This is a genomic window from Alteribacillus sp. YIM 98480, assembly GCF_009765375.1.
Lineage (GTDB): Bacteria > Bacillota > Bacilli > Bacillales > Marinococcaceae > Alteribacillus.
The window spans coordinates 115,344-173,014 of sequence record NZ_VTOK01000011.1 but is presented as its reverse complement, the minus strand read 5'-3'; the positions used below and the strand labels follow the sequence as shown (position 1 = coordinate 173,014).

General features: G+C 39.4%; 56 protein-coding genes and 2 pseudogenes (2 of these 58 cut by a window edge). 45 read left to right on the top strand and 13 right to left on the bottom strand.

What is annotated here, in order from left to right; translation table 11 throughout:
* The 4 genes from FZF09_RS15195 to FZF09_RS15180 form a co-directional block, all read right to left on the bottom strand.
* Window positions 1-562 carry the beginning of a hypothetical protein gene (locus FZF09_RS15195; protein ID WP_199256805.1) on the bottom strand. Its footprint begins 812 nt before the window's first position, so the window shows 562 of its 1,374 coding nt (coding positions 1-562); it begins with the start codon at window positions 560-562; its stop codon lies off the left edge, out of view.
* A 268-nt stretch (window positions 563-830) separates the two neighbouring features.
* The gene (locus FZF09_RS15190) at window positions 831-1,829 is read right to left on the bottom strand and encodes an NAD(P)/FAD-dependent oxidoreductase (RefSeq protein WP_158737449.1); all 999 of its coding nucleotides are present in this window, start codon (window positions 1,827-1,829) and stop codon (window positions 831-833) included.
* 18 nt (window positions 1,830-1,847) lie between these two features.
* On the bottom strand, window positions 1,848-2,096 hold the full coding sequence (locus tag FZF09_RS15185) for a ferredoxin (protein WP_158737448.1): 249 nt from the start codon (window positions 2,094-2,096) through the stop codon (window positions 1,848-1,850).
* Window positions 2,097-2,306: 210 nt separating this feature from the next.
* On the bottom strand, window positions 2,307-3,248 hold the full coding sequence (locus FZF09_RS15180) for an NAD(P)H-dependent flavin oxidoreductase (protein ID WP_158737447.1): 942 nt from the start codon (window positions 3,246-3,248) through the stop codon (window positions 2,307-2,309).
* A gap of 69 nt (window positions 3,249-3,317) precedes the next feature.
* Here FZF09_RS15180 and FZF09_RS15175 point away from each other — a divergent pair, with 69 nt between their 5' ends.
* The gene (locus FZF09_RS15175) at window positions 3,318-3,848 is read left to right on the top strand and encodes a gamma carbonic anhydrase family protein (RefSeq protein ID WP_158737446.1); all 531 of its coding nucleotides are present in this window, start codon (window positions 3,318-3,320) and stop codon (window positions 3,846-3,848) included.
* A gap of 240 nt (window positions 3,849-4,088) precedes the next feature.
* Here FZF09_RS15175 and paaX read toward each other — a convergent pair whose 3' ends face one another.
* Window positions 4,089-4,994, bottom strand: a complete 906-nt coding sequence (paaX, locus tag FZF09_RS15170) for a phenylacetic acid degradation operon negative regulatory protein PaaX (RefSeq protein ID WP_158737445.1) — start codon at window positions 4,992-4,994, stop codon at window positions 4,089-4,091.
* 430 nt (window positions 4,995-5,424) lie between these two features.
* Window positions 5,425-6,765 (bottom strand): phenylacetate--CoA ligase PaaK, encoded by a 1,341-nt coding sequence (paaK, locus tag FZF09_RS15165; protein WP_158737444.1) that lies wholly within the window; start codon window positions 6,763-6,765, stop codon window positions 5,425-5,427.
* 344 nt (window positions 6,766-7,109) lie between these two features.
* Here paaK and paaA point away from each other — a divergent pair, with 344 nt between their 5' ends.
* From paaA to FZF09_RS15115, 10 genes are read left to right on the top strand one after another with little or no spacing between them, the layout of a single operon-like run.
* Window positions 7,110-8,021: a 1,2-phenylacetyl-CoA epoxidase subunit PaaA gene (gene paaA, locus FZF09_RS15160; RefSeq protein ID WP_370514468.1), complete on the top strand. Its 912-nt coding sequence runs from the start codon at window positions 7,110-7,112 to the stop codon at window positions 8,019-8,021.
* 30 nt (window positions 8,022-8,051) lie between these two features.
* Window positions 8,052-8,414, top strand: coding sequence for a 1,2-phenylacetyl-CoA epoxidase subunit PaaB (gene paaB, locus FZF09_RS15155; protein WP_158737442.1), 363 nt, complete (start codon window positions 8,052-8,054; stop codon window positions 8,412-8,414).
* Window positions 8,411-9,226: a 1,2-phenylacetyl-CoA epoxidase subunit PaaC gene (gene paaC / locus FZF09_RS15150; RefSeq protein WP_158737441.1), complete on the top strand. Its 816-nt coding sequence runs from the start codon at window positions 8,411-8,413 to the stop codon at window positions 9,224-9,226. Before paaB ends, paaC begins: the two co-directional genes overlap by 4 nt.
* A gap of 23 nt (window positions 9,227-9,249) precedes the next feature.
* A complete protein-coding gene (gene paaD, locus FZF09_RS15145; RefSeq protein WP_158737440.1) occupies window positions 9,250-9,750 on the top strand; it encodes a 1,2-phenylacetyl-CoA epoxidase subunit PaaD in 501 nt (166 codons plus the stop codon).
* Between the two features lie 23 nt (window positions 9,751-9,773).
* Window positions 9,774-10,079, top strand: a complete 306-nt coding sequence (locus tag FZF09_RS15140) for an EthD family reductase (RefSeq protein WP_158737439.1) — start codon at window positions 9,774-9,776, stop codon at window positions 10,077-10,079.
* Window positions 10,072-10,845, top strand: a complete 774-nt coding sequence (locus FZF09_RS15135; RefSeq protein WP_158737438.1) for an enoyl-CoA hydratase-related protein — start codon at window positions 10,072-10,074, stop codon at window positions 10,843-10,845. Before FZF09_RS15140 ends, FZF09_RS15135 begins: the two co-directional genes overlap by 8 nt.
* Before the next feature lie 2 nt (window positions 10,846-10,847).
* Window positions 10,848-11,630: an enoyl-CoA hydratase/isomerase family protein gene (locus tag FZF09_RS15130; RefSeq protein ID WP_158737437.1), complete on the top strand. Its 783-nt coding sequence runs from the start codon at window positions 10,848-10,850 to the stop codon at window positions 11,628-11,630.
* A 17-nt stretch (window positions 11,631-11,647) separates the two neighbouring features.
* Window positions 11,648-13,171 carry an aldehyde dehydrogenase family protein gene (locus FZF09_RS15125; protein WP_233269516.1) on the top strand — a complete coding sequence of 508 codons (1,524 nt, stop codon included), beginning with the start codon at window positions 11,648-11,650 and terminating at the stop codon, window positions 13,169-13,171.
* 19 nt (window positions 13,172-13,190) lie between these two features.
* Entirely contained in the window at window positions 13,191-14,045 is an 855-nt protein-coding gene (locus FZF09_RS15120) for a 3-hydroxyacyl-CoA dehydrogenase (RefSeq protein WP_158737436.1), read from the top strand.
* Window positions 14,046-14,063: 18 nt separating this feature from the next.
* Window positions 14,064-15,263 carry an acetyl-CoA C-acyltransferase gene (locus tag FZF09_RS15115; RefSeq protein WP_199256808.1) on the top strand — a complete coding sequence of 400 codons (1,200 nt, stop codon included), beginning with the start codon at window positions 14,064-14,066 and terminating at the stop codon, window positions 15,261-15,263.
* A 164-nt stretch (window positions 15,264-15,427) separates the two neighbouring features.
* Here the strand turns inward: FZF09_RS15115 and FZF09_RS15110 are convergent, their stop codons facing one another.
* Window positions 15,428-15,565 (bottom strand): hypothetical protein, encoded by a 138-nt coding sequence (locus FZF09_RS15110; protein WP_158737434.1) that lies wholly within the window; start codon window positions 15,563-15,565, stop codon window positions 15,428-15,430.
* A gap of 131 nt (window positions 15,566-15,696) precedes the next feature.
* Between FZF09_RS15110 and FZF09_RS15105 the strand changes: the two genes are divergently transcribed.
* The 4 genes from FZF09_RS15105 to crcB all read left to right on the top strand — a co-directional run bounded on the left by FZF09_RS15105 (window position 15,697) and on the right by crcB (window position 18,694).
* Window positions 15,697-16,230 carry a macro domain-containing protein gene (locus FZF09_RS15105; RefSeq protein ID WP_158737433.1) on the top strand — a complete coding sequence of 178 codons (534 nt, stop codon included), beginning with the start codon at window positions 15,697-15,699 and terminating at the stop codon, window positions 16,228-16,230.
* Between the two features lie 354 nt (window positions 16,231-16,584).
* Complete coding sequence (locus tag FZF09_RS15100; protein ID WP_199256807.1) at window positions 16,585-17,904, top strand: D-serine ammonia-lyase; 1,320 nt, start codon at window positions 16,585-16,587, stop codon at window positions 17,902-17,904.
* Between the two features lie 5 nt (window positions 17,905-17,909).
* Window positions 17,910-18,311, top strand: a complete 402-nt coding sequence (locus FZF09_RS15095) for a fluoride efflux transporter FluC (RefSeq protein WP_158737431.1) — start codon at window positions 17,910-17,912, stop codon at window positions 18,309-18,311.
* On the top strand, window positions 18,311-18,694 hold the full coding sequence (gene crcB, locus FZF09_RS15090; RefSeq protein ID WP_158737430.1) for a fluoride efflux transporter CrcB: 384 nt from the start codon (window positions 18,311-18,313) through the stop codon (window positions 18,692-18,694). The genes FZF09_RS15095 and crcB overlap by 1 nt, the downstream gene beginning before the upstream one ends.
* A 54-nt stretch (window positions 18,695-18,748) precedes the next feature.
* Here the strand turns inward: crcB and FZF09_RS15085 are convergent, their stop codons facing one another.
* Window positions 18,749-19,600, bottom strand: a complete 852-nt coding sequence (locus tag FZF09_RS15085) for a manganese catalase (RefSeq protein ID WP_158737481.1) — start codon at window positions 19,598-19,600, stop codon at window positions 18,749-18,751.
* A 21-nt stretch (window positions 19,601-19,621) separates the two neighbouring features.
* Window positions 19,622-19,987: a DUF2512 family protein gene (locus tag FZF09_RS15080; protein ID WP_158737429.1), complete on the bottom strand. Its 366-nt coding sequence runs from the start codon at window positions 19,985-19,987 to the stop codon at window positions 19,622-19,624.
* A gap of 216 nt (window positions 19,988-20,203) precedes the next feature.
* Between FZF09_RS15080 and FZF09_RS15075 the strand changes: the two genes are divergently transcribed.
* From FZF09_RS15075 to FZF09_RS15045, 7 genes are all read left to right on the top strand, one after another.
* Complete coding sequence (locus FZF09_RS15075) at window positions 20,204-21,682, top strand: spore germination protein (protein WP_158737428.1); 1,479 nt, start codon at window positions 20,204-20,206, stop codon at window positions 21,680-21,682.
* Entirely contained in the window at window positions 21,679-22,770 is a 1,092-nt protein-coding gene (locus FZF09_RS15070) for a GerAB/ArcD/ProY family transporter (RefSeq protein ID WP_158737427.1), read from the top strand. The genes FZF09_RS15075 and FZF09_RS15070 overlap by 4 nt, the downstream gene beginning before the upstream one ends.
* On the top strand, window positions 22,767-23,873 hold the full coding sequence (locus tag FZF09_RS15065; RefSeq protein ID WP_158737426.1) for a Ger(x)C family spore germination protein: 1,107 nt from the start codon (window positions 22,767-22,769) through the stop codon (window positions 23,871-23,873). The genes FZF09_RS15070 and FZF09_RS15065 overlap by 4 nt, the downstream gene beginning before the upstream one ends.
* 109 nt (window positions 23,874-23,982) lie before the next feature.
* Window positions 23,983-24,192 (top strand): thioredoxin domain-containing protein, encoded by a 210-nt coding sequence (locus FZF09_RS15060; RefSeq protein ID WP_158737425.1) that lies wholly within the window; start codon window positions 23,983-23,985, stop codon window positions 24,190-24,192.
* An 83-nt stretch (window positions 24,193-24,275) separates the two neighbouring features.
* Window positions 24,276-24,728, top strand: coding sequence for a spore coat protein (locus tag FZF09_RS15055; protein ID WP_158737424.1), 453 nt, complete (start codon window positions 24,276-24,278; stop codon window positions 24,726-24,728).
* 142 nt (window positions 24,729-24,870) lie between these two features.
* Window positions 24,871-25,605 carry a sulfite exporter TauE/SafE family protein gene (locus FZF09_RS15050; RefSeq protein ID WP_158737423.1) on the top strand — a complete coding sequence of 245 codons (735 nt, stop codon included), beginning with the start codon at window positions 24,871-24,873 and terminating at the stop codon, window positions 25,603-25,605.
* Between the two features lie 19 nt (window positions 25,606-25,624).
* A complete protein-coding gene (locus FZF09_RS15045; protein WP_158737422.1) occupies window positions 25,625-25,993 on the top strand; it encodes a YidH family protein in 369 nt (122 codons plus the stop codon).
* A 595-nt stretch (window positions 25,994-26,588) separates the two neighbouring features.
* On the opposite strand, the gene FZF09_RS15040 is transcribed toward FZF09_RS15045, so the two are convergent.
* Window positions 26,589-28,313, bottom strand: a complete 1,725-nt coding sequence (locus FZF09_RS15040) for an N-acetylmuramoyl-L-alanine amidase (protein WP_158737421.1) — start codon at window positions 28,311-28,313, stop codon at window positions 26,589-26,591.
* Window positions 28,314-28,584: 271 nt separating this feature from the next.
* Here FZF09_RS15040 and FZF09_RS15035 point away from each other — a divergent pair, with 271 nt between their 5' ends.
* Complete coding sequence (locus tag FZF09_RS15035; RefSeq protein WP_158737420.1) at window positions 28,585-29,718, top strand: zinc-dependent alcohol dehydrogenase; 1,134 nt, start codon at window positions 28,585-28,587, stop codon at window positions 29,716-29,718.
* A 51-nt stretch (window positions 29,719-29,769) separates the two neighbouring features.
* Here the strand turns inward: FZF09_RS15035 and FZF09_RS15030 are convergent, their stop codons facing one another.
* Window positions 29,770-31,200, bottom strand: a complete 1,431-nt coding sequence (locus FZF09_RS15030) for an alanine/glycine:cation symporter family protein (protein ID WP_158737480.1) — start codon at window positions 31,198-31,200, stop codon at window positions 29,770-29,772.
* 244 nt (window positions 31,201-31,444) lie between these two features.
* On the opposite strand from FZF09_RS15030, the gene tlp reads away from it, so the two are divergent.
* The 15 genes and pseudogenes from tlp to FZF09_RS14960 form a co-directional block, all read left to right on the top strand.
* Window positions 31,445-31,681 carry a small acid-soluble spore protein Tlp gene (gene tlp, locus FZF09_RS15025; protein WP_158737419.1) on the top strand — a complete coding sequence of 79 codons (237 nt, stop codon included), beginning with the start codon at window positions 31,445-31,447 and terminating at the stop codon, window positions 31,679-31,681.
* 90 nt (window positions 31,682-31,771) lie between these two features.
* Window positions 31,772-31,966, top strand: coding sequence for a hypothetical protein (locus tag FZF09_RS15020; RefSeq protein WP_158737418.1), 195 nt, complete (start codon window positions 31,772-31,774; stop codon window positions 31,964-31,966).
* A 575-nt stretch (window positions 31,967-32,541) separates the two neighbouring features.
* Window positions 32,542-33,858 carry a response regulator transcription factor gene (locus FZF09_RS15015; RefSeq protein WP_158737417.1) on the top strand — a complete coding sequence of 439 codons (1,317 nt, stop codon included), beginning with the start codon at window positions 32,542-32,544 and terminating at the stop codon, window positions 33,856-33,858.
* Window positions 33,859-33,929: 71 nt separating this feature from the next.
* A pseudogene (gene aspA / locus FZF09_RS23380) lies at window positions 33,930-34,078 on the top strand (aspartate ammonia-lyase); the annotation flags it as partial.
* Window positions 34,079-34,502: 424 nt separating this feature from the next.
* Complete coding sequence (hutU, locus tag FZF09_RS15010) at window positions 34,503-36,167, top strand: urocanate hydratase (protein WP_158737416.1); 1,665 nt, start codon at window positions 34,503-34,505, stop codon at window positions 36,165-36,167.
* Window positions 36,168-36,185: 18 nt separating this feature from the next.
* On the top strand, window positions 36,186-37,460 hold the full coding sequence (hutI, locus tag FZF09_RS15005; protein ID WP_158737415.1) for an imidazolonepropionase: 1,275 nt from the start codon (window positions 36,186-36,188) through the stop codon (window positions 37,458-37,460).
* Complete coding sequence (locus FZF09_RS15000) at window positions 37,457-38,443, top strand: agmatinase family protein (protein WP_158737414.1); 987 nt, start codon at window positions 37,457-37,459, stop codon at window positions 38,441-38,443. Before hutI ends, FZF09_RS15000 begins: the two co-directional genes overlap by 4 nt.
* A 54-nt stretch (window positions 38,444-38,497) precedes the next feature.
* A complete protein-coding gene (locus FZF09_RS14995; RefSeq protein ID WP_158737413.1) occupies window positions 38,498-39,835 on the top strand; it encodes a YjiH family protein in 1,338 nt (445 codons plus the stop codon).
* A gap of 54 nt (window positions 39,836-39,889) precedes the next feature.
* Complete coding sequence (locus tag FZF09_RS14990; RefSeq protein WP_158737412.1) at window positions 39,890-41,158, top strand: Glu/Leu/Phe/Val family dehydrogenase; 1,269 nt, start codon at window positions 39,890-39,892, stop codon at window positions 41,156-41,158.
* Window positions 41,159-41,175: 17 nt separating this feature from the next.
* Entirely contained in the window at window positions 41,176-41,427 is a 252-nt protein-coding gene (locus FZF09_RS14985; protein WP_158737411.1) for a biotin/lipoyl attachment domain-containing protein, read from the top strand.
* A 157-nt stretch (window positions 41,428-41,584) separates the two neighbouring features.
* Entirely contained in the window at window positions 41,585-42,031 is a 447-nt protein-coding gene (gene hutP, locus FZF09_RS14980) for a histidine utilization transcription antiterminator HutP (protein ID WP_158737410.1), read from the top strand.
* 126 nt (window positions 42,032-42,157) lie between these two features.
* Window positions 42,158-43,678, top strand: coding sequence for a histidine ammonia-lyase (hutH, locus tag FZF09_RS14975; RefSeq protein WP_158737409.1), 1,521 nt, complete (start codon window positions 42,158-42,160; stop codon window positions 43,676-43,678).
* Window positions 43,679-43,705: 27 nt separating this feature from the next.
* Window positions 43,706-45,025 (top strand): Na+/H+ antiporter family protein, encoded by a 1,320-nt coding sequence (locus FZF09_RS14970; protein ID WP_158737408.1) that lies wholly within the window; start codon window positions 43,706-43,708, stop codon window positions 45,023-45,025.
* Window positions 45,026-45,702: 677 nt separating this feature from the next.
* Entirely contained in the window at window positions 45,703-47,217 is a 1,515-nt protein-coding gene (locus FZF09_RS14965; RefSeq protein ID WP_158737407.1) for a flotillin family protein, read from the top strand.
* A 76-nt stretch (window positions 47,218-47,293) separates the two neighbouring features.
* Window positions 47,294-47,747, top strand: a pseudogene (locus FZF09_RS14960) (alpha/beta fold hydrolase); the annotation flags it as partial.
* A gap of 137 nt (window positions 47,748-47,884) precedes the next feature.
* On the opposite strand, the gene FZF09_RS14955 reads toward FZF09_RS14960, so the two are convergent.
* Both FZF09_RS14955 and ligD read right to left on the bottom strand, forming a co-directional pair.
* Window positions 47,885-48,505: a uracil-DNA glycosylase gene (locus FZF09_RS14955; protein ID WP_158737406.1), complete on the bottom strand. Its 621-nt coding sequence runs from the start codon at window positions 48,503-48,505 to the stop codon at window positions 47,885-47,887.
* A gap of 11 nt (window positions 48,506-48,516) precedes the next feature.
* Window positions 48,517-50,340, bottom strand: a complete 1,824-nt coding sequence (ligD, locus tag FZF09_RS14950) for a DNA ligase D (RefSeq protein ID WP_158737405.1) — start codon at window positions 50,338-50,340, stop codon at window positions 48,517-48,519.
* A gap of 113 nt (window positions 50,341-50,453) precedes the next feature.
* On the opposite strand from ligD, the gene ku reads away from it, so the two are divergent.
* From ku to FZF09_RS14915, 7 genes are all read left to right on the top strand, one after another.
* The gene (gene ku, locus FZF09_RS14945; RefSeq protein ID WP_158737404.1) at window positions 50,454-51,305 is read left to right on the top strand and encodes a non-homologous end joining protein Ku; all 852 of its coding nucleotides are present in this window, start codon (window positions 50,454-50,456) and stop codon (window positions 51,303-51,305) included.
* Between the two features lie 287 nt (window positions 51,306-51,592).
* Entirely contained in the window at window positions 51,593-52,039 is a 447-nt protein-coding gene (locus tag FZF09_RS14940; protein WP_158737403.1) for a general stress protein, read from the top strand.
* A 44-nt stretch (window positions 52,040-52,083) separates the two neighbouring features.
* Complete coding sequence (locus FZF09_RS14935) at window positions 52,084-52,509, top strand: CBS domain-containing protein (protein WP_158737402.1); 426 nt, start codon at window positions 52,084-52,086, stop codon at window positions 52,507-52,509.
* A gap of 537 nt (window positions 52,510-53,046) precedes the next feature.
* Window positions 53,047-54,879, top strand: a complete 1,833-nt coding sequence (locus tag FZF09_RS14930; protein ID WP_158737401.1) for a sigma-54-dependent Fis family transcriptional regulator — start codon at window positions 53,047-53,049, stop codon at window positions 54,877-54,879.
* A 169-nt stretch (window positions 54,880-55,048) separates the two neighbouring features.
* Complete coding sequence (locus FZF09_RS14925; RefSeq protein WP_158737400.1) at window positions 55,049-56,047, top strand: thiamine pyrophosphate-dependent dehydrogenase E1 component subunit alpha; 999 nt, start codon at window positions 55,049-55,051, stop codon at window positions 56,045-56,047.
* Window positions 56,048-56,059: 12 nt separating this feature from the next.
* Window positions 56,060-57,094 carry an alpha-ketoacid dehydrogenase subunit beta gene (locus tag FZF09_RS14920; RefSeq protein ID WP_158737479.1) on the top strand — a complete coding sequence of 345 codons (1,035 nt, stop codon included), beginning with the start codon at window positions 56,060-56,062 and terminating at the stop codon, window positions 57,092-57,094.
* Window positions 57,095-57,164: 70 nt separating this feature from the next.
* Window positions 57,165-57,671 carry the start of a dihydrolipoamide acetyltransferase family protein gene (locus FZF09_RS14915; protein ID WP_158737399.1) on the top strand. Its footprint extends 729 nt past the window's final position, so 507 of the gene's 1,236 nt are visible here — the first part of the coding sequence; it begins with the start codon at window positions 57,165-57,167; its stop codon lies beyond the right edge, outside the window.

Below are 57,671 nucleotides of genomic sequence, written 5' to 3'. Positions count from 1 at the left end.
GTATGGAAAACATAAGGATAAGCACTATGATCCAAGCGGTGATCAGTGAAAAAGGCATTTCAGGAAGTCTATCCAGTTCCGATTGAAAAGCTGCAATAGCTGCCCCCATAATAACCCCTGCTTTTAATGAATTCGGAACAAGACGATTAAATTTTTCTCCCAGTTTTGTTATCCCAAAGAAAAAGAAAAGAATCGCTACGATGAAAGTAACAGCAAACATCGCGTGAATAGCTTCTACTCCCGGTGTAAACGCATTCATAAAAACGATTGTTAAAGGAAGCCCCGAGGTTATTGCTCCAGCGGCATACACATCACCAAATAAAAAGGTTTGAGCCAGTACCCAAAATAACATGACTAAACTGACAGTCCATGCCACTTCAAAAGATACCTCGAAAAATTGCATCATTAAAGGAGTGACAGACCCACAGGTGGCTAAAAGAAGCAGACCGCCTTGAATATGCTGGCTGGGTGTGATGTTAATATGGGCCCCTGGTAATCTCATGGTGAAGGGGCCCCATTTTATCCCGGGGTGGATATCACCATATTGCCTTTCTTTTTTCATAAAATAAAAGTCCTCCTTTTATAATAATTTTTTGAAAATTTATTTTAAGAGGCTGTCCTAAAAATTAGTTAGGGGATGAATATCAGCCAGCAACTGGAATAGACGAGATTCCTGCGGAAAACAGGGCAGCGTGAAGCTCCCAGCTGTGAAGGGTTTCTCACAGAGGCGGCTGAACCGTCGCCCTTGTGTCCTAAGGGTAAAAAAGCGAGTATATTCCAGTTGTATTGGCTGAGAACTGACTAATGGGACAGCTCCTAAAAACGGATCTTTAAGAGCTTGAAGCAAATAAACTAGTACTATGTCCGGGATGCAATTTCGCAGAAGGATCAATGAATGCTTTAGCATGATTTACAGCTGTGGGAGCTTCTCCAAAACCAGTAGCAATTAATTTTACTTTTCCTTCATAGGTACAAACATCACCAGCTGCATAAATTCCTGGTATATTGGTTTCCATTTTAGGGTTAACAAAAATAGCATTTTTGTTAATGTCTAGTCCCCATGTTTTTAATGGGCCTAAAGAAGTAACAAATCCGAAGTTCACAATCAGGTCGTCAACGTCTACTAGATAGGTAGAGTCTCCCTTTACTTCTTTAATTAGGACTTGTTCAATATGATCTTCTCCAATAATTTGACCAACTTCATAAGGAGTTTTCATCTGTACTGAAGATTCTTTTAAAAGCTCTAAACTATGCTCGTGTGCACGAAAGGCTGAACGTCGATGAATGAGGGTTACTTCTTTAGCAATTGGTTCAAGGGCCAAAGACCAATCTACTGCAGAATCTCCTCCTCCGCATACTAAAACGCGGCGTCCTTTAAATTTATCAAGGTCTTTAACAAAATAATGCAAGGAGCATTCTTCAAACTGTTCAGCTCTATCAACTTTTAATTTGCGTGGTTGAAAGGCACCTGCTCCTGCTGTAATAATAATGCTGCGCGAATAATGCTTATCGCTAGGTGTAGTGAGCTCAAAAATGCCGTCTTCTAAACGAATAACGTTTTCGACTGATTCATTCAAACATATTTCCGGGGCAAAAGCTTGGGCTTGCTCGTGAAGCTTATTAACTAAATCCTTCGCTTTTATTTTTGGAAAACCAGCTACATCGTAAATATATTTATCAGGATATAACGCAGATAACTGGCCGCCAACTTCTGGCATGCTGTCAATCAATTTTACAGAAGCTTGCCTCATCCCTGCATAAAATGCAGTGAATAGACCTACTGGTCCAGCACCAATAATGGTCATGTCAAATACTTTGTCTTCACTCATTTTTTAAACACTCCTGATTTAATCAAATTTCAAAGGGTCTCCATCGAAAGCTTCGTTTGCTTGCTTTATAGAGTCTGTTGGACATCCCTCCATGGCATCTTCTAAATCATCTAGCAGTTCCTCGTCTACTGGTTTATTTCCTATATTGTCATCTCCGATATAAAAAGAAAGCCCCTCATCATCATAATCAAATACTTCAGGAGCAGCAGCTCCGCAAGCTCCGCAGGCAATACAAGTGTCTTGATCTACGATAGTATATACAGCCACTATTAAACCTCCTTTAAATATAACGTTTTACAAACGATATATTTATTTATGTTATATAAAGGATACGAAAATAAATAACCGATGTCAATATGAAAACGCAATCATTTTAGTTTTATACGAAAAAAATAGCTGCTTTTTATAAAGCAGCCTGAAAGTGACGTATGCTATTAGAATATATTGAAGTGTAATCCTCCACGTTTGTGTATTTCTCTAAAAAGAGAGCTGATTTGAAACGGTGCGTGCTTCGTTCATCATGCGTTTAAATAATTCTGAAACAGTGGGGATGTCTTCAATCAAACTTGATACTTGGCCTGCATTAACGTGACCTTCTGTTAGGTTCCCTTCGATCGCACCTTTGATGTGATAGCTTTCATTTGTTTTTTGATTATATTCCTCTGCGGACATTTCATTATTTTCCCATTCGAGTAATTGTTTTGCGTAGGCTGTTTTTAGAAGGCGTCGAATTTTTTTATAGGGCCTTCCTGTAATGACTGTACTATGCGCATCACTCTCACAAATAGCCTGCTTATAGTTTGAATGTACCTTTGCATCTTCTGTAGCAACTAAACGAGTGCCTAACTGTACCCCTTGAGCACCTAAGCTTAAAGCAGCCAAAAAACCTCGCCCGTCTCCAATACCGCCTGCAGCCACTACAGGGACCTGAACAGCTGACGCTATTTGAGGAATTAAAGTAAACGTTGTTAATTCGTCATTAGCATTTATGCCAGCGGCTTCAAAACCTTCCGCGATGATTACATCAGCACCGGCTTTTTCAGCTTTTAAAGCTTGAGAAGGATTTGATACGACACACATGACGGTAATATTCTCTTTTTTTAGCATTTTAATGTAAGGAGAGGGATTGCCAGCAGATAAAGAAACGACAGGCACGTGGTGTTGTACAGCAATGGATAAGATTTTCTGAACATCTGGGTGAACTGAAAGTGGAACGTTGATAGAAAAAGGTTTATTTGTTCGAAAACGAACTTCTTTGACCATTTTTTCTAAAGCCGAAGGAGAGAGGGTACCAGCTCCTAAAGTTCCAAGCCCTCCTGCTTCTGAAACAGAAACGGCAAGATCTACATGGCTGACATTTCCCATCCCGCCTTGCAAAAACGGAAATTCAGTCTCTAACATTCTAGTTAAATCATTCATATATAAGCACCACCGTTTAAAATGTGTTATATTGAAAAGTATAACATGATAAGATAAGGAGGGGAATGAATGATTTATCGGTATAAAGGTCATTCACCAATCATTCACGATTCGGTTTATGTAGCGGATGGAGCCAGAGTAATTGGGGACGTGGAGATTGGAGCAGAATCTAGCATCTGGTTTAACGTTGTGCTTCGCGGAGATGAAGCGCCAATTAAAATTGGAGAGCGGTGTAATATTCAAGACAATACGGTATGTCATTTATATGACCAGTTTCCTCTAACTCTTGAAGATGAGGTATCTATTGGGCATAGTGCTATTGTTCATGGGTGTACATTAAAAAAGGGGGTTCTGGTAGGCATGGGTGCTTCTGTATTAGACGGTGCAGAAATAGGTGAATATTCTATTATAGGAGCCAATGCTCTTGTTCCCTCTGGAAAAGTTATACCGCCTCGCTCATTAGTACTCGGTTCTCCGGGAAAAGTGGTACGCAGTCTAACAGATAAAGATCTTGCTCTTATTGAGGAGACCATTGAGACGTATGTTAAAAAAGGACAAAAATTTCAGCATACAGAAACGTTAGAACAAATAAATAGGTAAACATAAAAAGAAGGTGCAACCTTATTATTGGCGCACCTTCTTTGCTTTTAAAAATTTAATAGTAAAGAAGCGCAGGTTTATCAGGTGAATCAATTCGCACTTGTGCCCCGAGGGTGAAAGCGTCCGCTTGAAGCGAAAATCGAACGGTTGCGAGGGAATTTTACATAATGTTCGTTTTTAATGATATAGAAATGAATGATGAAATTCATTCAGGTAGTAAAAATGCTGTGACCTCTCTGTCTATGAGTTATCTTTCGTATGATTATGAATTAAAGGGTGGTTTAAAAAATCATAACCATTGTCTTTTTGAACATCAGGATTGCCATGTTCAAAAACTGATTCGAAAAAACGGTTAGCAGGTTTTGCCAGTGTTTTATAATAGTCAGCGAATAGGGCAGCAGCCGAATCACCCAGCCAGTTTTTAGGCAGTAATTCTTGGGGAAGCCCGGGGTCCACAAATAAAAATTTACGATATTGGTGTACGAGCATGGTTCGTTCAACAAAACAACTGCCGTCGGTCATATCTCCTTTTTCAATTTTACTTTTATCAATGATATATTTTTGGCTGTAATCTTGAATGAACTGAGAGTATAATTCGTTGATTTCATCTAAATCCCAGCAATTTTCCACTAAATTTTGATGGTCTTTCATTCCTTCGTGAGAGGCCCGAAAATAATTAACATAATCTTCAATTTCATATTTTTGAATTAAGTTGTTGATTTGCTCATCTAAAGGATTTGGAGTAATCCAGCAGCTATTAGAGAGTAATCCAAAACCGCTCCATACAAGCTCTTTTCTTAATTCATCCCGTATATGGCGTTTTTCTTCCGGAATCGTATAAACAAGAATCCGCCATTCCCCGTCCCAAGAAGGAGATTCTATTTTATAAATTCGTTCGGCAGCTTCATCCATTCGTTTACGTCCACGCTCTGTTAAAGAATAATAACTTTTATTTCCCTTTTTTTCTGACTGGAGCCACCCTTGTTTGCTCATTCGAGAAATTGCAGCACGCACGGATTGTTCGTTGTGGCCAAATTCTTGTAGAAGACGGATCAAACTGCCAATCCATATTACATTTCCGTAGTGGCGGATGTAATCTCCGTATAAGGTAAAAATCATTGAACGAGTATTAAATGTTTTCTCCATTGTCTATCCATTCCTTTATAGTCTTTTTTTATACTGTTATGAAAGTATAGAACGTTCTTGGTTAACAATATTAGCAAACGCCGGCATACGCCAGGATGTGAGTTCATTCGCCGTTGTAAGGACTCGGCGATAAGCCAAGTTTTTCTAAATAGGTAAGAACGTATAAATTTTGGCGTTTTTGACGTCTAGCTTAAGCGCCTACTCGCTCGAGGTTCCTTCGGTTCGTCAATGGAAAGCAAAGATCAGCTTTCTCATATGCCGCCCCTCCAGGACTTGTCGCTCGTGAGCAAGGCGCTTGCGCTTTTCGAATATTGTAGCATTAATATTGTTTGTTGAATATTTTACAACAAAACAAAAAAACGTCATACCATTTTGATGTAGAGAAATAAAAAAGCGAAGGATTTGGTAGTCCTTCGCTTTCAGTAATGTATTATGATGAAGCAGACAATGAAGCGGAAGAGCGATTGTCAATAATACGTTTTGCTTTTCCTTCCGAGCGCGGCAGCTCTTGAGGCTGTTTCAAGCAAACTTCCATGGTCACGAGAGCTTCTGTTTTTAGAACTCCTTGAATTTTTCTTATTAAATCTTTTGCAGACTGGTGTTCCAAATCTTTTTCTGGCAATGTTTTCAAAAATGCTTCACTTACTTCCACATGTAGTTGTGCGTGATCCATAACTCCTTTTTTCAAAAGGTGGATTTGATAATTTGTACCTATTTCTTTCATTTGTAATATACAGCGTTCTATTTCAGAAGGGAATACATTGACACCGCGAAGAATTATCATATCATCAATTCGGCCTTTGATTCTGCTCATTTTGGTTGTTGTTCGTCCGCAAGTACAATGTTCACGAGTAATAGAAGCAATATCTCCTGTACGGTAACGAATGATGGGTAAAGCTTCTTTCGTAAGGCTGGTAAAGACGATTTCGCCATCTTGTCCTTCTGGCACAGGCATTAAAGTTTCAGGGTCAATAACTTCAACATAGAAATGGTCTTCAGCTATATGAAGGCCGTCTTGACAGTCCTTACACTCCATTGCGACACCTGGTCCCATTACTTCACTAAGTCCATATATATCCATAGCTTTTATATTAAATAGTTTCTCAATGGTGCTTCTCATTTCTTCAGACCATGGTTCTGCTCCAAGGATAGCGTATTCTATAGAAGTGGAAGCTGGATCAATGCCCATATTTTTCATCGTTTCACCTACATTTAGTATATAAGAAGGTGTTCCACAAATAATACGGGGTTCAAAATCTTGAATTAGTGTAATTTGCCTCGATGTATTTCCTCCTGAAATGGGAACTGTGACACACCCTAACCGTTCAGAGCCATGATGAATACCGAGTCCTCCAGTAAACAAACCATATCCGTACGCATTATGCAGGATATCTCCCTTTCGTCCCCCAGCCATATAAATGGCACGTGCCACTATATCAGCCCAATTGTCTATATCATTTTGAGTGTAAGCAACTACTGTTGGTTTACCGCTAGTGCCAGAAGAACCATGCAAACGAACTACATTTTCCATTGGAGTGGCAATTAAGTTATATGGATAATTTTCGCGCAGATTATGCTTTTTCGTAAAGGGAAGGCGGCTTACATCATTCCAGGTTTGAATATCATCTGGCGTAATCCCTTGTTTTTTAAATTCCTCCTGGTAAAAAGGAACATTAGAATAAACACGTTTAATTGTTTGTTTTAAACGTTTCCATTGTAAGTCTCTCATTTGTGAACGATCTAGTGTTTCTTCTGAAACAAAAGTAGTCATTCAAATTCCCCTTTCATAATAAAAATAGAACGAAAAATAAATTTTTTGTAATATTAAAAACGATGATAATACATTCAAAATAACGGTATTTGTAAACGCTGTCAATAGAATGAAAAATCTTTTGAATGTAATTTAATTCCTGTAACTGCTGATTTGTAAGGAAATGATGTTAATGGGAGAAAAATAAATAAAAATTTTATGATTGATATTTATATAACATTTATATATAATGACGTTAAATAAACGTAATAAAAAGAGGTGTCGCGATGTATAACTTTGTGGAACACGGTGGAAAAGTGACCGAAAATACTGCCAACGAAGATCCTATTCTATATGAGCAATTCATGGCCCGCATTGAAGCGGGAGAAAAAATTGAAGCAGATGACTGGATGCCGGAAGAATATCGTCAGACTTTAATTAAACTTATTTCCATGCATGGGATAAGCGAAATAATGGGAGCGCTCCCAGAAAAAGAATGGACACCAAAAGCTCCTACATTAAAAAGAAAACTTGGAATAATGGCTAAAGTACAAGATGAGATGGGGCATGGCCAACTACTTTTGCGAGTATCGGAAGATCTATTGAAACCTTATGGAAAACAAAGAGAAGATTTAATGCAAGATTTATTAAAAGGAGATTTAAAATTTCATAATGTGTTTCATATGGCCACAAAAACCTGGGCTGATGCAGGAGTGGTGGGATGGTTAGTAGATGGAGCCGCAATTATTTCACAAACAAATATGTTGGATGCATCTTATGGACCATATCAACGAGCTCTTCAACGTATTTGTGCAGAGGAGGTTTTCCATGCCCAGCACGGTGAAGCGATTATTATGGCGCTAGCTGAAGGAACCGAAGAACAAAGAAATATGCTGCAGGATGCTGTCAATCGATGGTGGCCGGCGTTATTGATGTTTTTTGGTCCCGGGTCAGCTTCTACTACCGGATCTTCTAAGCAAGAAGTGACAACAAAGTATAAAATTCGAAAAAGTTCGAATGAAGAGCTGCGTCAAGCTTTTCTCGACAAATATTTACCTCGTGTTTTCTCTTTAGGATTATCTGTACCGGATGACACGCTCTATTATAACGAGGGAGAAAAGCGCTGGGTGTACCAGCAGCCTGATTGGAACGAATTTAAACAAATTATTGGCAACAATGGACCGCGCTCAAAAGAACGCTTGCGTCTAAGAGAAATCGCTTATGAAAACAACCGGTGGGTGAGACAGGCATTAGCTCCTTATCCAGCTTACTCATAAATGAAATCAATAGAGAGGAGAGAAAAGGCAATGGGAGAAAAACATGATGGTTCAGGTTTTTATCAAGAGTATGAAGTATTTAGTAAAAAAAGTGACAAGGCTCCTCTTCAACACCAGTTCAGCCTGTTAGCTCCAAATGAGGATATGGCGCTTAGTATAGCTCAAGAAAATTTTATGCGAAGAGAAAATGTTGTTGATGTATGGGTTGTTCCCCGCAGTAATATCAGATCGATGACAAGCGAAGAGCGTAAGCAATGGACAAAGCGTTTAGATAACAAAGATTATCGTACAACGAAAGGTTACGGTTATTTAAGAAAAAAATGGCGTGATAAAGAACAAGACATGTTAGATGAAAAAGAAATTTTATCTTGGAAAGAGGTGAAAAAAGGATGACAAATATCGAATCAGCGGATCAAGCAAAGCAGGACTCTTCATATCGTGAAGTACTTACTGAATTGTTATATCAATTAGCTGATGATGATTTTATTGTTTCGTTTCGGGGATCAGAATGGCTTGGTTTAGCTCCGCATATAGAAGAAGACGTTTCTTTTTCTTCTATTACTCAAAACACGATGGGGCATGCCGTTTTATATTATCAGTTACTAGAAGAGCTTGGGGAAGGGGAAGCTGATGTATTGGCCCATGAGCGACCTCCTGAAAAACGCCGCAATGCTATTTATTTAGAAAAGCAAAATGGAGATGGTTCTTATTTGGATGAACCTTATTACGATTGGGCGTTGACTGTCATTCGTCAATATTTATATGAAACGTTTAAAAAAGTGAAATTAGAGGCTCTCACTAAAAGTTCTTATGTCCCACTAGCAGATGCAGCTCAAAAAGTTTTAATGGAGCAGACTTATCATCTTGCTCATTGGAAAACGTGGGTTCGGCAGCTGCAAGATTCAACCGAAGAAGCAAAAACACGTCTTCAGTCACGGTTGAAAGAAGCGTGGGGGGAATTTTTGGACGTTTTAGAACTTGGACCAAAAGCGAACGACATGGAAAAACATCAATTAATCGTTGCAGAAAGTGTTCTTCAAAAGAAATGGCTTGAAGAGATAAAAGAAACGTTAGCGGTGATTCCAGCTGAACCGCTTCAAAAAAATAAAGGAAGCGGCAGAAACACTGAACACACACAAGACCTAACACAAGCTTTAGTGACACTTAGTGAAGTCTATGATCAAGATAAAAATGCAGTCTGGTAAGTCTTTTAAAAGGAGATATAAACATGGAACAAGATCACAAACAAATAGAATTAGAGACTGTATTAAAAAAAGTAGACGATCCAGAACTTCCTTCTGTCAGTGTAGTGGACCTTGGTATGGTACATGAGGTGAAAACAGACAACCAGCATGTCTCTATCACGATGATACCGACTTTCGCAGGTTGCCCAGCTTTAGATATTATCGAGAAAAACGTCAAAGAAGCGATAGAACAAGTAGATTGGGTAGAAAGCTGCGATGTCACTTTTTCATTTCGGCATAAGTGGTCTACAAATGCGATTACAGCTGAAGGGAAGAAGCAGTTAAAAAAGCACGGTGTTGCTCCACCACCTGAAAGTTATCAGCCAGGTGAAGAGTGGTCTGTCGATTGTCCGTATTGTGGATCTCTTTATACATCGATGGAAAATGTATTTGGTCCGACTGCCTGCCGCAGTATATTGTATTGTCGAAGCTGTAGAAATCCGTTTGAAGCGATGAAACCTGTGATCGATTATTCTGTCGTTTAATTTTAATAAAGGAGTGTTTAAAAATGGTTAAGCTAATTGCCTTGTACAAACAACCAAAAGATAAAGAGGCATTTGATGAACATTATTTTAATACGCATACGCCGATTACAAAAAAGATACCTGGATTAAGGGATATGAAAGTGACTAAAATTGTCGGTTCACCAATGGGAAAAAGCGAGTATTACTTGATGTGTGAAATGTTCTATGATGATCACGATGCCCTGCAAACGGCCATGAAAACGGATGAAGGCAAGGCTTCGGGAAAAGATGTGATGGAATTTGCTGGTGACATCGTATCACTTATGATCGGTGAGGAAGTTCATGAATAAAGAACATATTAAAGTGGATACAGACGGAAGTGCAGGAGTTATTGAACTTCACCGTCCAAAAGCAGCAAATGCACTAAATCGGCGGATGGTTGATGAAATTGTGGAGCAAATGGAGGCTTTTGACCGCGATGAAACCATTCGAGTTATAGTAGTAAAAGGAAATACAAAAGCATTTGCTGCAGGCGCTGATATTGAAGAAATGATGAAAGATTCGCCGCTATCATTAGAATTTACCAACCCTTTTGCGGTATGGGATCGGATGATGTACATTAAAAAGCCAATGATTGCGGCAGTTAACGGCTTCGCTTTAGGCGGGGGCTTTGAACTTGCTCTTCATTGTGATCTGATTGTAGCTGCCGAAGATGCAAAATTCGGATTCCCCGAAATAAACCTTGGTGTCATGCCAGGGGCTGGAGGCACTCAGCTCTTAACAAAGGCGATGGGTAAGGCAAAAGCATTGGAGTGGATTTGGTTAGGTAAGCCGATGGATGCGCAAGAAGCTATGCACTATGGGGTTATTAATCGAGTGGTTGCTCCTGAATTAGTAAAAGAAGAAGCGTTGCGACTTGCTGGTCAGCTTTCAGAACAAGCTCCTATATCTATGCGTTTCATTAAAGAAGCAGTACAAGAGGCAATAGATACACCACTGCAGGACGGTCTAACATTGGAACGTAAAAACTTTTATTTGGCTTTTGCTTCACAGGATCAAAAAGAAGGAATGAAAGCATTCGCAGAAAAACGACGTCCTTCTTTTAAAGGAGTGTAAGTATGGGAGAAGCGTATCAGACCATTAAAGTAGAACAACAAAAGAACATAGCAACAATTGTTTTGAATCGCCCGTCAGCTTATAACGCCTTTACACCTGAGATGAACAAAGAAATGATTGATGCATTACGTCAAGCTAGTAAAGATGATGAAACAAGATGCATTGTCATAACAGGAGAAGGGAAAGCATTTTGCTCTGGAGAAGATCTCGCAGGAGTAAATGAAGATACGAATCACGCTGATTTTCTTCGTAACCGCTATCATCCTATGATGAAAGCTATTAAACAGACGACAAAACCTATTGTAGCAGCGGTTAATGGAACTGCTGCAGGGGCAGGAATGAGCTTAGCTTTAGCAGCTGATTTTCGTCTTGTACACCCTAAAACCAAATTTATAAGTGCTTTTGTAAATGTAGGACTGGTGCCGGATTCTGGTTTTATGTACAATCTTCCCCGTTTAATTGGGTACGCGAAAGCTATGGAAACAGCTGTTCTTGGAAAGCCGATTACGGGGGATGAAGCTTATCAGTTGGGACTTGCAACGGAAGTGATTGAAAGAGAGGAATGGCAAGAGAAAGTAAACCAATTTGCTGAAATGCTTGCTAACATGCCAACAAAATCTATTTCTCTCATTAAACGTTGCATGATGGATAGTATGCATCAGTCATACGAAGAAGCGCTTGAAAAAGAAGCACAAGCTCAGCGTATCGCTGGTTTGTCTCATGACCATAAAGAAGGATTGCAAGCATTTAAAGCAAAACGCAAACCAATATTTATTGGAAACTAATGAAGGAGTGAGAATCAATGGATAATACTATGACAAAGGAAGTAATAACAGAAGCAGGAACAATGAAAAGAGATCATTATGCCATGGTTATTAACGGTGAGCGTGTTGAAAGCAGTGCTAAGGAATCATTTAAAACGTTTAACCCAGCTAAAGGGGAAACACTGGCAACCATTGCAAAAGCTACTCAAGAAGATGCAGAAAAAGCAGTTCAAGCAGCAAGACAAGCATTTGATCATGGAAAGTGGCGCAAATATCCGGTTGGAAAACGTGCACGTGTATTAAATAATATTGCTTCAATTATGAGAGAAAGATTTAAAGAACTTGTAGAAATGGAAGTTTTAAATAGCGGTAAATCTGTGGGAGCTGCTCAGGCACAAATCAATCAATCTATTGAAGACTTTGAATTTTATGCGGGTGCGATAGTTGGCCATAGAGGTACTGTCAATAACATGCCGAACGGATTCTTTAATTACACTCACAAAGAACCAGTAGGTGTGTGTGCTCAAATTATTCCTTGGAACTACCCAATGATGATGGCAGCTTGGAAAATAGCACCAGCCATTGCAGCAGGCTGTTCGGTTATTATTAAGCCTGCAAGTCTCACGCCAATCACCGCTATACTTCTTAATGAAATTTGTCAAGAAGCAGGGGTGCCAGAAGGTGTGGTAAACACTGTACCTGGTTCAGGAAGAGTTATCGGAGATTATCTTGTAGAACATAAAGATATTAATAAGGTAGCTTTTACAGGTTCCACTCCAACTGGAAAAGATATTATGGGCAAAGCTTCTGATTCTCTAAAGCGGCTTACACTTGAGCTTGGAGGCAAATCTCCAAATATTATCTTTGACGACGCGGACATTGAGGCAGCCGTGGCGGGATCCCTCTTTGGTATTTACTTTAATACCGGTCAATCTTGTGAAGCGCGTTCACGTATGTTTGTTCATGAATCCATTTACGATGAGTTTATGGAGAAATTCATTGAAAAAACAGAAAAGCTTCAATTAGGTGACCCGTTCGACAAAGGCACGCACCTAGGTTCTATCATTAGCCGTGAACAACTTGAGATTATTGACAGCTACGTGCAATCTGCCAAAGAAGCAGGAGCTACCATTGAAACAGGCGGAAAGGAAAAAACAATAGAAGGGTTTGAAAATGGCCATTGGTATGAACCTACTGTGATTACAAATGTGACACCTGATATGAAAGCCGTTCAAGAAGAAATTTTCGGCCCCGTTGTCGTAGTAGAGAAATTCACAGAGGAAAAAGACGTTATTAAACGTGCTAATGATACAGAATACGGTTTGGGTTCAGCAGTATGGACAACAAATCAAGCTACTGCGACCCGCGTAGCTCACCAAATTGAAGCAGGAATTGTAATGGTAAACTGCCCGTTCTCTGCATTCCCTGGAACACCATTTGGAGGATACAAACAGTCCGGTTTTGGCAGAGAACTATGCGTGGAAACGCTAGACCTGTATATGGAAGATAAAAGTGTTCTTTCCTACTATGGACCAAAGCCAATAAATCCATTTGGAGTATAAGAAGAAAGGAAGATCGGCCATGACCTTACAAAATGTTACGGTCGTGGGAGCTGGAGTAATGGGGCGAGGCATCGCATATGTCTCGGCCCTTGCCGGTTTCCATACGACATTAGTAGATATATCAGAAGAACAGTTGGAATCGGCGTATGAATATGCTAAAGAAACAACCCAAAAAGGAATAAAAAGAGAAAAATTAACGGCAGTACAAGCAGATGAATTGCTTCAAAACCTGCATACTTCTACAGAACTGGAGACAACAGTAAAAACAGCTGATTTGTTTATAGAAGCAGTGCCAGAGAAACGTGATTTAAAAAAAACAGTAATGGAAACCGCGGATGACCACGCACCGGAACATACTATATTTGCTTCAAATACATCTACAATAAGCCCGACAGAGCTGGCTTCGTATACAAAGCGCTCCCCTCAAGTAGCTGTTATGCACTTTTTTAATCCTGTCCACCGCATGCCGTTAGTAGAGATAGTAAAAGGGTTAAATACAAGTGATGAAACGGTATCTGTTATAAAAGATGCTTCCATTAAAATGGGAAAAGAAACGGTTGAAGTAAATGAATTTCCGGGATTTGTTACTAGTCGGATTAGTGCTCTAGTGGGAAATGAAGCGCTCTACATGCTTCAAGAAGGAGTAGCGTCAGCAGAAGATATAGACAAAGCAGTCCGGCTAGGTTTGAATTATCCTATGGGACCTTTGGAATTGGCTGATCTTGTAGGATTAGATGCTCGTTTAAATAATTTAAAATATTTACATGAAACATTAGGTGAAAAGTACCGGCCAGCCCCTTTACTGGAGCAGCTTGTGAAGGCCGGAAGACTTGGGAAAAAGAGCAATCATGGTATTTATAAGTATGAACAGTAAAGAAAGGAGTGAAGTATGGTGGAAGAAGTTGTCATTATTGATGCCGTAAGAACTCCTATCGGACGTTATAACGGTGCTCTGAAAAATGTTCGCCCAGATGATTTAGGAGCGGTGGTACTTCGAGCGATACGAGACCGAAATCCTAAACTAACAGTAAGTGATGTAGAAGAAGTTGTTTTCGGGAACGCTAACGGTGCCGGCGAAGATAACCGAAATGTTGCACGCATGTCCACACTTTTGGCCGGATTTCCTGTTGAGGTTGCAGGGACAACTATTAATAGACTTTGTGGTTCAGGTTTGGACGCAGTGACTTACGCAGCTAGAGCAATTGCTTTAGGACAAGGTGACGTCATGATAGCTGGAGGAACAGAAAGCATGACAAGAGCACCATATGTATTGGGAAAACCTGATCAGGCATTTCAACGCGGCAATCAACAGCTGCAAGACACGACAATTGGATGGAGATTTACCCATCCGCAGATGGAAGAAATGTACGGAACCGATTCAATGCCAGAAACTGCTCAAAATGTAGCAGAAGCATATAAAATTTCACGTGAAGATCAAGATGAATTTGCTTATCAAAGCCAAATGAGAGCAAGGACTGCGATGGAAAGCAGTCGTTTACAAGACGAGATTGTTCCGGTAACAATAGAGGATCGTAAACATGGATCGTATGAAGTGAAAGAAGACGAACATCCAAGACCTAATACTACCCTAGAAAAACTAAATACATTACCTTCGCTGTTCCAAAATGGAAGTGTTACGGCTGGAAATGCGTCGGGAGTGAATGACGGAGCTTCCGCGATCTTATTAATGAGTCGCAAAAAAGCAGAAGTACTTGGATTGGAGCCGTTAGCAACCTATGTAACCTCAGCAGCAGCCGGTGTTGAACCTAGAATTATGGGTGTTGGTCCTATTCAATCAACACAAAAAGCGTTGAAACGGGCTAACATGACAATCGAAGACATAGATTTAGTTGAGCTTAATGAAGCGTTCGCTGCTCAGTCTTTAGCTTGTATCCGTGAGTTGAACTTGAACCAAGATCTCGTTAACGTTAATGGCGGAGCAATTGCATATGGACACCCCCTTGGTGCGAGTGGTGCTAGAATTTTAACCACTTTAGTACATGAAATGCGCAAACGAGGCAGCAAACGAGGTCTGGCTACAATGTGTATAGGGGTGGGGCAAGGTATATCAATGATCGTGGAAAAGCATTGAACATATTTGCTGAAGCCAAACCCGCAGCAAAGAAGACACTGCGATAACGAACAAAGGGAGTTGGAGTTGATGTCACGCATGTGCCCCCAGGGTAAAAGCGTGCGCCTGAAGCGAAAATCGAACCATAACGAGGAAACTCTAAATAACGTACAAATTCATTCAATCTAGTAAAAAATAAGAAAAGCGCAAGCACCTTGCTCACGAGCGACAAGTCCTGGAGGGGCGGCATATGGAAAGTTGATCTTTGCTTTCCATTGACGAACCGAAGGAATCTCAAGCGAGTAGGCGCTTACGCTAGACATGTAAAACGCCAACTATTTATAATTTCTTACCTTTCTAAAAAAGAAAGAAGCAATTGAAAATCATGATCCTTAAGGTTACTCTAACCTTAAGGTTTTTTACTTGCAATAAAAGATTATTTAGGGGGGAGTTCATGGAAAAGCGAGTAAATGAAGTTCAGATTGAGTGTGTAAAAGGGGACATAGCAAACCAGACTGATATGTCAACGGTCGTAAATGCTGCCAATGCTGCGTTGAAAAGCGGCGGCGGAGTTGCAGGTGCCTTGCATAGGGCAGCAGGACCGGAGTTAGCAGAAGCCGGTAAACCGATGGCCCCAATTCAGCCAGGACAAGCCGTTATCACCCAGGCGTTTGCTCTGCCCAATGACTATGTTATCCATTGTCTTGGACCAGTTTATGGAGTAGATAAGCCTGAATCTTCTCTCCTTCGACAATGCTACCAAAATGCGATTCGTTTAGCAGAAGAGAATAAAATAAAAAATATTGCTTTCCCATCTATTTCTACAGGTGCGTTTGGCTATCCATTGGAAGAAGCTGCAAAAATAGCGGTTGAAGAAGTTGTAAAGCAAACCAAACACTTAAGGTCTCTTGAAAAAATCCGCTTTGTCCTTTTTAGTGAAAAAGATGAAGAAATATTTAAAAAAACATTTTCTCGTATTATTTCATAGAAAAATCAGAAGAAGTGCTGAAAAACAGGCATGTGATTTGTTTTCGGTTTAAAAATTTCCTCTCGCGGACATGAGTTCAAATAATGATGAAATTCCTGTCCGTGAGTATTCAAAGCGGAATGGGAGCTGACAGCTATTACAGCAGCACTTTTAGAGGAAACCCTCATTAGTATAGTCTTGTTTATCGGCGTTGCTTTATGTTGGTTCGGAATTCATAAAAGAAGGGTGAGTCGTTTATTAACAGGTTTTCTATTGATAACTTTATTTTTGATTTGGTTTATCCGAGATATAATAGATGGATTAACAGAAGGGTTGAGACACCTTTGAATGCTAGGAGGCAGAGTTATGGAGCAAATGATAGCAGGCAAACCATTAAAAGACTGGCTGGAAGCTTACCCTTTATTAGAAAGGTTAATGGAAACGAAAGAAGTATTTTGGAAAAACGAACATAAGCTCTCATTTGCTCAAGGAAACAAAACATTAACCCTTTCTTTAAACAATATTAACGAAGCAAAAGAGCGTTTCCAACGTTTTGCTCCCTACATAAAAGAAGTGTTTCCCGAAACTGTACAAATGGAAGGGATTATTGAATCACCCCTGCGCTGCATACCCACAATGAAAAGGAAGCTTGAAGCATGGTATAGAAGGAATCTAACAGGAGAGCTGTTTTTAAAATGTGATCATAAGTTGGCTGCTGCTGGTTCTATTAAAGCAAGGGGCGGATTTCATGAAGTGTTGAAGCATGCAGAATGTCTTGCTATAAAGCATGGGCTTGTTACAAAAACTGATAATTACCGAGTATTTGCTGATAGTGAGTTTAAAGAAGTCTTTCATAACTACTCGATTGTTGTAGGTTCGACAGGAAACTTAGGCCTTAGTATTGGGATCATCGGAACCGCACTAGGCTTCCGTGTTACCGTCCATATGTCTTCGGATGCAAGACAATGGAAAAAGGATTTATTGAGAGAAAAAGGTGCCGATGTCATTGAGCATACTAAAGATTATGGTTTGGCCGTGGCAGAGGGGCGTAAAGAAGCAGAGAAAGATCCTTCTAGTTATTTTATTGATGATGAACATTCATTAGATTTGTTTTTAGGTTATGCTGCTGCAGCCAAACGATTAAAAGCTCAGTTAGATGAAAACGACATCGTTATTAATGAAAAACGTCCCTTATTTGTTTATTTACCTTGCGGAGTTGGAGGAGGACCTGGTGGAGTGGCTTTTGGCTTGAAGCTCTTGTTTCAGGATAATGTTTACTGTTTTTTTGCTGAGCCAACTCATTCTCCGTCTATGTTAATTGGCATGATGACAGGGGAACATGATCGTCTTGCTGTCCAAGATTTTGGAATAGATAATAAAACAGCAGCGGATGGACTGGCTGTCGGAAGGCCTTCTGCTTTTGTCGGCCATTTACTGACTCCTTTTATCGATGGCATTTATACCGTAAGTGATGTTCGTCTTTTCAAGCTCCTGACATGTCTGGCTGATTCGGAAAACATTTATCTTGAGCCATCAGCGCTCGCTGGAATGCCTGGTCCCTTTAGGCTTTCCCATCAGAAAGGCTTTCCTATGAAAAACGCTGTTCATGTTGTTTGGGCAACAGGAGGCAGTATGGTACCTGAAAAAGAAATGCAGGAGTATTATGAACGGGGAAAGAATCATATTGAAGGGTGAGTATCGTGAAAGATATTATAGCAATTGGTATTGGAGCAGCCATAGGTACATATTTGCGTTATTTTTTAAACCTCCAAACCCTTTTTGTAGGATACCCAGTTGGCACTTTAATAGAAAATTTGGCAGGAAGCCTTTTGTTAGGAATATTGTCAGGATATTTTGCAGCGATCACACCAAAGGAATGGGTGAAAGCAGGACTTGGAGTCGGCCTTTGCGGAGGATTTACTACCTTTTCTACTTTTGCTTCTGATACGGTATGGTTGTTTCTTGATCAAAATCATTGGCAGTCGCTTTTATATGTGATAACAACAATAACTGGCGGAGTTCTATTAGCTTTTCTAGGCTTTGCTTTAGGTCAAAAAACTGGTCATAAAAAGGTCCTGCAGAAAAGAATGGGGGAGCAGTAATGATTAGCATTTACTTAACGATTGGTGGAGCTGCTGGCGCCATTTGCCGCTATTTACTAGGAAAGTTTATGACGAATTTTCAATCAAAAATAGCCTTTCCCATTGGTATGTTAACCGTAAATATTACAGGCTCTTTAGGTCTTGGTTTGTTTTTTGGTCTTGTTTACGGAGAAATTCCTTTAGGAGCTTATGAAGAACCGCTATTTGCTTTATTTGGTATTGGATTTTTTGGGGCATTTACGACGTTTTCCACTTTTAGTATGGAAACTATTCAGTTGCTTGAAAAAAGGAAATATAAACCATTGATATATTATGTGTTCCTTTCATTCACAGGGTCCCTTATTTCTTTTATCACCGGACTTTCATCCACCCTTACTATATAGCTGCAGAGCACAATAGAAAACATGCCCTGCAGCTTTTCGAGGTTTATCAAAGACCTATACAACAGGCGGTTGATTTTCTTTCGTAAATCCCATTAGAGGCGTATTGTGTACATATGCGGGGGCTGGGTTTAATGCAGGGATTTGACCCATTGGCTGCGGATCAGAATCATATTCAAATGCTCCCATATTATCCATGCTTTTACCAGCTGCCCAGCGTCCGGATTGACTTTGTGTGCCTTCTGAAAAATTCATAAAGGAATACGCTACTTCTTGCTTTTCTTTTTCTTTAGGGAACGTAGCAGGCACGACTGCGGTTTGCTGCTGTTCTAATTCTTCAATCGCAGCCATCCACTGATTTTGATGCATCGTATCCCGGGCAATTAAAAAGGAAAGCATATCTTTTACCCCGTGATCAGTTGTCGATTCGTATAAACGGGTTACTTGAAGACGTCCTTGTGATTCAGCGTTTAAGTTAGCCCGGAAATCCGCCAATAAATTTCCGCTTGCAATCGTGTATCGTGCATTCCACGGGTAACCAGCACTGTCATTGGGCTGAGCTCCTAAGCCTGATACAATTACATGCTGCGGGTTCATTCCGCCCATGACTGCTCCTAGCAAGGGGTCTTCGGCTGCTTTTTCTTGTTTTTCCACAGGTGCGTTGTCCAGTAATTGGGCAATCATCGTAGCAAGCATTTCTACATGTGCCAATTCTTCTGTACCTATATCTAACAGCATGTCCCGGTATTTTTCATTTCCCCGGCAATTCCAGCCTTGAAAAAGGTATTGCATTGCTACTGTAATTTCCCCGAATTGTCCGCCCAGCACCTCTTGAAGCTTTTTAGCATACACAGGATCGGGATGGTCTGGTTTGGCGTTGTATTGAAGATCTTTTATATGGTAAAAAATAATTTTCCCCTCCCTGTCTTTTTACGAATAAGCTTTTGTGTTTTTTTCCAAAATGGCATTGGCCACGTATTTATGGAAGAACCACTCTCCTGCACCTATTAAAAGGGCAGATAAGAATGCTAAGAAAAATGGAACAGCTTCGTTTAAAACCAGCGGACCGATTAACCAGATAACCAGCGTACATAAACCGATATCTGCAATGGTAGACACCCAATTGTTGGTCGCTCTTAATATGAACATATCCCCAACAATATAAGCAGCACCAACCACAATGAAGGACAATCCTATTGTATTCCAAGCTGGATATCCATTGGCTAAAGACAAAACAACAAGAAGGACAAATAAAACAAGAGCTGTCTTAATGATTAATGCTGTTACATGGTTCATTTCCCCACTCCTTTCTTTTATGAAGACATTTTTAGGATTTGAATTATTCTTTCACATATCCAAGAAAAAAAAGGAACCTCTACAAATTGTCTTCTTATTAAAACTTATCCCTTTTTAATCACGAAATCTTATCGTAATGCCAAATTTTCTAACGTAAAACGTATAAAATTATTCTTCTACAGCAAACTATTGGAAGAAACCGGGGAGGTCTTTACTGTGAGAAGAATAAAACAAATAAAGCGATCTCCTAAATCCGCACGCAGTAGAAATAAATGGTCAAACACCTTGTTTCAATCAGCTCTTCAAACGTTAGATAATTGTGCTGATCTAAAACAATACAGTTTAATGAATAAGGACCTTCAATTTTTATATTTTGAACATTTAATTGACGAAGAGGCGTTAGAACGAGAAATATTAGCACGGTTGGAATTAGTATCTACAGAGCAAGTAACGACCTACTTAAAAAATGCTCAATATGAACATATTGAAACAAGTGAAAATCTCGTTGAAAAAATTATGGAAGGGTATGTGGCGGTATTTTATAGAAATGGTAGAGCATGGGTTACCGATATGTACGGGCCTGAAGTTCGTTCTATTAGACCTTCCGAAACTGAAACCACCATTGTCGGTAATCACGATGCTTTTATAGAATCGCTTTATACTAATCTTTCCCTTGTCCGAAGAAGGTTAAAAACGCCTAAATTAAAAGTTTTGCTATTTGAGGTTGGAGAGATTTCACGCAGCGAAATTGCTTTGCTATACATTGATGGGTTAGTCGATGAAGATTTGCTGCAAAAGTTAGTCGGCAAAATTAAAAACGTAGAAATAGATATAGTTATTGATTCTCCTATGTTTGTGCAGTTGATAGATGATCATCCATATTCTTTTTTTCCACAATTTTTAACTACAGAACGACCTGATATTGTAATATCCAATTTAAGTCAAGGAAAGATTGCAGGATTTGTAGAAAACAGCCCGGTTTCATTTATTTCTCCGACGAATTTTTTTGATTTTTTTCATTCGCCAGACGATATGAGCCAGCGCTGGCTGGTTGGTTCTGCTACCAGGTTAATGAGATTACTTGCGTTTTTTATCACCCTGACGTTTACTGCTTTTTATGTTGCTGTTACAACTTTTCATTATGAAATGATTCCACAGAGTCTGTTGATTTCTTTGGCGGAGTCGCGAAATCGGGTGCCGTTTTCGCCCTTAATTGAAGCGCTGATGATGGAAGTGACAATAGAATTATTAAGAGAAGCAGGGGCAAGACTCCCTACAAAAATAGGTCAAACTATTGGTATTGTTGGGGGTATTGTAATTGGGCAGGCTGCTGTACAGGCTGGGTTAGTAAGCAATACATTAATTATTGCAGTTGCGATATCAGCCATTTCTTCTTTCGTTATGCCAAGTTACATGCTAAGTGCTGCCTTAAGAATTGCCAGGTTTGGATTCATTCTGTTAGCCGGAGTATTAGGTAATTTCGGGCTCGTTCTTGGTATTACTTTATTACTTATTCATTTAAGTACTTTAAGTAATATATCCACACCGTATTTTAATCCGCTTGTACCGCTGCACCCTAAAGATTTAGCGAGTGCTGTACTTCGTCTGCCGTATTGGCAGTACAGCGAAAGGACGACACAAGCACTTACTCGAAACAAAAGAAATAATAAAACGTCAGGAAGAAGATACGTATGAAGAGCTATGAAACAGAAAAACTGCATCCGATTCATTTAATTTTTCTCACCTATATGCTCCAATCTTCGGTGATTTTATTCAGCATGCCAAGATACGTAGCAGAGATTATTGGTACAAACGGATGGGTTCTTCTTCTTCTTTTCGGCGGTGTGGTGATGTTCAATATATTTCTTATCCAGCTTGTCTATAAAAAAGGAGAAGGAAAGTCAGTATTTGACATTATAAACCGGAGCTTGCCGACTTTTTTTAAATATCCGCTATATGCATTGATAGCGATTGTTTGGGCTCTTGTTGCCGTTGTTATTGCTAAACAATACATTTTTATTATTCAAATCATTTCTTTCCCGACAACTCCATCTTATTACTTATTAAGCATGTTTTTGCTGCTTCCATTACTTTTACTGCTGCACCCTGTCTATAAAATGGTTAGAGTATCTTCCGTTTTTTTTATTTTAGCGGGAATTACCATTGTATTAACTGTATTTGTATGGCCTGAATTTTCCTTTGAACGGCTGACAACTTTTTTCTTTAAGGAAGCGGATAATCCTTGGAATTGGAATGAATTGTTAAATATTTACAGTGGTTTTTTAGGATATGAAGTTTGCCTTCTCTTAATCCCTTACATTACAAAACATTCTCATTTGTTCCGTTCCTTTTATTGGGGTAATGGTTTAACTACATTTGTTTATGTTTACACCGTTGTCTTATGTTTAGGTTTTTACAGTTTTGAGCAAATAAAGCATGTGTTATATCCAACCTTACATTTTTTCAGTTATATTGAATTTCCATTTTTAATTAGAGTAGAAAATTTAGTGTACAGCTTGTTTTTAGTAAAAGCATTAGTAACGGTCACTTTCTTTTTTTGGATGAGCAGTGAAGCAATTCAGCAAATTATTAAAGTGAACAAGCCCTCTTACTTGCATATTAGTATAATCGTTATGTCTATTCTTTTGACCGCACCATTTAATACCAGGCAGGAAATGGAGAAAGTGATATCCTTTACAGGTAAGGCTGAAATGGCAATAGCCTTTTTCCTTCCAATATTGCTTCTTTTATTATTGTGGAGAAAAAGGAAGGTGCTGGTATGAGGAAATATTTAAGTTTTCTCATAATGGGACTAATGATGGGATGTAGTGATCAGCATATTGTTGAAGACGTTGGTTTCGTTCAAGTACTCGGTTTGGATCAAATGAAAGAAGAAGAGGAGGATAAATTTTTAGTATCTGCGATTGTTCCGCAAATTGAACCAGATGCTGAAAATGAACGAGAGTTTTTAACTACTGTTTCGGACAGTGATAAAGAAGCGATGTTAAGTTTATCCCGGCAATCGAACCGAGAAATTGAAAATGGCCAGCTGCGAAATGTTCTTTTCGGAAAAGAAGCTGCAGAAAACGGTATAGCTGAACAAATTAAAACAATGAACCGTGATCCCATATTCGGAACGAGGGTTAAAGTAAGTATCGTAAATGGCCAGGCATACAAATTATTAAGTGAACCGTATACCCAGCACCCCCAAGTTAGCGTATACTTAGATGCTCTTATTGAAAAAGAATCGAAGCTGCACATGACGCCAGAAACGAGGCTTCATCAATTTACAAGAGACCTGTTTGAAGATGGAATCGACCCTATAGCACCGATTATTAAAATGGGTGACGACAAAATAGCCTTAGACGGCATTGCGCTATTTAATGATGATAAGTATGTAGACAAAATAGATCCGGTTGACGCAAGAATATTTTTCTTTCTACATGGAAGTTTTAGTGCAGGTTCGGTGCACTTAACCCTAGAAGAAAAAGAAAAGAAAGAGAGTGCGCAATTATTATTTGATTCCATTCGAAATAAACGGAAGGTAGTAGTAACGGCAAATGGCCCCAATGATGATATGAAGATAGATGTGGAAATTCATATTAAAGGAGCACTCTTAGAGTATAATGGACCTCTAGATATAACGAAAAATAAGGATTTGAAAACTCTTGAGAAACAATTAGCGAAATCAGTGGAAAAAAGAGCAAAAGAGGTAATTGAAACATTACAAGCTAAACAGGTAGATAGCCTTGGGCTAGGAAAAAAAGTTAGAAATAGCATTTCTTATAAGGAGTGGAGCGGTTTGGATTGGCAGGAGGTTTATCCAAACATTGATATTCAACCTCATGTAAAAGCAGAAATTAATGATATCGGCGTATACAGTTAATAAACGTTTATACCAATTTTCTATTTTGCCTAGTAATAGTAGTCGTTTCACCACACTAGGTTCCTTTCATTTCCATATAATTTATAGAAATGACAATAAGGAGGGTGAGATGATGAAGCAAAACCCTAAATTAACACAGATGTTAGTACGAAGACTGCTCAAAAAACATGGTATTGATTATAAGTCGGTTGATTTGTCAGACGAGGAAAAAGAACAGTTAAGAGAAGTGATTAAAGAGATTGAAGAAAATGTAGACAATTTTTTAAAGAAGCAATATACAACAACACAAATCGAAAATAATGAAGCCACGGGAAAATAAAATTAAACGAATCCAATAGGAAGAGTGTCTATTCTTGATAGTCTTCTATGCATAGAATACAAAAGAAGGGAGGGACCTAAAAAATGGCAAAAAGAAGCTCAGAAAGACGCTGGGATGCTTTAGATCCTTCGGTAAACCATGAGGATTGTAATTCGACTAGAAGAAGGAGAAGAACACAGTCAGGAGAGCAAAGTAACAAAACGTTACAACTATCCGAAGAATATATTAAAATTATCGATTCATGTGACGTCACAGTAGAAATGACTGAATTAAAGGCGGCATTAAGCCTCCAGGCTGGTTTGCAGGCTGTTATTTTAATATTGGTAACGATTACGATTGGGGATTCTGAAAAAGCAGATCGGTTTACACAAGAGCTCATTCAAACAGCTAAAATAAAACAATTGACGTATCAGAACATTTTAGTAGAAAATAGTCGAGAAGTAACTATAGAAAAAGTAGACACTCAGCTAGCAGCAAACATTCAGCTGTTGTTACAGCTCTTAATCGCTGTAGCCATCGTTGTTGACATCTTCTAAGGAGGGATTTGGCGGAAATGAATAAGAACCTTGAAAAATACCAAGGTTCTATATTGATTTCCGCCATTTGTTTAGATCTGAATCATTTCATGTGAATTATTGCTACTGCATTAATTAAACGGAAGAAAGGTTCTATGCCATAATGGTTTTTGAAATGTTTATCGTGTTTATTGTATTATTCCTTGGCAGTTTTCTTCAAGGGGCAAGCGGTTTTGGTTTTGGACTATTTGCTATGAGTTTTCTTCCATTCTTGTTCACCTTGAAAGACAGCACACTGCTAGTTGTATCTTTAGCGTTAGTAACGTCACTAAGTATTTTTATTAAGGTATATAAGCATATTCATTATCGTAAGCTTTTTTTTCTATTAAGCGCTGCCTCTCTAGGGCGGGTAGGTGCTTTTTTTATTCTTCATCATTTTGGAGAAATGGATATTTTAAAAAAAGTACTAGGTTTCGTTTTAATTGGAATGGTGATATACATACTAATGCAAAAACAAAAAGATGAGACAGTCGAGAAAGATAATGTTATCTTTCCTATTATATTAGGGTTTGTAGGAGGGTTGATCGGCGGAGTATTCGTGGTAGGAGGTCCATTTTTTGTTTTTTATTTTATGGTGGCCTGTAGAGACAAATACGCGTATTCTGCTAACTTACAGGCAACGTTTGTTGTTACTAGTATCGTTACCGTGGTGATGCATGGGGTAAGCGGTGACTTTAGCAGTGAGTTTCTGTTATATTTTCTCGTAGGATTTGTGAGTGTTCTTGCCGGAACTCGTTTAGGAATGCATTGGTTTGATCGTTTATCACAAGTTCATATAAAAAGGATTGCCAGTTTTATTGTCGCCTTAGCTGGTTTAAATTTAATTTTCTTCTCCTAATTGGAAGGGTGTGATGGAAATGACTGAAAAAGATAAACAAACAGTAGATTCTCTTTACATACAACAGCACCTTGCCAATGAAAGAACATATTTAGCTTGGATTCGAACATCGATTGCGATTATGGGGGTAGGTTTTTTTGCCACAAGTCTTCATTTTACAACTCCTTTAAGCAACTACTACGAGGAATTTATGGCAATTTTAATTAGTATCATTGCCTTTCTTATTGGGATGGTTATTATTACTGTTTCTACTTATATTTATTTAAAAAACAGAAAAACGATAAACACCGGGAAATATCGAGCATCCAACATTGCAATTATTTTTACAAGTATTTTAATGACACTTATTTTAGCACTTTTGTTGACGTATTTTCTTACCTTCAATTAAAAGAGTACTTTTCAAATTTTTTCCAAACAAAAAAGCATGCCTCTGAATATTTCACAAGAGGCATGCTTACGTTATACTTTATACTTTTGCATTTAAAATGTTGATCAAAGTAAAACTGCAGCATTCGCCAATTTTTTAAAAGGTAAGAAATTATAATAGTTGGCGTTTTTGATGTCTAGCTTCAGTGCCCAGCCGCTCAGGCAAAGAGGAACTTTTGCTAAAACCGCGAACGTCCTGTCGCAACGCAAAAGTCAACACCTCCTGCGCAAGCCAGTTCAGCGTTGTCACAGGACGTACATCCACACGATGTGGTGACTTCAACGTTGCACACTCGTCGCCAAAAACGCCACGTCCTGTGGCATTGGCGACATTAGCACATCCTATGCGTCGACGTGTGCGATCTTAGGAGAAGTTCATTAAAATGAGCTGAACGTCTTATATCTTCCCTTTCGACTCCGGGCCGCAGACGACCCTGCGCGAAAGCTCCAGAACCTGTCGCGGGCTCCCAGGATGGGAGTCAGTTCGGCGTTGTCACAGGACGTGACGCTCGTAGCCGAACTTCCTTCTTTTAAGGCGCTTGCGCTTTTCTTACATTTTACCAATCATAGTAATTGACAATACCGTCGTAGACAGCATCTGCTGCTTTTTCTTCATAGTTTGGCTGTTTCATCCGTTCTGTATCTTGCGTGTTAGTAAGAAAACCTAGTTCGATCAACGTACTTGGCATCGTCGTGTTTTTAATGACATAAAATCCAGCTTCGGCTACTCGTCTATCACTCATCTCGGTTTGCGACACTAGTTCATCTTGAATAGATTCAGCCAATGCCTTGCTTTCTGCTGCTTTAGAATCGTTATTATAAAATGTTTCAGCTCCTTCAGCCGCTGGGCTGGCTGCGTTGGCATGAATGCTTACAAATGAGTCAGCATCAGTCTCTTCCGCTATTTCTACTCTTTCACTAAGCTCTAAAAATGTATCATCGCTTCGGGTCATAACAACATTAACATCAGCTTTTTCTAATCTTTCTTCCACTTCAAGTGCTACATCTAAAACAACTTCCTTTTCGACAAGTCCATTTGCAGAAGCACCATTGTCATGGTCTCCGTGTCCAGCGTCAATGACGATGGTTTTATCAGTAAGGGCGCTTTCTCCTGGTACTTTTTCTTGAAGGTAATAACGGTGAACATATCCTTGTTCCCCATTATAATCAACTAACGCCCAATCCTCGTCAACATGTTCGTAAACATCTATGATATCGCCTTCATCAAGTTTTCCAATTTTGTCACTTTCTTCATCAGCCTCTAATCTGACATTTAAGTCAGACACCATTGCTTTCGCTTCAGCTATAATTTGATTATCGTGCGACGAGGAAGACTGGTCTGTTGACTCCTCTGATTGATCTGTTTCTTCTTGTTCATCGGTTTCCTCTGGCTCTTCTGACTTTACGTCATCGGCTTTTTCTATGTAGCTATGATAAACATATAACCATTCACCATTGTGTTCTGTTTTAAGCCATTCGTCGTTATTTTCATAAATATCAATCTTTGTGCCATCTTCAAACTCAGTAACCGTTTTATAGTCCATTCCTGGACCGCTTCGTGCGTTCAACGTGTCCTCAGCATTCACTTCTCCTTCAAAAAGAATATTATCTTCTTGTAGTTCTTCTTTTGAAGGTGGTTCTTCTACGTGTTCTTCTTCCTCACCAAGATTTTTTTCCATTGCTCTAGCCAAATAGGCTGAAACTTCTGCCCTTGTAGCATTTTCATTTGGTCTGAAGTTATTTTCATCTTCAATTATTCCATTTTCAGCTAATGTGGCTATGTAGCCTTTTGCCCAAAACTCAGCCGAAATATCTTCAAACTGTACTTCACTGTCGTTGTTCTCTGCTTCTTCTCCGAAAAAGGCTCTTCCTATTATTGCTGCTACTTGGGCACGTTCAATATTTCCATTCGGATCAAAACGACCATCTTTTTTTCCAGTGAAAACCTCTAATTCTGCAGCCTGTTCAATATGTTTAAAAGCCCAAAATTCTGTGTTTACATCTGAAAAGGTGGGCGAAGCTGGAGTGCGGATGGTACCTGAGCTCAAAGCATTGGACATCATTTTAGCTGCTTGAGCACGAGCAACTTCTTCTTCTGGACCAAAATCCCCTGACTCACGTCCATCTACTATACTTTCTTCAGCTAGATAAGAAATTTCTTCTTTAGCCCAGTAGTCTGCTCCCACATCATTAAAGGCTTCAGCGTGATCTATGTTTGCTGTAGTTAAAAAGGAAACAGAAACTGCGGCAGCTAAAATTGAATATGAAATTTTTTTCCTCAAAATGACAAAATCCTCCTCTCTTTCTATTTCGTTGAAAAATGTAGGCAATATTCTCCATTTTTTTCACCTGTGCATAGGATACCATGTGATAGATTTATAGACTAGATATTCTGAAACTTTTATATAAATTGAGCAAAAAATAACATTATTTTTAAGGGTAAGGTTATGTTTTATCTCGATTTTTAGAAAAATGGCAGTTGTCTATGTTTAAGGTTAATAAATAAAAGGTAATGCCCTTCATAAAAAGAGTAGAAAGGGGCGTGTAAAGTCCATGAAAGCAGTAACTTTTCAAAGTAAAGACAACATGAAGGTAAAGCAAGTAGAAAACCCTTCTATTCAAGAAAAAGAGGATATGATAGTGCGGATTACGGCTAGTGGCATTTGCGGATCTGATTTACATTTATACAAAGGCGGCATACCTTTACCAGAAGATTATGTAGTGGGGCATGAACCAATGGGCATTGTAGAAGAGACTGGTCCTGAGGTCAAAAATATTAAGAAAGGCGACCGTGTTGTTATTCCTTTTAATATTAGCTGTGGGGAGTGTCATTACTGCCAAAACCAAATGGAAAGTCAATGCGATAACTCCAATCCTCATGCTGATAACGGCGGTTTGTTCGGATATTCCAAACAGATGGGTGACTATCCGGGTGGACAAGCAGAATATTTACGAGTACCTTATGCTGAATTCACCTCATTTGTTGTTCCAAAAAGCAGTGAACTAGAAGATGAAAGTCTATTATTCTTGTCTGATGTGGTTCCGACTTCTTATTGGAGCGTAGAACACAGCGGGGTAAAAAAGGGTGACACGGTGGTTGTGCTCGGATGCGGACCGATTGGATTAATGACTCAAAAGTTTGCATGGATGAAAGGAGCAGATAGAGTTATCGCTGTAGATCAAGTACCTCACAGGCTTGAGCATGCCAAGCGAACCAATAACGTGGAAACGTACAATTTTGGTGAACATGACGAAATAGGGTCTCTTTTGCATGAAAATACGAAAGGAGGAGCAGATGTTGTCATTGACTGTGTCGGCATGGATGGAACTGTCCCTCCGAGTAAAGAGCACGGTTCTAAAGGAGACAATCAATTTGGTACGATCAGTCCAATTATCACTGCCTCGCAGGCTGTTGGGAAATTTGGAACCGTACAATTAACAGGTGTATACGGAACGGAAGCGAACAACTTTCCTCTTGGAGATTTTTTTACAAGAAATGTTTCTTTAAAAATGGGGCAAGCTCCTGTTATTCACTTAATGCCTAAGTTGTATGAGATGATCGAAAATAAAGAATTCGATCCGACAGATATCATTACTCATAAAATGCCGCTGGCAGAGGCAGATGAAGCATACCGCATTTTTGACAAAAAAGAAGACGGCAATATAAAAGTGGTATTAAAGCCGTAATAAAAGAGAAGGGAAGCCGCAAATGGTTTCCCTTCTGCATGTTAAAATCGCTTATTCCTGCTCTGAACGTTTAGGTTTTTTATCCCAAGCTTCAAGATTATTTAAACCTGGAATGCTGTCCCTGTAAAAAACAGGATCTTTCCCTAACTTACGCTGTTGTTGATAATCTTCAAGGGCAGAGACGGCAATCTTGGTGAGCAAGGCTGCAGCTATCAGGTTTACTAATGCCATTGACCCCATGAATACATCAGCAAGGGCCCATATGATTTCTAATTCACTCATCGCTCCTACCATTACCATAATTAAAAAAGCAACCCGAAAAGCTTGAACATAGGCAGGATGTTCAGAGATAAATTCAATATTAGCTTCCCCGTAATAATAATTTCCAAGCAGGGAACTAAAGGCAAAGAAGAAAATAGCGATCGTAACGAAAATTTGTGCCCAGCCTCCTAAATGAGTGTCTAAGGCAAGCTGTGTCAATTGTATTCCATCTGATTCACTTGAAGTATGGACGCCGGCTAAAATAATAAGAAACGCAGTCGAGCTGCAAATAATTAACGTATCTGTAAATACACCGAGTGTCTGAACCAGGCCTTGTTTTACGGGATGACTAACATGAGCAGTAGCAGCGGCATTTGGTGCACTACCCATACCGGCTTCGTTAGAAAACAATCCACGCTGAACACCACTCATAATGGCTGCCCCTAAGCCGCCTCCAGCAATTTCTTGTAATCCAAAAGCATTACTAACAATGAGAGAAAAGACTTCAGGTAAAGTTCCGATATTAAAAAACATGACTACTATTGAAACAATGACATAAATAATAGCAAAAAACGGAACAACGAATTCGGATACTACCGCAATACGGCGTATACCACCGAAAATAACGATACCAATTAAAACAGCAATAGTCATTCCAACCCAAAAAGAACTAATATCATAAGCGCCCGTAAAGGCTTGAGAAATAGTATTGGTTTGTACGGCGTTAAATATTAAACCAAAGCATAACGTAATAAGGATGGCAAATAGTACCCCCATCCAGCGCATGCCTAGTGCTTTTTCCATATAGTAAGCCGGTCCGCCGCGGAAGCCGTCTTTATCTTTTACTTTATACATTTGAGCGAGAGTGCTTTCCACAAAGCCAGTAGCTGCGCCTGCTAGGGCAATCATCCACATCCAAAAAACGGCCCCGGGTCCTCCAGCCGTAATAGCTAACGCTACTCCCGCTAAATTTCCTGTTCCTACACGGGCTGCTGTACTAATTGTAAAAGCTTGAAATGGGGTAGTGCCTTTCTTTTTTTTGAAATCGGTGCGGTCCGTTCCTTGAATCAAAAGCATAACCATTTCTTTTAACATTCTGAATTGAACAAAACGTGTTTTTACTGTAAAAAATACACCTAAAAACAATAACAATCCAACAAGAATGTACGTCCATAAGATTTTATTACTTACCTCTACAATGTCACCAAGCCACGTATCCATGGTCAGCCAGGTATCCACAAAATCACTCCTTAAAAAAGCCTAGTTTAAAAACATAAAGGAAAGGGTATTCAATTGAAAGAATGAAAAAAGTGCGTGTGAAAATCAGGAAAATATGATTTTCCTATGGCATTTAAAAGGTTTTATCAATTGCGGATGAATATTAACAAACTTTTCACATTTATCTTTTCATATCCTTCCTTTTTCTGAGGCATACTAAACCTCAAAAGAAAAGGAGGGAATAAATTTGGAAAAGCCTAAACCAGATGATCGTTCTAACAACGCAGAAAGAATTGAAAATAATATCGGGCATACGCTGCAAAATATGAATGAGGCGAGAGATTTTGAAAAAGCTCACGCTGAAGAGCTGAGTCAAGAAGATAAACAACAAATTGAAGAGAAAAACCAACGTCGTGAAAGAGCGATAGAAGGTATGCGTGAAGAAATCAAAGATGAAGTAAATGATCAGCAGAACCACTCATAAAAACGGACAGGCATAAATGGTGTATATCACCTTTATGCCTGTATACGTCTTTTTGTAAAGGTAAGAAATTATAAATAGTTGGCGTTTTACATGTCTAGCTTTAGCGCCTACTCGCTCGAGATTCCTTCGGTTCGTCAATGGAAAGCAAAGATCAGCTTTCCATATGCCGCCCCTCCAGGACTTGTCGCTCGTAAGCAAGAGGCTTGCGCTTTTCTTATTACACTGATAGGAAATATAAAATTTAGCATGGACATGGATGAATCATCGACGCCGTCAAAATGTTGAGGAAATCAGTATAAGTCAACTAAGTAATCGACTTCACCTGAAATTTGGCGCTAGCCAAGTTTCCTTTAATTGCATAAGGACAAGGTCTATTTTTCCTTGCAAGTTACCCTTTTATTAACATCTAACCTCGTCAGCATATGTTCAAATCAAGAGACCTTATCCAATGTAGAGTACTTAGGTATTCTATTCACCAAATCTCTTCTTTTATTATTGTCCCATCTCTTCATACTCATTATAGAATCATTTAAATATCTTCAAACATCCCTTCAGTGTTTTTATAATTATTTGTATTACTTGTCGGGAATCGTTTATAATGGCTAAATTATAAATGTAAAACCTCATTTAGACTTCATCTTTTATCTGTTAGAACCCTCCTCGTTCAACTATTCCTCTGCACCAGTTAACTTAATAATTCTCACATGGAGGTGGGGAAAATATATAAGTTATTAATTTCTGACCGTGATAAGCAAGAAGTTCTAGGAATTCAATGGTTTATTTCCAAATATTCTTTACCCATTTCAACTATTCGAACAGCCTATCATTTATCGGATTTGTTAGATGATCTGGAGAACTCTTTGCCCGACATTGCATGTATAGAATTAGATATGATTGCTGAAGACAAATGGGAGATATTTAAATTTTACATACGCAGATATACAAAGCAGGTTATTGCACTTACTGCAGAGCCCACTTTTGAGCGAGCCATGCAGGCAATGGAACTTCAAGCAATAGATCTGTGGGTAAAGCCGCTTGCTCCGCCTAGTGTTAAACATTCCTTACAGCAAGCTATAAGAAATCTTTCTTATTACTCTAAAGAGGTACATCCCGAATTAACAAGGCCAGCGTTGGACTATGAATCATTGTTTATTGAAGATCGCAATCCTTATCCCTACCCTGTTTATTTATTAAAAACGGAGTATGTAAACGATTTAACCTATTTACGAAAATTTATAGAACAATTTGATTTTTACTTTGAACCATCGGTTTTCTCGACAAGTGATCGAATTGTACTTGTATTTCATCACGAGTTTACAGAGACATTCACACAGGCTCAGCGCTTTTTGCGGGAATGGGAGCTAAAAGCAGGAAGTCCGTTAGCTATTGTTGTGCATTCGCAAAGTGGTGAAGAATCGCTTCACCAAATCTATTTAAAGCTGCGCAAAGTAATGGAAACGACTTTTTTTACTGGGTATCAACAGGTATTTGAGACAGAACGCTTTCATCCTTGGAAAGATATGGACCCTTTTTTAACAATGGAAGATCAAAGAAAGTGGGTTTATATGTTAGAAGAAGCGAGAGGAAATGATATTAAAAAGTGGATGTATGAAGAGTTTTTTGATTTGGTACCGCCATACCCTGAGCCTGGATTGCTGCGAACACGTTTAACAAGTATTCTTGCCCAAATTCGGCGGTTTATGGATCGAAATGGAATGAATAGTAAAGATCGAGAAGAATATTACAAGAATGTGTTTGATAAAATTTTATATAGCCCTGTGCTCTACCGTATTGTTCAGGACATCATTCTTTTTTCAAACTATCTTGTCCAGACAATGGAGGAGCAGCCTTCTAAAGTGAAGGGAGATGCGGTAGAAGCAGCGGTTTCGTATATGGAAAAAAATTTTGCTGATTCCAAGTTGGATTTAAAGACAGTGGCTGCACATGTAGGTCGGAGTCCTTCCTACCTTAGCCATTTACTTTCAAAAAAATATAATCGCTCTTTCCGTGATCTTCTGTTATCCATGCGTATTCAAAAAGCAAAAGAACTCCTTTCCTCGGATGAAAGTGTTCAAAACATAGCCCGCTCTATAGGCTTCAACAACCCAAATTATTTCAGTCGTGTGTTTAAAGAGCATACTGGACAAACACCGAGAGAATATAGGCGTTTCCATTAGTTAAAAAGTGAAAATGGGACAAAAGAACCCCCGTGACACAATTTTAAGGTGTTACGGGGTAATTTTTAGGCTCACGTATCCCACGTGAAGCTATTTTAACAGGAAAACAGTTCGTGAATTATGCTTACAGTTTAACGTGCTAACAAACTCCGAATTAAATTTTATACTAAATCCTTATGAAATGACATATCCTGGAACCGCAGGAAAAACGCAAATATAAAAAGTTTGGGTACTTAACAATTAAACAACATAAATATGAGCGATATATTTCGCTCGTTTTTTTATAAAGGTAAGAAATTATAAATAGTTGGCGTATTACATGTCTAGCTCCAGCGCCTACTCACTCGAGATTCCTTCGATTCGTCAATGAAAAGCAAAGATCAGCTTTCCATATGCCGCCCCTTCAGAACTTGGCTCGTGAACAAGGCGCTTGCGCTTTTCTTACTTCAACTTGATAATTGACTAACCTAATTTCATATGAATTTATCTTTTCTAAATTTTGTTCTATAAAATAAAAGCGTTTTCGAATATTTTTTTATAGATATTGCATATTTTTATAGAAAATCGAAAGTTAATCATCTATTTTTTCGTTGTATCCGTTGATACCATTTAATTAATCCAAAAACGAAGAAAGGATGAATGAAATGACAGATACAAAATACAAGCAAGTGAAACAATATACAGGATCAGATTTGAATACAAAAGGCTGGCTGCAGGAGGCAGCTTTGCGGATGTTAAACAATAATCTTCACCCAGACGTGGCGGAAAATCCAGAAGATCTCGTCGTATACGGGGGGATTGGGAAAGCTGCTCGTAATTGGGAATGTTACGAGGCGATTGTCGACACGCTGAAAACACTTGAAGATGACGAAACATTACTGGTTCAATCCGGAAAGCCAGTTGCAGTCTTTCCTTCCCATAAAGATGCCCCTAAGGTGTTGATTGCAAATTCTAATCTTGTACCGGCTTGGGCAAACTGGGAGCATTTTCATGAGCTTGATCAGAACGGTTTGATGATGTACGGACAAATGACGGCAGGAAGCTGGATTTACATTGGAAGTCAGGGGATTGTACAAGGAACCTATGAAACGTTTGCCGAGTGTGCCAAACAGCATTTTGGCTCAGACATGAAAGGAACAATTACGGTAACTGCAGGACTGGGCGGCATGGGTGGAGCTCAACCATTGGCTGTAACAATGAATGGCGGAGTATGTATTGCCATTGAAATTGATCAACACCGAATCGACCGTCGTATTGAAACGAAATATCTAGACGTTTCGACAGATAGCTTAGAAGAAGCGGTACGTTTAGCGAAAGAAGCAAAAGAGAATAAAAAGGCTCTTTCTATTGGTTTATTGGGAAATGCAGCAGAAATTTTGCCAAAAATGAATGAATTGGGTTTTATACCCGATGTATTAACGGACCAAACGTCCTCGCATGATCCGCTCACTGGCTATGTTCCCGCGGACATGGATTTGCAATCAGCTATTGAACTTCGTGCAAACGATCCAGATCGCTATATAAAGCTTTCCAAACAAACAATTGCATCTCATGTACAGGCCATGCTTGATTTGCAAAAACAAGGAGCCGTTACATTTGATTACGGAAATAACATACGCCAGGTTGCTAAAGATGAAGGCGTTGAGAATGCTTTTAATTTTCCTGGGTTTGTGCCAGCTTATATTAGGCCGCAGTTTTGCGAAGGAAAAGGTCCATTTCGCTGGGTAGCGTTATCAGGAGATCCAGAAGATATTTATAAAACGGATGAAGTTATCTTAAGAGAATTTAGTGACAATGAACATTTATGCAACTGGATACGTATGGCTCAAGAAAAAATTAGTTTTCAAGGACTTCCTTCCCGCATTTGCTGGCTTGGTTATGGAGAACGGGCCAAGTTTGGAAAAATAATTAACGATATGGTCGCACGCGAAGAATTAAAGGCGCCGATTGTCATTGGACGTGATCATCTTGATTCAGGATCTGTTGCATCCCCGAACCGGGAAACAGAATCCATGAAAGATGGCAGTGATGCGGTTAGTGATTGGCCAATTCTTAATGCACTTATTAATAGTGTTGGCGGGGCAAGCTGGGTTAGTGTTCACCATGGCGGAGGTGTTGGTATGGGTTACTCCCTTCATGCTGGAATGGTAATCGTAGCAGATGGAACGAAAGATGCAGAAAAGCGCCTTCAACGAGTGTTAACAACAGATCCAGGAATGGGTGTAGTTCGTCATGTGGATGCAGGATATAAACTCGCCGAAAAGACAGCTCACAATAAAGGGATTCAAGTACCAATGCTTCGCAAATAAAAGAGGAGGGGTAAATACATGGCACAAAAAATGTTTATTACAAACGCTGCACAATTGATTACGATGGCTGGCAACACGGATGGTCCAGCTGCAAAAGAGGCTATGTCTCAATTAAACTTGATTGAAAATGGAAGCCTCTTTATTGAAGACGGTAACATTGTCGAAGCGGGTCCTGATAAGGAAATCCGTGAAAAATACCAAGAGCATTTTCAGTCTGCTGAACAAATAGATGCGACGGGAAAGGTGGTTGCTCCAGGACTTGTTGATCCCCATACCCACCTTGTTCACGCCGGAACGAGAGAAAATGAATACGCCATGCGTCTAAAAGGACGAACGTACATGGATATCATGCAGTCGGGCGGCGGTATTCATGCCACTACTCGAGCAACTCAGCAAGCTAGCTATGAGCAGTTGTACGATGAATCAAAAAAAAGGTTGAATCAATTTCTTCTGCATGGTGTAACTACAGTGGAAGCAAAGAGTGGATACGGATTAACGCTTGAACACGAGCTGAAACAGCTCGAAGTGGCTGAACAGCTAAATAATGACCATCCGGTTGACCTTGTTTCGACCTTTATGGGTGCTCATGCTATTCCAATGGATGAAAAAGACGACCCTGATAAATTTGTTGATCGTGTGATTCAAGAGATGCTTCCGGAAGTAGCTGATAAAAAGCTGGCTGTATTCAATGATGTCTTTTGTGAAAGAGGCGTATTTACTCCGGAACAGTCGAGAAAAGTCTTAGAAGCTGGAAAAGAATACGGGCTGATACCAAAAATTCACGCAGACGAAATTGAACCATATGAAGGAGCAGAGTTAGCGGCATCGATTGGAGCTATATCTGCGGATCATTTACTAAAAGCTTCAGAGAATGGAATAAAGAAAATGGCTGAAGCAGGAGTAGTTGGTGTGCTATTACCCGGAACAGCATTTTTCTTGATGGCTGAATTTGCCGAAGCAAGAAAAATGATTGATGCCGGTGTAGCAGTGGCTTTATCGACCGATGCGAACCCGGGGTCTTCTCCAACGATTTCACTTCCATTCATTATGAATTTAGGCTGCTTAAAAATGGGTATGACACCAGAGGAAGTATTGACAGCGACTACTATTAATGCCGCTCACGCAATTGGGTGCGCAGCAGAAATCGGAAGTCTTGAACCTGGAAAAAAAGCGGATGTCACCATTTTTGATGTGCCAAACTATCTCACATTATCGTATAAATATGGAATGAATCACGTGGATACGGTCGTAAAAGCAGGGATCCCGTTAGTAAAAGGCGGGCAGTTGCAATGAGCAGCTATCCTTATCCAATGTTAGACAAACCGAGTATGATCTGGTCTCGTCAAACCGATAAAAGCAAAGATATAAAAGTTCATGAATGGATTGAAACCGCAGAGGAAGCCAAACTTAATTGGGATGATTATGACGTAACCATTTTAGGAGTCCCGCTTTCAAAATCATCGATCAGTACTTCTGCTGCTAGTGAAAACCCAGAAGCAATGAGGCAGGCGTGGAAGGCATTTAGCACTTATAACTTGGATGAAGACATTGACTTGGCTCAGTTAAAGGCTATCGACCTTGGAAATGTGAAACAACATGTGACCAATATTGAATATACACATCAACAAATTCAAGAAGCTATGGTCGCTATGCGAACTTACCATCCACATACATTGCCAATTTCAATGGGCGGCGATCATTCCATTACAGCGATGCTGGTCAAAGGCTGGAAGCAAGCCCACCCAAATGAAAAAATTGGAATATTACAGTTAGATACGCATTTTGATTTGAGAGACCCTAAATTAATCGGCCCAGCGAACGGTACACCAATACGTAACCTGATTGAAAGTGAAGCCATTCAGGGAAACCACGTTCATAATATTGGATTGCATGGTTTTTTTAACGCTAAGGAACTTAAGGATTTCGCAGACAAAGCTGGACTTCATTATACAACGATGAAACAGGCAAGAAAAAAGGGAATTTCTAATGCTATCAACAATGCTTTACGTCAATTGGAAGATGAAGTAGATACCATCTATTTGACTGTAGATATGGATGTATTAGATATCGTACATGGCCCGGCAGCTCCAGCAGCAACACCAGGAGGAATGTACTCAGAAGAATTATTTGAAGCTGTTCAAATGGCCGGAGAACACATCAAAGTAAAGGCTATGGATATTGTTTGTTTAGACCCGAGAAAAGACGTTGCAGAACAATCAGTCAAAAGTGCTGTCCATACCATGCTGTCGTTTTTGACGGGTTATTGTAAAAGGTGAGGGACAAGTAAGTTCCTCTCCTATTAAAATATTTCTATAGGGGGAGGCATATATATGGAAAATCATCAAAAGGAGTCCCCGGCTGAGTACCAAGAACAGCAATGGACGAGCAATCATTTATTAAAATTTATCATTTTTAGTCTAATCGGTATTTTTACTTTTTTTATTCCAATTAATGTAAATGGAACTGCTTCTATTGCTCTCGACCATTTCGTTACCTATATTCAAACGACATTTACAGCTTTTGTTCCATACTATGTATTACTAATTATTATTTCTGGAGCGGTTTATCCTTTTATTAATCATTCATGGAATAAAGATTTGGCTAATATGATTTTATCCATTTTTAAAATTTTTGGGGCTGTCGTCGCCTTCATGCTTGTTTTTAGTTTTGGTCCTGATTGGCTGTCCGACCCGAGTATGGGTCCATTTCTTTTTGAAAATCTTGTCATGCCAGTTGGTTTACTGGTACCCATTGGTTCTGTTTTTCTTGCTTTATTGGTCGGATATGGGTTGTTAGAATTTATTGGAGTTGTTTTGCAGCCTATAATGCGACCGATTTGGAAAACGCCTGGCCGGTCTGCTATTGATGCTGTCGCATCATTTGTAGGCAGTTATTCGATAGGTTTATTAATTACAAACCGCGTTTTCAAAGAAGGAAAATACACGATAAAGGAAGCGACAATTATTGCAACCGGGTTTTCCACCGTTTCAGCAACGTTTATGATTGTGGTGGCAAAAACACTTGGTTTAATGGAAATTTGGAACACTTACTTCTGGGTAACCTTATTCGTGACCTTTCTTGTAACCGCTATCACTGTAAGGATTTGGCCGTTAAGTAAAGTGAGTGACCAATATATCAATAACCAGGAAGGCCGTCCTGAGCACATCATTGAAAAGAATCGTCTAAAAGCTGCCTGGTTTCAAGCTATGAAAGCAGCAGAACGCTCTCCATCGCTTCTAAAAAACATTTGGCTTAATTTGAAGGATGGATTGATTATGACAATGGCTATTTTACCATCCATTCTGTCAGTTGGGCTGCTTGGATTAGTACTTGCTGAATACACTCCTATGTTTGACATCTTGGGTTACATTTTTTATCCATTTACTTGGATGATACAGGTTCCTGATCCATTGCTTGCAGCTAAGGCATCCGCCGTCTCTATTGCGGAAATGTTTCTCCCGGCCCTTCTGGTTACAGAAGCAGCTATGGTTACAAAATTTGTGATTGGTACGTTGTCCGTTTCAGCTATTTTGTTTTTCTCAGCGTTAATACCATGTATTTTATCTACGGATATCCCAATAAGTATTCCGAAATTAATTGTGATTTGGATTGAACGTGTGGTATTAACGATTATAATCACGACTCCTCTGGCTTATTTATTACTTTAAGGATAAAAGTTGCGACAAAAAAGAAATCAGGGAAACGATAAAAGGGGTAATAGTATGAACGCAGTAAGTGTCAAAAGTACGGGTGAACAGACAGATCTACTATCAGCAACACAGCATGAAATAAAACATGCTTTATCAAAGCTGGGTTATAAAGAAGACGTATATGAACTGCTTAAAGAACCTGTTCGCACATTGACCGTTCGGATACCGATAAGAAAGGACGATGGCAGTGTCCAAGTTTTTACCGGATATCGTTCTCAGCATAATGACGCAGTTGGCCCAACGAAAGGCGGTGTTCGATTCCATCCCTCTGTAACAGAAAATGAAGTAAAAGCCTTATCCATTTGGATGAGTTTAAAGTGCGGCATTGTCGATGTTCCTTTTGGCGGTGGTAAAGGTGGAATAGTTTGTGATCCTAGGGCGATGTCTTTTTTAGAAACGGAGCGGTTAAGCAGAGGATACGTGCGGGCAATAAGTCAAATCGTAGGGCCAACAAAAGATATTCCAGCCCCTGATGTATTTACGAATTCGCAGATTATGGCTTGGATGACGGATGAATACAGCCGCATTCGTGAATTTGACTCACCTGGTTTTATTACCGGAAAACCAATTGTTCTTGGGGGTTCAAATGGCCGTGAAACGGCAACAGCTATGGGGGTAACCATTTGCGTTGAAGAAGCAGCAAAGAAAAAAAAGCTTGACTTAGATGGTGCAAGGGTAATTATTCAAGGATTTGGTAACGCAGGAGGCTTTTTAGCCCAAATTCTTAACGAACGAGGCGCCGTTATTGTGGGAATATCTGACGCGGATGGCGCATTATATGATAAAGACGGGCTGGATATTGACTATTTACTCGAACGGCGTGATTCTTTCGGAACAGTAACCAATTTATTTTCGAACACAATTACAAATGAAGAACTGCTCGAGTGTGAATGTGATATTTTAGTGCCGGCAGCTATTTCAAATCAAATCACCGAAAAGAATGCATCGAACATTAAAGCTGAAATTATCGTTGAAGCCGCCAATGGTCCGACAACATTAGAAGCTACGAAAATTTTAACAAAACGAGATGTGCTGCTTGTCCCAGATATCCTGGCTAGCTCCGGGGGTGTCACTGTTTCCTATTTTGAATGGGTGCAAAATAATTTAGGATACTACTGGTCTGAGGAGGAAGTATTAGAAAAACTGAAAAAGAAAATCGTTACTGCTTTTCATAATGTTATTGATACAGCAAAACTTCATCATGTGGACAATCGTCTAGCCGCTTATATCGTTGGTATCCGAAAAATGGCGGAAGCTTCAACATTTCGTGGATGGGTGTAAAAAAGGGGGAAAGAGAGATGAGCAGCTATCGAACAATCCAAAGTGAATACCAAGGGAAAGTGCAAAAAGTTTTCGTTAATCGAGGAGGATTCGTTCATGAATGGGAACCTCTCTTTTCTATTAAAACTGCTCACGGTTCAGTCAAAAAGGTAGAAATAAGCAGCTGCGGAATAGTTGAAAGAGTGAACGTATGTCCCGGAGACATCGTAGTATCGGATATGACATTAGCTATACTAAAAGAAGATCAATTACCTAGCGGAAGCGATTAACGCACGAAATACCAAGATATTAAACCACTAAAAAATCTATTGACATGGTTTTGAAAAAACGCTTACAATTACTATTAGTTATAAGATATAAGATATAAGATATTAGTTATTAGATTCGTCTGAAGTTATCAGATCGAGAGGGAAAAGAGTGTTTATAATGTCCTTAAGTAAGGATTCTCGTATCGGGAGAAGCGCTATTCTCCTAGTACTTAGCGATGACAAGAGCGAAGAGTTAGAAAAGATAAAGCAATTAGATTGGAAGTGCTGCACAGGAAAAGTTGGCTCGATGGAAGCTCACAAAGTGGTAGCAGCTATTGAGACAGCAGCGAAGAAGAATGAAATTGTAGAAACCGGTCTTTATCGTGAAAGTCATGCATTGTACCATGCCATTATCGAATCACTGCATGGTGTAACACGAGGACAGGTTCAATTAGGATCGATGCTGCGCACAGTAGGACTTAGCTTTGCAATTGTCCGGGGGGGTACACCCTATGAAAATAAGAATGAAGGAGAATGGATTGCCGTTTCCTTATATGGCACGATTGGTGCACCGGTAAAAGGGGCCGAACATGAAACAATTGGATTAGGTGTTAATCACATTTAAATAAACTGCCCACAGTTATTAGTAGAGTTTAGGGGGCTATATCACTGCGACTGTTAACGTTGCATTGATATAGCCCCTTTTTTATTGGCGCTTTAACGAAGTAAAGAAACTAGAGGAGTGAGAAATATGGTGACCTTGACAGGGCATTCACTTAATTTTACTGAAATGAAACAAGTATTGTTTGATGGGGAGAAAGTTGACGCTGCAAAGAAAAGCATAGAGGATGTGAAAAAGAGCCGCGAGGCAGTAGACTCTATCGTGGAAAATCAACAAGTTATTTATGGAATTACGACTGGTTTTGGAAAATTCAGCGATGTGCTCATTCAAAAGGGAGATGTGGAAGTACTCCAAAAAAACTTAATTCACTCGCATGCGTGCGGAGTTGGTGAAGCTTTTCCAGAAACCGTTTCACGAGCAATGCTAGTATTGAGGGCTAATGCCCTCCTGAAAGGGTATTCTGGTGTGCGTCCGCTTATTATTGATCGTCTTCTGGAGCTTGTAAACAAACAGATTCACCCGGTCATTCCTCAGCAAGGGTCTCTTGGGGCAAGCGGAGACTTGGCGCCATTGTCCCATTTAGCCTTAGTACTCCTCGGGGAAGGAGAAGTATTTTATAAAGAGGAAAAAGTACCTGCCATCCATGCATTAACACAGGAAAAAATGGAGCCTATTACGTTAACAGCTAAAGAAGGTTTGGCACTTATTAACGGTACACAGGCGATGACAGCAATGGGCGTTATTGCCTATTTAGAAGCAGAAAACCTTGCCTATCAATCAGAAGTAATTGCTGCAACCACAATAGAAGGGTTGTGCGGTATAATGGATGCGTTTGATGAAGAAATTCATAGGGCACGCGGCTACCAAGAACAAGTAGATGTAGCAGAGCGAATTCGAAAATACTTGAAAGACAGTCAATTAACAACAAAACAAGGAGAGTTGCGTGTCCAAGATGCATATTCTCTCCGTTGCATTCCGCAAGTACACGGAGCAACATGGCAAACGCTTCATTATGTTAAAGAAAAGCTTGAAATTGAAATGAATGCGGCGACAGATAACCCGCTTATCTTTAATAATGGAGAGAAAGTAATTTCCGGAGGGAACTTTCATGGTCAGCCCATTGCATTAGCAATGGATTTCATGGGGATTGCCATGGCGGAGCTGGCTAACATTTCTGAGCGCCGAATTGAACGGCTTGTTAATCCTCAATTGAATGATTTGCCTCCGTTTTTAAGCCCGGAACCAGGATTGCAATCCGGTGCCATGATTATGCAGTACGTGGCCGCATCACTTGTTTCAGAAAATAAGACGCTGACTCATCCGGCAAGTGTTGACTCCATTCCTTCTTCTGGAAATCAAGAAGATCATGTCAGTATGGGAACGATAGCTTCGAGACATACAGCAAAGGTGATTGAAAATGCATCCAGAGTGTTAGCGATTGAAGCAATCTGCAGTATGCAGGCAGCTGAGTATCGCGGAAAGAACAAAATGGCACCTATGACAAGAGCATTTTTGGAAGCAGGCCGGACCATTGTCCCGTTTATTGATTCTGATCGGATGTTTTATAAAGATATAGAAGCGATGTACAGATGGATAAAAAAATTTTCAATAACGTCTGTTGGAATGAAAAATAAAACGGTACATTCTTAAATTTCATAGGTGAAAGGAGAGGGTTATTTGTTTAATGCAGTAGTGATATCTGTTTTTGTTATGGTGGTTTTAAGTTTGTTGCGGCTAAACGTTGTGCTGGCGATACTGTTTGCAGCCCTTTCAGCAGGGGCTGCTGCTGGATTATCACTTTCGGATACAATTGAAATGCTCGTTTCTGGAATGGGAGGGCAGGCTAACACCGCCTTAAGCTACATTTTACTTGGAGCATTTGCAGTAATGATCGGTTACTCGGGAATAACAGGATTTCTCGTTAAACACTTAATAAAAGTTTTAAAAGGAAAAAAAGCAGTGTTACTACTTACCATCGCAGGAGTCGCATGTTTGTCGCAAAACGTCGTTCCTGTACATATTGCTTTTATTCCTATTTTGATTCCGCCGCTGTTGCACTTATTTGACACTATGAAGCTGGATCGCAGAGGAGTAGCCACAGCTTTAACATTCGGCTTAAAAGCTCCGTATGTCATGATTCCTGCTGGTTTCGGTTTGATTTTTCATGGAATTATTAGAGACGAAATGAATGCGAATGGCATGTCAATCAATCTTGGTCAAATCCCAATCGCATTGTTATTACCAGGCATTGGAATGTTATGTGGTCTACTGTTTGCTATATTTATAACCTTTCGAAAAGATCGAGATACATCCGTTCAGCAGATGAAAGATATATCAGCAGAAGAAGAGACTGCCGCAACGACAGAAAAGAAAATGATATTTACAATGTCTCACTTTTTCACCATAATTGCTATTATTTCTGCTCTTGCCGTGCAGTTAGCTGCAGACTCACTAATTTTGGGAGCGCTTACTGGTATTATTCTAATGTTAGTATTCAGAATCGTTCCGTTTAAAGAAGGAGAAAACATAGTTAACGACGGCATTAAAATGATGGGGATGATCGCGTTTGTCATGCTGGTTGCTTCTGGATATGCTACCGTTTTACAAGATATTGGGGCTGTAGAGGAGTTAGTCGAAACATCTTCAACTATTGTTGGTGACAGCAAATTTTTTGGAGCTGTTGCAATTCTTATTGTTGGAATGATTATAACGATGGGAATTGGCTCGTCTTTTGGAACCATTCCTATTCTCGCTGCGCTATTTGTACCTCTTTGTAGTGCGTTAGGCTTTTCTCCGCTAGCAACAGCTGCATTAATTGGTACAGCAGGAGCAGTGGGCGATGCAGGGTCTCCAGCTTCTGACAGCACCCTTGGGCCAACATCTGGTTTAAACGCAGATGGGAAGCACAATCACATTTGGGACACGTGTGTACCAACATTTTTACATTTTAATATTCCTCTCTTAATTTTTGGTTTAATCGCAGCATTAATTTTATAAACGATCTTCATTTTAGGCCAGCAAAATATTAGGAATTAATACATCTCAGCACTAGTTAATAGAGCTGTCATCATAATGTGGCAAAAAGAGGATGCTTTCCTGTAGGAGCAGCATCCTTTTTTTCTATTGATAGAAAAGTATAAATTTTAGCGTGGATGAATCATCGACATCGTCAAAATGTTGAGGAAATCAGGTATAAATGCAACTAGGCAATCACTTTAGTCTAAAGGCTTGGCGCTAACCAAGTTTTCTTTAAAAGGTAAGAAAGCATAAATATTTGGCGTTTTACATGTCTAATCCAGCGCCTACTCGCTCGAGATTCTTTCGGTCCGTCAACGGAAAGCAAAGATCAGCTTTCCATATGTCGACCCTCCCGGACTTGTCGCTCGTGAGCAAGTCGCTTGTGCTTTTCTTATTTGTTTGAGCAGCTAACAAAATATGAAGATTGATTCGATTAGACAAAGAAATACATAAATCTATCTAAAATTGAAACCTTTATTTTTTCTTTTTCGTAATAAAGAATAAGATGTCGAATGAAGGCAGGTGAGAAGAAGATAGGAAAATGCCTAAGGGGAGAAGTGAAATTCCCTTATGCCATTTATTTTATTTTTACCAATTTGTTGGTTACGAACAGAAAGTCGCGTTTATCGTGAACTTTAATTAAAGGAGGAATAGTGATGATTGAAGGTTTATTTATGATTATTTTATTTATTCTTATTTTCTTAGCCATTATCGCAGGAGTCGTGACCTTTATTATCTTTCGAATTCGCTATAAAACAGCAAGTTCTAACGAAGCCCTGATAGTCACCGGCCCAAATTTAGGAGATCCTGAGAAAGAAAAAAATGTGTTTGAAGATCAAAATGGGCGTTCTGTGAAAATCATTCGCGGCGGCGGGTATCGTCTTCGTATGTTTCAAACGGCAACACCGATTGATTTAACTTCTTTCCAGCTGCAAGTAGATTCAGAGAAGGCGTATACAAAAGAAGGTATTCCTGTAAGGGTGGCTAGTACGGCTGTCATCAGTATAGGCAGCGAATTAGAGATAATGGCAAACTTTGCAGAGAAATTTTTAGGGAAAAAACAAAGTGAACGAGAATCCGAATTAAATGATGTGTTAAATGGTCATTTGCGTTCCATTATTGCTTCCCTTCCAATTGAGAAAATTTATAATGATTTTAAAGAAGTTAATACACAAGTAAAGAAAATCGCTGAAGCGGATCTGAAAGGCATGGGCTTTGAGATTACGTCATTCGCCTTAAATGATGTAGAAGATGTGGATAAAGAAAACGGCTATATTGATGCGCTGGGGCGCCCTCATATTGCCGACGTACAAAAAAAGGCGAATATGGCAGAGTCCGATGCGAAGAAAGAGACACGTATTTACCAAGCTAAAAATGATCAGGAAGCACAAGATGAAGAAAATCGCCGCTTAACAGCTATAGCGGCTTCCAAAAAAGAAAAAGACATTAAAGAAGCTGAATTCCAAAAAGAAACAAACCGAGCGGAAGCGAATGCAGCCCAGGCCGGTGAGCTAGAAAAACAAAAATTAGCTCAGCAGGTGAAAGAAGAAGAACTCCAAGTCCAATACATAGAAAGACAACGGGCTGTGGAGCTAGAAGAAGAGGAAAATAAACGTCGGCGTTCTATTGCTGATGCACAAGCTTATGAAACAACGAAAAAAGCCCAGGCTGAAGCAGATAAAGAACGTATAAAAGGGGAATCCGAAGCAGAAGTAATACGCCAGCGTGGTATTGCAGAAGCAGAGTCGAAAGAACGAATGGCAAAAGCAATGGAGCAATACGGGGAAGCTGCCATAGTGGAAATGCTATTAAACGTGCTGCCTGATTATGCGGAGAAAGTTTCTGCGCCGCTTTCACAAATTAAGGATATGAAAGTTATTGATATGGGTGGAAGTCATTCTCAAGGTGGATCTTCAAAAATAGCTAATAATGTTACTTCAACGATGCTTGGCATTCAAGAGTCTTTGAAGGAAGCAACCGGTATGGACTTGAAGGCAATGTTAGAAAGCTATGTTTCCCGAGGAAACATCAATAATGTTAGTTCTTCCAATGAAACGTATGAACAAGGAGTAGCGGCAACAAGGGAAAAGAATGAAGAAATAAAAAAGACAGAGGAAGATAATATAGTAGATGATTCTAAGAACGAAAACGAAAATTCAGATAAGAATTAAATGACATGACTTCGAATGGGGTTCTCAATCATAGGGTGCAATTTTAGAATACAAAATTGCACCCTATCTTTCATTAGGCTGGCCATTAAGCCATAAACAGTTTGATATTTTTCCCTTCATGGGGGTTACCGCTGTATTGAAGTAGACTGGAGGGGCTTTGGTAATTCAGATAAACCAATGAGCGGCTATACTAATGACGCAGGGAGTTACGGACAGCTTTTTCTTTCAGTATATAACTGGGATTCTTGGACTAGTTTTTTCAAATGGGTTTACAGGCAGCAGGTTGGTCGACTGCGGCTGTCATTTCTTTGTTAAGAGATGAAAACTTGCATGGAGATATTCTAAAAATTGCTGCTCCCACTTTAATAATTCACGGTATTCATGACAACGTTATCCCCTTTAACCAAGCTCAAGAACCAAATCAAAGTATAAGAAATTCACAGCTTGTCCCGTTTGAACATAGTGGTCACGATCCTTTCTGGGAAGAACGTGACAAGTTTAATCAGTTATTAACTCAATTCATACATTGAAATTTGACCTTATTTAGATAGACGGATAATGCTGCACAAGAATATTAAAGAATACGTAAATCCGTAAACATTATTATCATCGAGAACAAGCGAAAAATTTTGTCATTTTGATCGAACATTTACATTTTATCAGATTATCAGAACAACAGCTTTTTTAACTCATCCAAATGCTCATAAATATCGGTTTCCAAACTGCGCCTATAAAGTACAGCAGCGGGATGATAAATGGGCAGAATAGTATACGTTTTCGCAGTAAAGCTATAGGTATTTTTCTCCCAATCATCTAAGAAGCGGACAGCAGTCTCAATAGGAACCCCAGTCACTTCATCCATACGTGGCGAGTTTCCTAACAAACGCCAATACGCAATGCGGCCCATTGGTACAATGATTGGAGGATTGCTCCATTTTATCTCGGCATCAAGAATAGGTGCATGGGCTGCGATTTCTTTTTGATTTGGGGTGCGATTATATTTACGAGGTTCTTTTCCGCGGCGCTTTTCCCATTTATAAGGCCGGCTGCGAACCGCACTTGTAATATAAATATCTGTTCGCGATAAACCGAGATACCCAAGGTATTGATTAAAATGCTGTCCCGCTCTTCCACTAAAAGGAATACCGTTATTTATTTCTGTTTCGCCTGGAGCTTCGCCAACAAACATGACAACAGGATGCTGGGGTCCTTTTCCGTATACAAATCCTTCACAATCATAAGGTTTTATTCGTTTTTGGCATTGTTTTATAAGGTCTTCTGATAACATGGACTTCTCCTCTAGTTATTATCTTTAAGGATAGAAAGCAGTTGATCTATGGGCTGATTTCCTCTCACTTTCTCCATTTTCTGAAAAGGACAGCCATTTATGATAAGCCTTTCTAGCACGTGTTCCATCGTAAACCGCGTGCGCTCTAAAGAATCAGATACTTCTTCCCAAAAAAGCGGACAGGCTATCAAGGGTTCTGTTTTTCCTCGTAAGGAATACGGTGCAACAATAGTTTTTCCCTGTCTATGTTGAGGGACATCAATATAAAGTTTGCTGCCGCGGTTTTTCTTAAGTCGTTCCTGGGTGAACAGTTCAGGAGATTTTTTTGTTAAAAAAGCTCCAAATGAAGTTGTTATTTTATTTGTATCGCTCCATGTATATGTTTCTTCTGGCAGAGGTATATAAACTTGCAAGCCTTTATTCCCTGAAAACTTAACAAATGAAAGTAAACCACATTCATCACAAAGTTCTTTTAACAATAACGCCCCCTCGGTGGCAAGCTGAAAATAATCCGGGTCTGGCGGGTCGAGGTCAAAAACAATTTCATCCACATACTTTGTATAATAGCGCTGAAATGGTACATGCCATTCTAAAGCAAGTTGATTAGCCAGCCACAAAAAAGTCTCTACTTTATTACATAAAACATATTGATTATCGTCAAGTTTAACGGTTTCCACAAAGTCAGGAGCGTAATCTGGACAATCTTTTTGAAAGAATCCTTCTTCTTTGATTCCATGAGGAAAACGAATAACAGTCAAAGGACGATCATTTAAAAAAGGAAGAGCATAAGGAGCAATGTGTCTTGCATAATGAAGAAAATCAATCTTTTTTACGCCTTTGTCAGGCCAAAGAGGTTTGTCAGGGTGGGTAATACTGACCGTTTTTGGAAAGCGTAAGTCAGAAAGATATAGCCGTTCTTTCGTGCACTTAGAAACTGGTGTTTCTAAAAGAATCCGGGAAAAACGTGGTTCACGCAGTTCTTGTTCCTTTCTGGTGGTGTAAGCTGTTTCTACGACGATAGAAGGTTCTATATAATACATTTTTTTCGATACATCCCAATCACCATTTTGTTTAATGGTTTTAGTAACAGCTTCTCTTTCCTGATATGAAAAGCCATGTGCACATTTTCCTATTGAAAGTATCTCTCCATCGTCAAAAACGCCTAAATGAAAATAATCATTGGCAGGATCATACGCAGTTATAAAGCAAGGTGTTACAAATGGCGTTTTATATTTCAACCATTGATTGGTACGCCCTTTTTCATAATGGGAGATTGTGTTTTTCATCACGATCCCTTCACTTCGGCAAGTATTAATGTCCTCCATTATGTTAGAAATATCTTTGTAGGAGGGGAGAAATTGAACGCGTTTTGTACATTGAGGATCTGGATTTAGGGGGAGGTCTGCTTGTATCACCCATTCTTTTAATGCCTTTTTTCGGTCTAGCCAATTTTTATCCAACAAGCTTTTTCCATTTATATTGAGACAATCAAAAGCAAGAAAACAAACGGGACGTTGTTTAGCTTCTTTGTTAATAGAATGAGTTGACCGCAAACGATGGCGCCTTTGCAGCATGTAAAAATCCGCTTTTCCCCAGTTTTCCAAAACAGTAAGTTCCCCATCAAGCTTTATGGTCTTATCCACTGGAAAACATTGTTCTGCTGTTTCAACAATTTCAGGAAATCTGTCTTCTAATGCATGGCCATTTTTACTGCTAAGTACAAGGTTTTTGCCATCCCAAGCTAACAGGGCACGGTAACCATCGTATTTTATTTCATAACGCCAATTTTTCCCTTTTGACAATTCATTTGTACGTGATGGTTTCATCCAGGCCATTGAACGATTCTTTCCCTTCTCTTTGTAATCTGACATTTAGTATGAATGAGAAAGGCTTCTCTCATGCACAATATAAAGAAAAGAACTTGCAAATGAAAAAGGAGGAATCGGATATGCATACGATGTGGAAAGGGAGTATACAATTTGGCTTGGTCAGTATTCCTATTAAAATGCATGCCGCGACAGAAGATAAAGATATTTCTTTTCGAACACTGCATGAAAAATGTAAAACACCGATAAGGTACGAAAAAGTTTGCCCTGTTTGTGAAGAAAAAGTGGAGAAAGACGACCTGGTGAAAGGATATGAGACAACAAGTGGAGGGTTTGTCATTGTTAATCAGGAAGAAATCAACTCCCTTAGAAAAGAAACGAATGAAAAAGCCGTAGAAATACTGGATTTTATCGATATAGATGAGATAGATCCGATCTATTTTAATCGGAGCTATTACCTTGGACCAAATGAAGGCGGATCAAAAGCTTATTCTCTTTTAAGAAAAGCTCTAGAAGACTCCAGAAAAGTAGGTGTTGCCAAAATTATGATCCGTTCTAAAGAACAATTGGCTTTAGTGCGTGTTTACAATAATACACTCCTTATGGAAACGTTGCACTATCCCGATGAAATAAGAAATGCAGCTGATGTTCCGAATGTACCGGAGGCAGAAAATGTGGAAGAAAAAGAGCTTGAAACGGCCAAATTGCTTATTGATCAATTGACAGCCGCGTTTAAACCAGAAAAATATGAGGATGAATACCGTCAAAAACTACTCAATCTCATTGAAGCAAAAGAAAATGGAGAAGAGGTGGTTGAATCAAAAGAGGAACCTAGAAAAGATAATGTTACTGATTTAATGGAAGCATTGCAGGCTTCTGTAGATAAAAACAAGAAGAAAACAACCGATAAAAAGACAAAAAAAGCACCGGCTGCCAAAAAACAACAAACATCTCCGAAGAAAAAAGCAACATAGGATGACAATCACCACTAAAAAACTTGGCGGCAAGCCAAGTTTTTTAGTAGATAAAGACTTTTGTTTTCCTTGCTTGCTGGAGACAATCACCGTAAATTATAGTATGTCTCTTCATATCAGTAGTATTTAGGAAAAATAAGAATCCATCATTTAATATTTCATGTTAGGGCCTAAGTCATGAATTGACCACAAACTTGAAATTCAACGTTTCATTTTGCTCGAATTCGTTAATTTATAAAAATGTAACATCAAATAATAATTACAATCTTCGAAAGGAGATGGCACACATGGCAAAAAGAGATAATCGTAAAATGAGTTTAGAAGAAGCAGGTCGTAAAGGCGGAAGAACGACAGCTAAACAGCATGATAGAGAATTTTATCAAGATATTGGCCAAAAAGGCGGAGAGACGACTTCTAGTGAGCACGACAAAGAATTCTATCAAGATATCGGTCAAAAAGGTGGAGAAACTACTTCTGAGAACCATGACAAAGAGTTCTATCAAGACATCGGCCAAAAAGGCGGAGAGACGACTTCTAGCGAGCACGACAAAGAATTTTATCAAGACATCGGCCAAAAAGGCGGAGAGACGACTTCTAGTGAGCACGACAAAGAATTCTATCAAGACATTGGCCAAAAAGGCGGAGAAACAACTTCAGAGGAACATGGCGAAGAATTTTATGAAGATATCGGTCAAAAAGGCGGAGAAGCTCGCAGCAGACAGCGCAGAAAATAGAATTCAATCTGTTCGAAAAGCCGCGTAAAGAAAGGAGAGGTTTTATGCAAACTCTTCAAGAGCATATGACAACCTTTGCCGAATGCTGCAGCCCTTCTGATGATCTCTATACGTTGGCTAAAACAATGAAAGAAAATGAAATTGGTTTTCTTCCTATTGTCAAAGACGATCATTTAGTTGGGTGTGTAACAGACAGAGACGTGGTTATAGATGGACTTGCAAAAGAAGTGCAGCCTAATGAAGTTACCGCAGAAAACATCATGCAGGAAAAATTAATTACTGGTTACCCTGATATGTCTGTCGATGAAGCCTCTAGGTTAATGCAAGATCATCAAATTCAGAGGTTAGTAGTTACAGAAGATCAGAAAGTGAAAGGTGTCGTTTCTATTGGGGATCTGGCAGTCTCAAAAAATGCTGATCAAGCAGCAGGGAACGCACTGAGCGAAATTTCAAAACCACATCCATCCTAAAAAAATCAACAGCATCCATAAAGCAGGAAATATCCACGCTAATGAATGATTCCTTTATGGATGCTTTGATTTTCTTTATACCAAACTAAAAAGTTGAATGCAAGAAAACCACCAAAAAATGGGTGGTTTTTCTTTTTCTATATTAGGAAAGATTAACTTTGCTAAAGGATCAAAGTATAAATAAAACGACGTTACTTGGCAGTAAGCCAAGTTTTTATAAAAAGGTAAGAAATTATAAAGAGTTGGCGTTTTTGATGTCTAGCGCAAGCGCTTACTCGCTCGAGATTCCTTCGGTACGTCAATGGAAAGCAAAGCTCAGCTTTCCATATGCCGACCCTCCAGGACTTGTCGCTCGTGAGTAAGGCGCTTGCGCTTTTCTTATTGGTGAAATGGACGTGTGGAATGAGTAGTTTAAGGTGAAGTTCCCCGCAGGTATTACCCTTATAGTTGGCGAAGATATCATGGGGGATAAAGTAATAGATTACTAGTAATCAACCTTTAAATTTTTAAATTTTTAGAAAGAGGTGAGAGCTGGCAATGGAGCAGCTGAAACGCGAGACGTGGAAGCGCTTTGTTCAAGAAGGGACACTTGATACCTCCAGGATGGAAAAAAGAATTGCAGAATCCTGGTTTCATTGTCGTCAAACAGGCGTAGATCCTTATAATGGAAAAGGAGTGCTGCTTTTAAATGGAAAAGAGCTAGAAGAGAAAAAGCAAAAAAATGCACGCTTGATACAAGTAGCAATGCCCTTTTTACAAAACCTTGCAAAAATGTATCAACAGTTAAATGTCGTTATATTACTTGGCGATCGTAATGGTTATGTGCTGCGTATGATGGGAAATCAATCCGCATATCAAATCGCCAAGAATATTAATTTTACCGAGGGTGTAAAATGGACAGAAGAAGAAGTGGGAACAAACGCTATTGGAACAGCCATTAATACCACAGAACCTATTACGATCACAGGTGTCGAACATTACTCAGTTGCTTCTCAAAATTGGAGCTGTTCTGCCTCGCCTATCCATGATGAAGACGGAGAACTTCTTGGAGTGTTGGATATTTCTAGTCCGTTTTCAAAAGACACATATGAACACATATTGGGTACAGTTGTCGCTGCTGCTTATGCTATTGAAAACAAATGGAAAAAGCAAATGAAAGAAGAAGAAGTGGAATTATTATCTTGGGCTTTAGAATCCTCTGCATCAACCCCATATATATTATGCAATCGTAAACATAAAATAATATACATCCATCCAGACCTTAAAGATCACCCTGTTCAACTTGGTATGACTTTACAAGAATATTCTTCTTTAGGCTTTATTACTACATCAGAAACACCGATTTTATCGAAAGAAACAGAAGAAACGATCGGCTATAATCTAAAAATCCAAGCAGCAAAGCAGTCTGGTAAGAGACAATCTATAACAAACACATCTGTTTCTTTTGAATATCCAGGTGTGAAAGGCAAAAGCCTGGCGTTTCAAAAAACAATCCACGAAGCAAAAAAGACTTCGAAAACAGATGTCGCCGTTCATTTATATGGAGAAACCGGAACAGGAAAAGAATTGTTAGCTCAAGCGATTCACCAAAATAGTACAAGAAAAGAAGGCCGTTTTATTGCTGTAAACTGTGGTGCTGTACCTGAAAATCTTTTAGAAAGTGAACTTTTTGGATATACAGATGGTGCCTTTACTGGGGCCCGCAGAAGTGGAAAGGAAGGAAAAATAAAACAAGCGGAAGGAGGAACTTTGTTTTTAGATGAGATTGGTGAAATTTCCCCATCTATGCAAATAGCAATTTTACGTACTCTCCAAGAAAAACAAGTAGCCCCGGTAGGAGGAGATCAAAATGTCTCGGTGGACTTTCGTTTAATTACCGCGACAAATAAAGACTTACGTAAGTTAGTGAAGGAAGGTTTATTTAGAGAAGATCTATTTTATCGTTTGTATGTGTTTCCAATCGAACTGCCTTCATTACGTAAGAGGTCCAGTGATATACCATATTTTGTGCAACATTTTTGCAAAAAAACAAGTTTCCCAAATGACTGGCCAAAAGAGTTGTTGGAAGTTTTAATGAATTACTCATGGCCTGGAAATATCCGTGAATTATTTAATGTACTTGAAAGAGCACACACGATATATCTGGACAGATATCCGTCCGCATCCGAACTACACTCTCTTCTTGCTTCTGTTTCTCTTGAAGATAGAAATATTGAAGAGAAATCTGAATTCTCCTATCGAGAAGAAATTGAGAAAGACACATTGAAAAAGGCCCTTCAAGAAACCGGCGGGAAAGCTGCTCAAGCTGCCAAATTATTAAACATACCGAGAAGTACATTTTATCGGAAAATAAAAAAATTTAAGCTTTAAAGATTATGAGACAAAACGAGAAAATGTGAGACACAATCTTAATTTGTCTCAATTATGTTTAGACAAAAACAGAAGGCTGACCTAAAAACGCTTAATTTGTAAGCGTTTTCTTTTTTGGCATATATTTTGCAAATATTTATGTGTAGAAAATTTGAAGGAGGGTTTTTATATGGGTGTTTCTGAAGTTCAGCAAACGAATCTCACATCAGAAAAAGCAAAGTGGATGTATCAAAAGATGGCAGAAATTCGCAGATTTGAAGATCAGGTGCACGAAACGTTTAGTAAAGGAGTGCTTCCTGGTTTTGTCCATTTATATGCTGGAGAAGAAGCAGTGGCCGTTGGGGTATGTGCTCATCTCGATGATAAAGACAGCATAACGAGCACGCATCGCGGGCACGGCCATTGTATTGCAAAAGGCTGTGATTTAAAAGGAATGATGGCAGAGTTATATGGCAAGTCTACTGGGTTATGCCGAGGTAAAGGCGGATCTATGCATATAGCGGACGTCGAGAAAGGGATGCTTGGGGCAAACGGTATTGTCGGAGGAGGATTTCCACTTGCTACTGGTGCAGCATTAACAGCAAAACTAAAAAAGTCAGGTGGAGTAGCTGTTTGCTTTTTCGGGGACGGAGCCAATAATCACGGTACATTCCATGAAGGTATTAACATGGCTGCGATTTGGGATTTACCAGTAGTTTTTGTAGCCGAAAATAATGGATACGCAGAAGCAACACCATTTGAATATGCTTCAAGCTGTGAAAATATTGCTGAACGTGCTGCTTCCTATGGGATTCCTGGAGAAACAGTAGATGGAAAAGATGCTATGGCAGTGTATGATGCTGCAGAAAGAGCAGTTGCTAGAGCAAGAGCTGGGAAAGGACCTTCGCTAATTGAATGTAAAACATACCGAAATTATGGGCATTTTGAGGGGGACGCTCAAACGTATAAACCCGAATCAGAAAAAAAGGAACACTTAACAGAACTGGATGCAATTATACTTTTTCGTCAATTTGTACTGCAGAATGGATTGGCAAGTGAAGATGATCTTCATGTTGTTGATGAAAATGTGAAAAAAGAGATAGAAGAGGCGGTTTCATTTGCTGAAGAAAGTCCACTGCCGGAAGTAAAAGAACTGACAACAGATGTTTACGTTTCTTATAAAGAATAAGGAGGGATAATGATGGGAAGAGTGATTACGTTTTCAGATGCATTGAATGAAGCAATGAAGCAAGCGATGCGAAAGAATGAAGACGTTATTTTATTAGGAGAGGATGTAGCTGGCGGAGCTGAAGTAGATCATTTGCAGAACGAAGATGCTTGGGGCGGAGTCATGGGTGTAACAAAAGGACTTATTCAAGAGTTTGGAAAAGACCGTGTTTTGGATACTCCAATAGCGGAAGCAGGTTATGTAGGAGCGGCTGTGAGTGCTGCGGCAACTGGAATGCGACCCATTGCAGAACTGATGTTTAACGATTTCATAGGAAGTTGTTTAGATGAAGTAATGAATCAGGGAGCAAAACTTCGTTATATGTTTGGCGGCAAAGCTAAAATTCCATTAACCATCCGTACCATGCACGGAGCAGGTTTTAGAGCTGCTGCACAGCATTCGCAAAGCTTATATGGTTTGTTTACTGCAATCCCAGGGGTGAAAGTAGTGGTCCCATCTACTCCGGCTGATGCAAAAGGGATGCTGATTGCTTCCATTGAAGATGATGACTTAACTGTATTTTTCGAAGATAAAACATTATATAACATGAAAGGAGAAGTAGACGAAGAATACTACTCTATTCCAATTGGAAAAGCAGATATTAAACGGCAAGGCGAAGATTTAACGATAGTAGCAATAGGTAAACAGGTTCATACGGCTCTAGAAGCAGCTGAACAACTAGTGAAAAAAGGGATTGAAACGGAAGTGGTTGACCCCCGTAGTCTATCCCCTCTGGATGAGGAAACGATTTTGCAATCGGTGATGAAAACGAGCAGACTTATTGTTATTGATGAAGCAAATCCAAGGTGCAATGCAGCCACTGACATATCTGCCATGGTAGCTGACAAAGGTTTTGATTACCTAGATGCCCCTATTAAAATGATCACCGCTCCTCATTGCCCTGTTCCATTTTCTCCGGCCCTAGAAGATGTTTATCTGCCAACGCCAGAGAAAGTGTTAGAAGTGGTATCAGAGTTAATTGATGATGACTCCAGCATAGCAATGTAGAAAAGGAAGAGGACCTGTCTGACACGGGGATAGACAAGTCCTCTACATATAAAAAGGAGGGTGAGGACGTATGGCTGAACAAATTGTGATGCCAAAGTTCGGGATGAGTATGGAAGAAGGAACCGTAGTGGAATGGTTAAAAAGAAAGGATGACCCAGTAAAAAAGGGAGAACCAATTGTAACGATAAGCTCTGACAAAATAACAAATGAAGTAGAAGCACCAGCTGAAGGATATTTAGTCAAAGTAATGGCAAAAGAAGATGAAGTGGTTAAAGTAGGAAAGCCAGTAGGTTATATTGGGGAAAAAGGAGAAGCAGTAGAAAGCACTGCATTCGAAGAGGATGTATCAGATAAAGGAAACAACACATCTCCCCAACCTACAGCTTCAACTACTGTTAAAGCTCCGCCTTCTGTTCCTGCTGTAAAAAAATCAATTAAAATATCACCAGCAGCCAAGAAACTAGCAAAAGCAAAAGGAATACCAATGGAAAATGTAACTGGCACCGGGCCAAATGGACGAATTACCAAACAAGATATAGAAAAACAGGCAAAGCGAGCTCCTGGTGAAAACGAAAAG

Coding starts and splice junctions, on each gene's coding strand:
- FZF09_RS15125 (WP_233269516.1), top strand. CDS start 11,648: ATGGATAATACTATGACAAAGGAAGTAATAACAGAAGCAGGAACAATG.
- paaB (WP_158737442.1), top strand. CDS start 8,052: ATGGGAGAAAAACATGATGGTTCAGGTTTTTATCAAGAGTATGAAGTA.
- FZF09_RS14990 (WP_158737412.1), top strand. CDS start 39,890: ATGAACGCAGTAAGTGTCAAAAGTACGGGTGAACAGACAGATCTACTA.
- hutH (WP_158737409.1), top strand. CDS start 42,158: ATGGTGACCTTGACAGGGCATTCACTTAATTTTACTGAAATGAAACAA.
- FZF09_RS15190 (WP_158737449.1), bottom strand. CDS start 1,829: ATGAGTGAAGACAAAGTATTTGACATGACCATTATTGGTGCTGGACCA.
- paaD (WP_158737440.1), top strand. CDS start 9,250: ATGGAACAAGATCACAAACAAATAGAATTAGAGACTGTATTAAAAAAA.
- ku (WP_158737404.1), top strand. CDS start 50,454: ATGCATACGATGTGGAAAGGGAGTATACAATTTGGCTTGGTCAGTATT.
- FZF09_RS15050 (WP_158737423.1), top strand. CDS start 24,871: ATGGTTTTTGAAATGTTTATCGTGTTTATTGTATTATTCCTTGGCAGT.
- FZF09_RS15035 (WP_158737420.1), top strand. CDS start 28,585: ATGAAAGCAGTAACTTTTCAAAGTAAAGACAACATGAAGGTAAAGCAA.
- FZF09_RS15180 (WP_158737447.1), bottom strand. CDS start 3,248: ATGAATGATTTAACTAGAATGTTAGAGACTGAATTTCCGTTTTTGCAA.
- FZF09_RS15045 (WP_158737422.1), top strand. CDS start 25,625: ATGACTGAAAAAGATAAACAAACAGTAGATTCTCTTTACATACAACAG.
- FZF09_RS15060 (WP_158737425.1), top strand. CDS start 23,983: ATGATGAAGCAAAACCCTAAATTAACACAGATGTTAGTACGAAGACTG.
- FZF09_RS14920 (WP_158737479.1), top strand. CDS start 56,060: ATGGGAAGAGTGATTACGTTTTCAGATGCATTGAATGAAGCAATGAAG.
- FZF09_RS14935 (WP_158737402.1), top strand. CDS start 52,084: ATGCAAACTCTTCAAGAGCATATGACAACCTTTGCCGAATGCTGCAGC.
- FZF09_RS15110 (WP_158737434.1), bottom strand. CDS start 15,565: ATGTCTAGCGTAAGCGCCTACTCGCTTGAGATTCCTTCGGTTCGTCAA.
- FZF09_RS15055 (WP_158737424.1), top strand. CDS start 24,276: ATGGCAAAAAGAAGCTCAGAAAGACGCTGGGATGCTTTAGATCCTTCG.
- paaA (WP_370514468.1), top strand. CDS start 7,110: ATGGCCCGCATTGAAGCGGGAGAAAAAATTGAAGCAGATGACTGGATG.
- FZF09_RS14940 (WP_158737403.1), top strand. CDS start 51,593: ATGGCAAAAAGAGATAATCGTAAAATGAGTTTAGAAGAAGCAGGTCGT.
- FZF09_RS15130 (WP_158737437.1), top strand. CDS start 10,848: ATGGGAGAAGCGTATCAGACCATTAAAGTAGAACAACAAAAGAACATA.
- FZF09_RS15105 (WP_158737433.1), top strand. CDS start 15,697: ATGGAAAAGCGAGTAAATGAAGTTCAGATTGAGTGTGTAAAAGGGGAC.
- FZF09_RS15135 (WP_158737438.1), top strand. CDS start 10,072: ATGAATAAAGAACATATTAAAGTGGATACAGACGGAAGTGCAGGAGTT.
- FZF09_RS15065 (WP_158737426.1), top strand. CDS start 22,767: ATGAGGAAATATTTAAGTTTTCTCATAATGGGACTAATGATGGGATGT.
- FZF09_RS15070 (WP_158737427.1), top strand. CDS start 21,679: ATGAAGAGCTATGAAACAGAAAAACTGCATCCGATTCATTTAATTTTT.
- FZF09_RS15080 (WP_158737429.1), bottom strand. CDS start 19,987: ATGAACCATGTAACAGCATTAATCATTAAGACAGCTCTTGTTTTATTT.
- paaX (WP_158737445.1), bottom strand. CDS start 4,994: ATGGAGAAAACATTTAATACTCGTTCAATGATTTTTACCTTATACGGA.
- crcB (WP_158737430.1), top strand. CDS start 18,311: ATGATTAGCATTTACTTAACGATTGGTGGAGCTGCTGGCGCCATTTGC.
- paaK (WP_158737444.1), bottom strand. CDS start 6,765: ATGACTACTTTTGTTTCAGAAGAAACACTAGATCGTTCACAAATGAGA.
- paaC (WP_158737441.1), top strand. CDS start 8,411: ATGACAAATATCGAATCAGCGGATCAAGCAAAGCAGGACTCTTCATAT.
- FZF09_RS15020 (WP_158737418.1), top strand. CDS start 31,772: ATGTCTAGCTTTAGCGCCTACTCGCTCGAGATTCCTTCGGTTCGTCAA.
- FZF09_RS15120 (WP_158737436.1), top strand. CDS start 13,191: ATGACCTTACAAAATGTTACGGTCGTGGGAGCTGGAGTAATGGGGCGA.
- FZF09_RS15175 (WP_158737446.1), top strand. CDS start 3,318: ATGATTTATCGGTATAAAGGTCATTCACCAATCATTCACGATTCGGTT.
- hutP (WP_158737410.1), top strand. CDS start 41,585: ATGTCCTTAAGTAAGGATTCTCGTATCGGGAGAAGCGCTATTCTCCTA.
- FZF09_RS15100 (WP_199256807.1), top strand. CDS start 16,585: ATGATAGCAGGCAAACCATTAAAAGACTGGCTGGAAGCTTACCCTTTA.
- FZF09_RS15000 (WP_158737414.1), top strand. CDS start 37,457: ATGAGCAGCTATCCTTATCCAATGTTAGACAAACCGAGTATGATCTGG.
- FZF09_RS14995 (WP_158737413.1), top strand. CDS start 38,498: ATGGAAAATCATCAAAAGGAGTCCCCGGCTGAGTACCAAGAACAGCAA.
- FZF09_RS14930 (WP_158737401.1), top strand. CDS start 53,047: ATGGAGCAGCTGAAACGCGAGACGTGGAAGCGCTTTGTTCAAGAAGGG.
- FZF09_RS14985 (WP_158737411.1), top strand. CDS start 41,176: ATGAGCAGCTATCGAACAATCCAAAGTGAATACCAAGGGAAAGTGCAA.
- FZF09_RS15030 (WP_158737480.1), bottom strand. CDS start 31,200: ATGGATACGTGGCTTGGTGACATTGTAGAGGTAAGTAATAAAATCTTA.
- FZF09_RS15140 (WP_158737439.1), top strand. CDS start 9,774: ATGGTTAAGCTAATTGCCTTGTACAAACAACCAAAAGATAAAGAGGCA.
- hutI (WP_158737415.1), top strand. CDS start 36,186: ATGGCACAAAAAATGTTTATTACAAACGCTGCACAATTGATTACGATG.
- hutU (WP_158737416.1), top strand. CDS start 34,503: ATGACAGATACAAAATACAAGCAAGTGAAACAATATACAGGATCAGAT.
- ligD (WP_158737405.1), bottom strand. CDS start 50,340: ATGGCCTGGATGAAACCATCACGTACAAATGAATTGTCAAAAGGGAAA.
- FZF09_RS14965 (WP_158737407.1), top strand. CDS start 45,703: ATGATTGAAGGTTTATTTATGATTATTTTATTTATTCTTATTTTCTTA.
- FZF09_RS14925 (WP_158737400.1), top strand. CDS start 55,049: ATGGGTGTTTCTGAAGTTCAGCAAACGAATCTCACATCAGAAAAAGCA.
- FZF09_RS14955 (WP_158737406.1), bottom strand. CDS start 48,505: ATGTTATCAGAAGACCTTATAAAACAATGCCAAAAACGAATAAAACCT.